This is a genomic window from Pseudomonas sp. xss_4, assembly GCF_043104125.1.
Taxonomy (GTDB): Bacteria; Pseudomonadota; Gammaproteobacteria; order Pseudomonadales; family Pseudomonadaceae; genus Aquipseudomonas; species Aquipseudomonas parafulva_B.
The window spans coordinates 112,516-168,985 of the sequence record NZ_JBICKJ010000071.1; the positions used below are offsets into that span (position 1 = coordinate 112,516).

A 56,470-nucleotide genomic window follows, 5' to 3' on the forward strand; every position below is an offset into this window, starting at 1 on the left:
TCGAATAGATCTCCTTGACCCCCGGCAACCGCTGCAACACTTCACGGGTAAACTCCCCGAACGATTCCAGGTCGACGGCGAGCACTTCCAGCAAAAAATCGTAGCGTCCCGAAATGTTGTGGCAAGCCACGATTTGCGGAATGGCCATCAGCCGTTGCTCGAATGCCAATGCTGTCTGCTTGGTGTGGGACTCCATCATGATGCTGACGAACGCGGTCACGCCAAAGCCCAGCGCCTTGGGTGAAAGCACGGCCTGGTATCCGTTTATGTACCCGCTCTCCTCAAGCCGCTTGACCCGCCGCCAACAGGGCGAAGTGGTCAGCGACACCAGGTCGGCCAACTCGGCGATGGTCAGGCGTGCATTGCCCTGCAGGGCAATCAGAAGGGCGCGATCGATACGGTCTAGCTCGGCAGGCATAACGTGCCCTCGAAAACAGCAGAATGGTGGTTTTGTTGTGAAATAAGCAGTGCTTGCAAGTTAGTTTGGAAAAATTCGCGCAACGCAGTGGCATAAGCTTAGATCAAACCAACAAGAGGCTGTTGCCATGCGCGACTCCCGTCACGACAACGGTTTTTCAACGCGTGCCATCCATCACGGCTACGACCCGCTCGCGCACGGCGGCGCACTGGTACCACCGATCTACCAAACCGCTACCTATGCCTTTCCCACCGTCGAATACGGCGCGGCGTGCTTTGCCGGTGAACAGGCCGGACATTTCTACAGCCGTATCTCCAACCCCACGCTGAGTTTGCTCGAAGCGCGCATGGCTTCGCTTGAAGGCGGGGAGGCGGGCCTTGCGCTGGCATCGGGGATGGGCGCCATCACGTCCACGCTCTGGACCTTGCTGCGCCCGGGCGATGAGTTGATCGTCGGGCAGACCGTGTATGGGTGCACCTTTGCCTTCATGCACCATGGCATCGGGGCGTTTGGCGTGACCATCCGCCACGTCGACCTCAACGATGCCGATGCGCTGCGCGCTGCGCTCAGTGACAAGACGCGCATGATCTACTTCGAGACCCCCGCCAACCCGACCATGCGGCTGGTCGACATCGCCGCTGTGGCAGAAGCGGTACGCGGCCGCGATGTGCTGGTGGTAGTCGACAACACCTACTGCACGCCTTACCTGCAACGGCCGCTGGAACTGGGCGCTGATCTGGTCGTGCATTCGGCCACCAAGTACCTCAGCGGCCATGGCGATATCACCGCCGGCCTGGTGGTGGGCCGCCAGGCACTGGTCGATCGCATTCGTCTGCAAGGGCTCAAGGACATGACCGGGGCGGTGTTGTCACCCCAGGACGCCATGCTGCTGATGCGTGGCATCAAGACCCTTGCCCTGCGCATGGACCGGCATTGCGCGAACGCCCAACAGGTTGCCGACTACCTGTCGCGTCAGCCGCAGGTGGAGTTGATCCACTACCCAGGCTTGCCGTCGTTTGCGCAGCACGACTTGGCCAAGCGGCAAATGCGCCTGCCCGGCGGCATGATCGCCTTCGAACTCAAGGGCGGCCTTGGCGCCGGACGCCGCTTCATGAATGCGCTGGGCCTGTTCGCGCGCGCTGTGAGCCTGGGTGATGCCGAGTCGTTGGCCCAGCACCCGGCAAGCATGACCCACTCAAGCTATACGCCCGAAGAGCGGGCGCAGCACGGTATCTCCGAGGGGCTTGTGCGTCTATCGGTAGGGCTTGAGGATGTCGAGGACTTGCTGGCAGACGTACGCCAGGCGTTGCGCGCTGGCGCATGAGATGGGGTCGAGCAAGCGCGACTGCGGGGGAAGCCTGGATTGACGGTGATCGTGCATTGAAAAGGCCTCTTTCGAGGCCTTTTTCAATGTCAGTGCTTCAGACCATAGCTCTCGTCGAGCATGCCCGGTGAGTTGGGCGTTTTCGGTGCATAGTCGCGCGGCACTTCGGCGGTGTCTCTGGGCGGCGTCAGGCGACTGTGCGGACCGTGGGAGCTTTCCGAGTGCAGCGCTGCCAGCAGGCGTTGACGCGTCACTTCGTCCAGGGCCAGGTTGTTGGCGCCGTCGGCCAGATGATCCTGGACATCCTGATAGCTCTGGTTGAGCTTTTTGACCAGTACGGCGGTGCTGTTGAAGTGCGTCACCACCTGGTTCTGGTAGCTGTCGAAACGCTGTTGGATGTCATCGAGCTGGCGCTGGCTGCTGCTGGGCGCAGCGTTGGGCAACAGGCGCGCCACGACGAAACCGACGACCACACCGATGACCAGGGCCAGGGTAGGCAACAACCAAACAAGGAGCGAGAGTTCCACGAGTCCTTCCTCTATAAACGGCTTTGCTTTACGTTAACGGCTCAGACCTGCGCTGTATACCGCGAGCGATCGCAAATCAGAACAGAATTCCTCACCTAGACGAATCGACCTCCCCCAAGGTCACGGAGTAGTGCCTTGCTTGTCCGCGAAACCCCTCTGTTCATCGACGGCCCCAGTGGCCCGCTCGAAGCCCTCTACCTGGACGTGGCAGACGCCCGTGGCGCCGTGCTGATCTGTCACCCCAACCCGGTCCAGGGCGGCACCATGCTCAACAAGGTGGTTTCGACATTGCAACGCACGGCCCGGGATGCCGGGTATGTGACCCTGCGTTTCAACTACCGCGGCGTCGGGCAGAGTGCCGGCAGCCATGACATGGGACAAGGCGAGGTGGCTGATGCTCAAGCCGCTGCCGCCTGGCTGCGGGCGGCGCATCCCGGGCTGCCCTTGGTGCTGATGGGCTTTTCCTTCGGCGGCTTCGTGGCGACCGCCCTGGCTGGCCGCCTGGAAGCCGAAGGCGTAGCCTTGCAGCATCTGTTCATGATCGCCCCGGCCGTCATGCGCCTGACCGAGCAATTCCCCGTGCCGCAACGGTGCCCGGTGACCCTGGTGCAACCCGATGCCGACGAAGTCGTTGCACCGACGCTGGTTTACGAGTGGTCCGACAGCCTGTCGCGCCCCCATGAGCTGCTGAAAGTGGCAGAATGCGGACACTTCTTCCATGGCAAGCTGACCGACCTCAAGGATCTGCTGCTGCCACGCCTTTCGAACTGAGCCAAGCCTGAATAAGCGAACACCCATGACCACGCGTATCCTTACCGGTATCACGACCACCGGCACTCCGCACCTGGGCAACTATGCCGGTGCCATCCGCCCGGCCATCCGAGCCAGCCAGCAGCCTGGCGTGGACTCGTTCTACTTCCTGGCCGACTACCATGCCCTGATCAAGTGCGACGACCCGCTGCGCATCCAGCGCTCGCGCCTGGAAATCGCCGCCACCTGGCTAGCCGGTGGCCTGGATCCGGACAAGGTGACCTTCTACCGCCAGTCCGACATTCCGGAAATCCCCGAGCTGACCTGGCTGCTGACCTGCGTTGCGGCCAAGGGCTTGCTCAACCGGGCCCATGCCTACAAGGCATCGGTGGACAAGAACGTCGAAAACGGCGAAGACCCGGACGCCGGCGTCACCATGGGCCTGTTCAGCTACCCGGTGCTGATGGCGGCGGACATCCTGATGTTCAACGCCAACAAGGTGCCGGTTGGCCGTGACCAGATCCAGCACGTGGAAATGGCCCGCGATATCGGCCAGCGCTTCAACCACCTGTTCGGCCAGGGCAATGAGTTCTTCGCACTGCCGGAAGCGGTCATCGAGGAAAGCGTGGCCACCTTGCCCGGCCTGGATGGGCGCAAGATGTCCAAGAGCTATGACAACACCATCCCGTTGTTCACCAGCGCCAAGGACATGAAGGATGCCATTTCGCGCATCGTGACGGACTCGCGCGCGCCGGGTGAAGCCAAGAACCCGGACGACGCGCACCTGTTCACGCTGTTCCAGGCCTTCTCCACGCCTGCACAGTGCGCCGAGTTCCGAGCCGAGCTGGAGCAGGGCCTGGGTTGGGGCGAAGCCAAGCAGCGCCTGTTCCAGCTGCTCGATGGCCAGTTGGCGGAAAAGCGCGAGTATTACCATCAGCTGATCGCGCGGCCTGCGGATCTGGAGGACATCCTCCTGGCAGGCGCGGCCAAGGCGCGCACCATCGCCACGCCGTTCCTGGAACAGTTGCGCGAGGCCGTTGGCCTGCGTTCGTTCCGCAGCAGCGTGCAGACCACGGCGAACGTCAAGAAGAAGGTCGCCAAGAGCGCGCGCTTCGTCAGCTTCCGGGACGAAGACGGCAGCTTCCGCTTCCGCTTGTTGGCTGCCGATGGCGAGCAACTGCTGTTGTCCCGCAGCTTTGCCGATGGCAAGAGCGCCGGTGCCGCAAGCAAGCTGTTGCAGCAAGGCGATGGGGTCGATATCCGCGCCGAGGGGCTGGGCTTTGGTGTGTGGCTCAAGGGTGAGCCGGTTGCCGACGGTGCCTCGTTCGACAGCGAACAAGCCCGTGATGCAGCCATCGAGCGTCTTCGTGCAGCGCTTGAGCCGCAACAGGACTGATCGACGGACGGAATGTGCCCGCCCTCTGGCCCGATGATCAGGGCACTATCATCGGGCTCTGGTTACCGGTATGGGGCATATTGACGCAAGTCGCATTGCCATTAGGCGGGCCGCTCGCTACAGTGACGGCCCGTTTTTTGTTGCCTCGCTAACGAATCATGACTCCCCTAGAACGCTATCAAGCAGATCTGAAACGTCCCGATTTCTTTCATGACGCGGCGCAGGAAACTGCGGTGCGTCACCTGCAGCGCCTGTACGACGACCTGGTGCAGGCCCAGAACAACAAGCCGGGTGTATTCGGCAAGTTGTTCGGCAAGAAGGAGCAGACCCCGGTCAAGGGCCTGTACTTCTGGGGCGGGGTAGGGCGAGGCAAGACTTACCTGGTCGACACCTTCTTCGAAGCGCTGCCGTTCAAGCAGAAGATGCGCACGCACTTCCACCGCTTCATGAAGCGTGTCCACGAAGAGATGAAAACCCTCAAGGGCGAGAAGAACCCCCTGACCATCATTGCCAAGCGCTTCAGCGATGAGGCCAAGGTGATCTGCTTCGACGAATTCTTCGTCTCGGACATCACCGACGCCATGATCCTGGGCACCCTGATGGAGGAGCTGTTCAAGAACGGTGTTTCCCTGGTGGCCACTTCCAACATCGTGCCGGACGGCCTCTACAAGGATGGCCTGCAACGTGCACGCTTCCTGCCGGCCATCGCCATGATCAAGCAGTACACCGATGTGGTGAACGTCGACAGCGGTGTCGATTATCGCCTGCGCCACCTTGAGCAGGCCGAACTGTTCCATCACCCGCTCGACGAGGCGGCGCAGCAGAGCATGCGTGCCAGCTTCAAGGCGCTGACGCCCGAGTGCACCGCAGCGGTCGAGAACGACGTGCTGATGATCGAGAACCGTCCCATTCAGGCGCTGCGCACTTGCGACGATGTGGCCTGGTTCGACTTCCGCGCCTTGTGTGATGGGCCGCGAAGCCAGAACGACTACATCGAACTGGGCAAGATCTTCCATGCGGTCCTGCTGAGCAACGTCGAGCAGATGGGCGTGGCAAGCGATGACATCGCGCGTCGCTTCATCAACATGGTCGACGAGTTCTATGACCGTAACGTCAAGCTGATCATCTCGGCCGAGGTGGAACTCAAGGACCTGTATACCGGTGGGCGCCTGAGCTTCGAGTTTCAGCGCACGCTGAGCCGACTGCTGGAAATGCAGTCTCACGAATTCCTGTCCCGCGCGCACAAGCCTTGAGACCCTGGGGCTGCCTGGCAGTCCACCGCCTGATTGCCGGCGGTGGGCTGTCAGGCAGCCCGATTGCGCTCAGGCTTCTTGCATAAACTGCTGGCGATACTGGTTCGGCGACAGGTCGGTGTGCTGGCGAAACAGCCGGGCAAAGAAGCTGGCATCGTCATAGCCCACCTCGTAACTGATGGTCTTGATGCTCTTGCGCGTGCTCGACAACAGTCCCTTGGCCGTCTCGATGCGCAAGCGTTGCAGGTAATGCAACGGCTTGTCCCCGGTCGCGCCCTGGAAGCGGCGCATGAAGTTGCGAATGCTCATGCCGTGGTTACGGGCCACGTCCTCGAAGCGGAACTTGTCGGCGAAGTGCTCTTCGAGCCAGTGCTGGATCTGCAAGATGATCAGGTCCTGGTGCAGCTTCTGGCCGCCAAAGCCCATGCGTCCCGGCGTGTAGTTGCGCTGCACTTCGTACAGAATGTCGCGCGAGACGGCCCGCGCAACATTGGCCCCGCAAAAGCGCTCGATCAGGTAGATGTACAGGTCGCAGGCCGATGTGGTGCCGCCGGCGCAGTACAGGTTGTCGGCGTCGGTCAGGTGTTTGTCCTGGGTCAGGCGTACTTGCGGGAAGCGCTCGGCAAAACTGTCGAAGAAGCGCCAGTACGTGGTCGCTTCCTTGCCGTCGAGCAGACCTGACTCGGCCAGCCAGAACACGCCACTGGCCTCTGCACACAGCACGGCGCCCCGGGCATGCTGTGCCTGCAGCCAGGGCAGCACCTGCGGATAACGTTGCAACAGGTTGTCAAAATCGTCCCAGAACGCCGGAAGAATAATCACGTCGGCATCATCCAGGCCGCCGTCCACCGGCAGCTGCACGTTGCTGAAGCTCTCGACCGGCAACCCGTCAGGGCTGACCAGGTGGATCTCGAACATGGGCTGCAAGCCCAGGCCTAACTGTTTGCCGTAGCGCAAGCTGGCCAGGTGAAAGAAGTCCTTGGCCTGCATCAAGGTCGAAGCGAATACCTTGTCAATGGCCAGGATGCTGACGCGCCGCAACGACGCGGAGGGTTGGGTAAACATCATTGTCATTGTTCTTATAGGATGGAGTGGTCAATCACTGGCTGGATCGTCTTATTTTTTACGGGTCGTGTCTAGCCTGGTAGATCGCGCCGCCCGCTGCACGGGTAAGCCGTGAAGCAAGCGGCGTTGGGTGCGTGCTCAGGGCGCGGGGTTGGGCTGGTCCTGATGAATGGCCTCGATGGCTGCCAGCAGCTCGTCATCGAGGGTGAGTTCGAGGCTGGCCAGGTTGCTGTCCAGTTGCTCGAGGCTGGTAGCGCCGATGATGTTGCTGGTCACGAATGGCTGACGGGTAACGAAGGCCAGGGCCATCTGCGCCGGATCGACACCGTGTTCACGGGCCAGCAGTACATAACGTTCGCAAGCGGCCACCGTCTGTGGGTTGGAATAGCGAGCAAAGCGGCTGAACAGGGTCAGCCGCGCCTTCTCCGGGCGGGCGCCGCCTTCGTATTTGCCGGAGAGCATGCCAAAGGCCAAGGGCGAGTAGGCCAGCAGACCGCACTGCTCCCGGATGGCGATTTCGGCAAGCCCCACCTCGAAGCTGCGATTGAGCAGGTTGTAGGGGTTCTGGATGGAGACGGCCCGAGGCCAGCCACGGCTTTCGGCCAGCTGCAGGAATTTCATGGTGCCCCAGGGGGTTTCGTTGGACAGCCCGATGTGGCGGATCTTGCCCGCGCGCACCTGCTCGTCGAGCACCTCCAGGGTTTCTTCCAGTGGCGTGAAATGGTCCTGGGCCAGGTGCTGGTAGCCCAGCTTGCCGAAGAAGTTGGTGCTGCGTTCAGGCCAGTGCAGCTGGTAGAGGTCGATGCGATCGGTCTGCAGGCGCCGCAGGCTCTCTTCCAGTGCCGCGACGATGTGTTGCCGGTTGTGCCTGAGTTGACCGTCGCGGATATGGCTGATGCCATTGCCGGGGCCGGCCACCTTGCTGGCCAGTACCCAGTCGTCCCGATCGCCCTGGCGGGCGAACCAGTTACCGATGATGCGCTCGGTAGCGGCACAGGTTTCCGGCCGCGGGGGTACCGGATACATCTCGGCGGTATCGATGAAGTTGATGCCCGCGGCCTTGGCCCGGGCAATCTGTTCGAATGCCTGGGTCTGATCGTTCTGCTCGCCCCAGGTCATGGTGCCCAGACACAGCGCGCTGACTTGGAGGTCGGTGCGACCCAGCTGACGGTAGTCCATCGGTTGCTTGCTCCTTGGCTATGGTCATTCATCAAAGCAGGTTGATATTTTTCCCGCAATCTGGATAATTCAGCCCCTCTCCGCGTGGCGGAAGTGATGCACCATCACGCAGGAAGAACCCCGTCGAACATTGGCGTGCCTGACCCGAGCCCCCAAAAGCGTCAGCGTTCGGCTGCGCGCTTGCCCTTGGCAAGCTGTGCACTATCCAGTAAGATTCGCCGTCTATTTTTCGCTGGGCGGCCTCTGAGGCTTTAGAGAATGAAAACTTTTACTGCTAAACCGGAAACAGTAAAGCGCGAGTGGTTCGTAGTCGACGCCGCTGGCCAGACCCTGGGTCGTCTGGCTACCGAAATCGCTAGCCGTCTGCGTGGCAAACACAAGCCAGAATACACCCCTCACGTTGATACCGGCGACTACATCGTCGTCATCAACGCCGAGCAGGTTCGTGTGACGGGTGCCAAGTCTTCCGACAAAATGTACTACTCCCACTCCGGTTTCCCAGGTGGTATCAAGGAAATCAACTTCGAGAAGTTGATCGCCAAGGCCCCTGAGCGTGTTATCGAAACTGCGGTCAAAGGCATGCTGCCGAAGAACCCGCTGGGTCGCGACATGTACCGTAAGCTGAAAGTGTACGCGGGTGCTGCTCACCCACACACTGCTCAGCAGCCTCAAGAACTGAAGATCTAACGGGATAGTTCATTATGTCGGCGACTCAAAATTACGGCACTGGCCGTCGCAAGACCGCAACCGCTCGCGTATTCCTGCGTCCGGGTACTGGTAACATCTCCATCAACAACCGTTCTCTGGACGTGTTCTTCGGTCGCGAAACCGCTCGCATGGTTGTTCGCCAGCCACTCGAGCTGACCGAAAGCGTTGAGAAATTCGACATCTACGTCACCGTTTCCGGTGGTGGTGTCAGCGGTCAGGCCGGTGCGATCCGTCACGGTATCACCCGCGCCCTGATGGAATACGACGAAACCCTGCGTGGCGCTCTGCGTCGTGCTGGCTACGTCACCCGCGACGCTCGTGAAGTCGAGCGTAAGAAAGTGGGTCTGCGTAAAGCGCGTAAGCGTCCTCAGTACTCCAAGCGTTAATACCGCTTCGGCAGTCGAAAAAAGCCCGGTTCCTTGGAACCGGGCTTTTTTTTGCCTTAAATAATTTACCCGCTCGTCGGTGAGCGCCTTTCCCATAGACGTAGATCAAGCAAAGCGTGGGTAGTGGCCGTGCAGCCCGGTAATCACCTTGTCAGTGTGTGGTTTTGTTACTTACCATGGCGACCAATTTTTAGCGCCACAGACACAACGTAGGTACGAGCCTGGTTCAACAGGCCAAGCAAGCTGATGGGAGAGGACTGAATGAGCAATGACGGCGTCAACGCAGGCCGGCGCCGCTTCCTCGTAGCCGCGACATCCGTGGTCGGGGCAGCGGGAGCAGTGGGGGCTGCGGTACCGTTCGTGGGGTCATGGTTCCCCAGTGCCAAGGCGAAAGCTGCAGGCGCACCGGTAAAGGTCAACATCGCTAAGGTCGAGCCAGGGCAGCAGATGGTCGCAGAATGGCGAGGGCAGCCTGTGTTCATCGTGCGGCGAACGGCTGAGATCCTCGGCAACCTCAAGAAAATCACCGGCGAATTGTCAGACCCTGATTCTCAGGCATCGGACCAGCCGACCTACGTCGATCCGCAAGTACGCTCCATCAAGCCGGAGATCCTCGTGCTGGTTGGTCTGTGCACGCACCTGGGGTGCTCGCCCACCTTCCGCCCGGAAGTGGCCCCCGTCGACCTCGGTCCCAAATGGGTCGGAGGCTATTTCTGCCCGTGCCATGGTTCCCACTACGACATGGCAGGGCGAGTGTACAAGTCGCAGCCGGCACCGCTGAACCTGCCGGTGCCGCCCCATGCCTACGAGTCCGACGAGATCATCGTCATCGGTATCGACCAGGAGAACGCATGATGAGCAAGTTCATGGACTGGATCGACGCGCGTTTCCCTGCCACCAAGATGTGGGAAGACCACCTCAGCAAGTACTACGCGCCCAAGAACTTCAATTTCCTGTACTTCTTCGGCTCCCTGGCCTTGCTGGTGTTGGTCAACCAGATCGTCACCGGGGTCTGGCTGACGATGAGTTTCACGCCTTCGGCCGAAGAGGCCTTCGCCTCAGTCGAATACATCATGCGTGACGTGGAATACGGCTGGATCCTGCGCTACTTGCATTCGACGGGTGCGTCGGCCTTCTTCATCGTGGTCTACCTGCACATGTTCCGCGGCCTGTTGTATGGCTCCTACCAAAAGCCCAGGGAGCTGGTATGGCTGTTTGGCATGCTGATCTACCTGGCGCTGATGGCTGAAGCGTTCATGGGCTACCTGCTGCCATGGGGGCAGATGTCGTATTGGGGTGCCCAGGTGATCATCTCGTTGTTCGGGGCCATTCCCGTCATTGGTGATGACATCACCCAGTGGATTCGCGGCGACTACCTGATCTCGGGCATCACGCTCAACCGCTTCTTCGCCCTGCATGTAGTGGCATTGCCGATCGTCATCCTGGGCCTGGTGGTGCTGCATATCCTGGCCCTGCACGAAGTCGGCTCTAACAACCCCGATGGCATCGACATCAAGAAGCACAAGGACGAAAACGGTATCCCGCTGGACGGTATTCCGTTCCACCCGTACTACACCGTCAAGGATATCGTCGGGGTGGTCGTGTTCCTGTTCGTGTTCTGCGCCGTGGTGTTCTTCTTCCCGGAAATGGGCGGGTACTTCCTGGAAAAACCCAACTTCGAACAGGCCAACGCCTTCAAGACCCCCGAGCACATCGCGCCAGTGTGGTACTTCACGCCGTTCTACGCCATCTTGCGCGCCGTACCGGACAAGCTGATGGGCGTGATCGCCATGGGCGCAGCCATTGCCGTACTGTTCGTGCTGCCCTGGCTGGACCGCAGCCCGGTTCGCTCCATGCGCTACAAGGGCTGGATAAGCAAACTCTTCCTGCTGGTGTTCTGCGTCGCCTTCATCGTCCTCGGCGTGCTGGGGGTACTGGCGCCAACGCCTGGGCGTACCTTGCTGTCGCAGGTGTGCACGTTCCTGTACTTCGCCTACTTCCTGCTGATGCCGTTCTACACAAGGCTCGAGAAGACCAAACCGGTTCCGGAAAGGGTGACTGGCTGATGAAAAAGTTGATTGCTGTATTTCTGTTGGCAGTGATGCCTGCATTCGCCCTTGCTGCAGAGCATGGCGTGGAGCTGGACAAGGTCGATATCGACCTGAGCGACAAGGCAGCGATGCAGGACGGTGCGCGCACGTTCGCCAACTACTGCATGGGGTGCCACAGTGCCAAGTTCCAGCGCTATGAGCGGGTGGCTGATGACCTGGGCATTCCCCACGACGTGATGCTTGAAAACCTGGTGTTCACCGGGGCCAAGATTGGCGACCACATGCAGATTGGCATGAAACCCAGCGATGCCAAGACCTGGTTCGGTGCCGCGCCACCCGACCTTACCCTGGTGGCACGGGTCAGAGGCGCCGACTGGCTGTACAGCTATCTGCGCAGTTTCTATGAAGACCCATCGCGGCCCTACGGCGTGAACAACAAGGTCTTCCCGAACGTCGGCATGCCGAACGTGCTGGTTGGCCTGCAGGGAAACCAGGTGATCGGCTGCAAGCAGGTGCAGACGGTGGTGGACGGCAAGAAACAATTTGACCCATTGACCGGCACGCCGTTGACCCATGAAGCCTGCGATCAGCTGACCATCACGCCGAATTCCGGTACCCTGACCACCGAGCAGTTCGACGAGAAGGTCAAGAACCTGGTGACCTTCCTGGCCTATTCGGCCAACCCGGTCAAACTGGAAAGCCAGCGCATTGGTACCTACGTATTGCTGTACCTGGCTTTCTTCTTCGTATTCGCCTACTTGCTCAAGCGTGAATACTGGAAGGACGTGCACTGATCACGCAGTAACCTCTGGTTGTTGAACGCGCCTGTGGCGCACTGGTTGTTATGCCAGTGCGCCACAGGCGCGTTTTCATTTACAGTTTTACAAGCATCCCTCGAGAGGAGGCGCTACATGGGCGTAACCAATGGGTTAGCCTGCTATTCCGACCCTGCCGATCAATACTCGCATCGGGTTCGCCTTGTGTTGGCCGAAAAGGCCGTTGACGCGCACATCACCGACGTCGATACCGACAAGATTCCGCCGCGGCTCGCCGAACTGAACCCGTATGACAGCGTGCCGACCTTGGTTGATCGGGATTTGGTCCTGTATGAGTCGTCGGTGATCATGGAGTACCTGGAGGAGCGCTATCCGCATCCTCCGCTGATGCCGGTCTATCCGGTGGGGCGTGGCAATAGCCGGTTACTGATGCACCGTATCCAGCGTGACTGGTGCAGCCTGGCTGATCAGATTCTCGACCCACGCACCGGTGAGGCTGCCCGTGCAGAGGCTCGCAAGGCGCTGCGCGAGAGCCTGACCGGTGTCTCGCCGCTGTTTGGCGAGTTCGCCTGTTTCATGAGCGATGAGCAAAGCCTGGTCGATTGCTGTCTACTGCCCATACTCTGGCGTCTGCCGATGATGGGTATCGAATTGCCGCGGCAAGCCAAGCCGCTGCTGGATTACATGGAGCGACAGTTCGCCCGGGAGTCATTCCAGGCAAGCCTGTCGTCCGTTGAACGCGAAATGCGCACGCTTTGAGGAGCTGTTGATGAACTCCAGTCGCCCCTATCTGGTTCGAGCACTGTACGAGTGGATCGTCGACAACGATTGCACACCCCATATGTTGGTCAATGCCGAGTACCCGAAAGTACAGGTGCCGGAAGGTTTTGCCAGTGATGGCCAGATCGTCCTGAATGTGTCGCCCAGCGCTGTGCGCAGTTTGCACATGGACAATGACGCCGTCAGCTTCGAAGGCCGTTTTGGCGGCGTGCCCCATTCGTTGTTCGTGCCCATTGGCGCGGTACTGGGTATTTATGCCCGCGAAAATGGTCAGGGCATGGTTTTCGAGTTGGAGTCTTCGATGATGGAGGACGAGGAAATCGAGGACGATCAGGAGCAGCCTGATGATGATGGGCCGCCAGAAGGCGGCGGGCAGCCACCGCGCCCGAGCGGTCGGCCAAGTTTGAAAGTGGTGAAATAAGAAAAGGCGATCCGCAAGGATCGCCTTTTTAGTACTGGCAATAGGCTAGGTGCGCGAGGGCCTGCGCGGCCTGGCGTGCTCAAGTGTTCAGTCGATGTACTCGAACAGTTTCACGATTTTTTGCACACCAGACACGCTTTGCACGACGGCAGTGGCGGCATTGGCCTCCTGCTGGGTGACGAGCCCCAACAAATACACGATGCCATTCTCGGTGATCACTTTGATCCGCGAGCTGGGTACTGCTGTATCGGCCAGCATCTGAGTCTTGATCTTGGTGGTCAACCACGCATCGTTGTTGCGCGCCAGGATGGAGGAGGGCTGCATGACCTGCAGTTCGTTATGCACCTTCTTGACGCGCTGGACTTGGCTGGCCGTCTGTTCGGCAAGGCTCTTGAGGTCGGCGCGTGGCGTCTGGCCAGCCAACAGAACGATGCCGTTGTAGCTGCTGACGACGATGTGCGAGCCCTTGTCGAGGTCCGGGCTTGCCTTGGCGATGTTCACCGATGCCTTGGTCTCGATCAGTGAATCGTCGATCTTGCTGCCAATGGTGCGAGTGCCTCGGTCGTCCTCGATGGGCGAATTACGAGCAGAGTTGAGTACCGAACTGCAGCCGGTGACGCTCAGGCACAAGGTCAAGGCCATGAGGCCAATGCGCATAGGGGTCATTCTTCACTCCCGAACAGTTGGCTGTCGATCAGATCGCACAGGCAATGGATCGCCAGCAGGTGGACTTCCTGGATGCGAGCGGTCACCGTCGAGGGTACCCGAATCTCGACGTCCTCTGGCAGCAATAGCGAGGCCATGCCCCCGCCGTCGCGGCCCGTCAATGCTACGACAATCATTTCGCGGTCATGTGCGGCCTGGATGGCCTGGATGACGTTGGCGGAATTGCCGCTGGTGGAGATGGCCAGCAGAACATCCCCGGGTTGGCCCAAGGCGCGGATCTGCTTGGAAAACACCTCGTTGTAACTGTAGTCATTGGCAATCGAGGTCAGGGTCGAGCTGTCAGTGGTCAGCGCGATTGCTGGCAGGCTGGGGCGTTCGCGTTCGAAGCGGTTGAGCAGCTCCGAAGAGAAATGTTGCGCATCGCCGGCCGAGCCGCCGTTGCCGCACGCGAGCATCTTGCCCTCGTTGAGCAGTGCGTTGACCATGACCAGGCTGGCCTGCTCGATGTGCGGTGCCAGGATGTCCATTGCCTGTTGCTTGGTATCGATGCTGGCCTGGAACAGCCGGCGGATTCGGGATTGCATGTCCATCTGGTGACCTTAAATGGGGCGGAGGCCGTCGCGGCACGCGACGGTAATCAGCCCGCGAAACATAGAGCAAAAAGAACGAAGTGGGTTCAGCATTCGAAGGCGTTTTTCAACCATTCGAGCGGCTTGCCAGCATGATGGCTGCCTTGAAGGGCGACCACGTCGAAGCGGCAAGGACAGTCGCCCCATTGAGGTTTCTGATGCAGGAACAGGCTGGCGGCAAGCACCAGCCGCTTCTGCTTGCGCTGATCGATACTGCCGAGGGCGCCACCGAAGTGCGCGTGCAACCGATAGCGGACTTCGACGAATACTACTGTATCGGCGTCGAGCATGACCAGATCAAGCTCGCCTCCTTTGCATCGCCAGTTGCGGTCAATCAGCTTCAGGCCATGCCCTTGAAGGTACTCAAGGGCATGGTTTTCCGCCGCTTGCCCAGCATGGCTTGGCGGGGCAGCGGTCATCAGCGGGGCGTGTCAGGGAGGCGCTTGACCTGGCCGCCGGCGAACTCTGCCCACGGCAACTGACGCTCAACGCGCTGGCTGGCATTGATGCCGAGGTTGCCAGACAGGCCCTGGATACGGCTGTCCGGCAGGGCCTTGAGCTGACCGAGGCGCGGGGCCAGGCTGTAGGCGTCTACACCCATGGCATACAGGCGGCCCAGGCTGCCCGCCGCTTGCGGCCATTGCTGTACCACCTGCTGGCGGAGGCTGTTGCTGCTGTCGAGCAACCATGGGGTTTCACAGAAACGGATGCCGTTCATGTCGTTGTACTGGTTCACATCGCCGCTGGCGCTGTACAGGTTGGAAGTGGCATAGACTGGCACGTCACCTGCGTACTGGAAGTTCAGCGTCGGCTTGATCTGCTGCGCCTGCTGTGGGGTGGCTGCCAGGAACAGGAAGTCGATGTCCTGGCGACGTGCCGGCTGGGCAGCGATGCTGCCGCCCACGGTGCTTTGCACGCTCTTGGCGCGCCCTTCGCTTTGGCGCAGCTGGAACAGGTCGGCAATCTGCTGGGCCAGTGCCACGGGCTGGGCAATACGCTCTGCAGCCAGCAGTGTACCGCCGTTGCTCTCCCAATCCTGACGGAACGCGGCCAGGACACGATCGCCCCATTCACCGCTCGGCACCATGGCAACGGCGCGGACCATGCCGTCTGCGCGGGCCCTGCGGGACACCTCGCGGGCCTCGTCCTCGGCGGCAAGGCCGAACTGGAACAGTTGAGGCGGCGCCTTTTGACCCGCGTCGGCATAGTTCAGTGCCAGGGTGGTGATCGGAAGCTGCGGCTTGGCAGCCAATTGCTTGACCAGGGGTTTCTCCAATGGGCCAATGACAAGCTGCACGCCGTCGGCCTGCGCCTGTCGGTAGAAGTCGTCCAGCGACCCGATGCGGGAGCTGTCGACCATCTGCACGGACGGGGCGGGTTGCCCGGATTGCTGGGCCTGGAAGTGGGCGGCCATGAACCCGTCACGCAGCGCGCGCGCCACACCGGCCAATGGGCCTTCCTGGGGAAGTAGCAGGGCGATACGCGTCAGAGGCTGGCTAGCCAGCTCCTTGAGCTTGGTGAGGGCAGTGGGCAACTGTTTCGCGGCAGGATGATCCGGGTGCTGTTTGACCCAGTCGTCGATGGCTGCCTGTTGCTGCTCCAGGGTGCCGGCGCCCTTGACGGCCAGGGCGAGGCTGGACCAGCCCGCCAGGACCGGATCGTTGGCGGGCTGTTGCAGCTGCTCGGTCGACAGCGAGGCGACAAGTGACCAGATGGCATCGTGGTTGGCGCTGGCGGCTTGCCCGCTGAGCAGCGGTGCCAACAGCACACGCTGCTGGGCAGCGGCCATGGCCTGCCCGTCGGCCTCCAGAGCGGCGGCATGTACCGAATAGGTGCGCACCTGCTGTTGCGCAGGCAATTCGGGCACGTGCTGCAGGCTGGGATGCTGCAGCGCGCTCAAGGCAGCCTTGGGTTGGTTGCGGCTCATGGCAAGTTCGGCGGTCAGCGTGACGGCGAACACCTGCTGGGCGGGCTTGAGCGTGTCTACCTGGACTTGTTCGAGAATGCGTGCGGCGCGCGGGAAGTCCTTCTGCTGGTAGGCCATGTCTGCGGCGCTCAGGCGCAGCAGTGCGGCATCTTCGGCAGACTTGCTGGAGGTCGCCCGTTCGAGCAGTTGCTCGATGCTGGCATCCGGCGTACGGGGCAGCTCGCCAAGGCTGGATGAGGGCGAACTGGCGCAGGCTGCCAGCAGGGCAGCGAGACAGAAGGCTGTGAGCAGCCGCAGGCAGGCGATCATGTAATTGTCCTGTTACTCGATCAAGTTGGCTGGCGATTGTACCCAAGCGCTGGCCCGGGCGCGATGTCGCCGTGTGGAAGCTTCACTATAGGCCTGCTGTGGCGCAGCGGCGTTCAACTTCTTTGCGCGCTGTTGCGGGTGCTCGGGCTACAATGCCTGCTTTGATTTCAATGGCAGGTGCGTGCAGTGACTGATGTGGCCGGGGCTTCGACCGCCCCAGTGGGAACGCTTTATGTGGTGGCAACGCCTATCGGCAATCTTGATGACATGAGTGCCAGGGCGCTGAAGGTGCTGGCAAGCGTGTCACTGATCGCTGCCGAGGACACGCGCCATTCGATCCGCCTGCTGCAACACTTCGGCATCGACACACCACTGGCCGCCTGCCATGAACATAACGAGCGGGATGAGGGGGGGCGCTTTCTGACCCGGCTATTGGCCGGCGACGATGTGGCGCTGGTGTCTGACGCAGGCACACCGCTGATTTCGGACCCCGGTTATCACCTGGTGCGACAGGCTCGCGCTGCAGGTGTGCCCGTGGTGCCGGTGCCTGGCGCCTGTGCCTTGATCGCCGCACTGTCAGCGGCAGGCTTGCCTTCGGATCGCTTCATCTTCGAAGGTTTCCTGCCCGCCAAGACAGCGGGGCGCCGCGCCCGTCTGGAGCAGGTCAAGGAGGAGCCGCGTACCTTGATCTTCTATGAGGCGCCGCATCGCATCCTGGAGTGCCTGGACGACATGCAGGCGGTGTTTGGCGCAGACCGTCCAGCGGTGCTGGCGCGCGAAATCACCAAAACGTTTGAAACCCTCAAGGGCCTGCCTTTGTCCGAGCTACATGCGTTCGTTGCCGGCGACAGCAATCAGCAGCGCGGCGAATGTGTGGTACTGGTAGGCGGCTGGAGCGCGCCGGAAGGCGAACAGGGTATCGGCACAGAAGCGCAGCGCGTACTTGACCTTCTGCTGGCCGAGCTTCCGCTCAAGCGGGCAGCGGCGCTGGCGTCGGAAATAACGGGCGTACGCAAGAACCTGCTGTATCAAGTTGCACTGGAAAAACAGAAAGCGCAGTAGTGGCTAGTTGATATAAAAGGCGGTAACGCTTGTTCTTGGCAGCATCTGCCGGTACTCTTTGCGCCGGAGAGTCGATCGGACAGTCGCTGCCCGTTTAAGTTCCACCGCATTGCGGTGTCGCTGGCGGGGGGAGGAAAGTCCGGGCTCCGCAGGGCAGAGTGCCAGGTAACGCCTGGGAGGCGCGAGCCTACGGAAAGTGCCACAGAAAACAACCGCCTAAGCACTTCGGTGCCGGTAAGGGTGAAAAGGTGCGGTAAGAGCGCACCGCACGGCTGGCAACAGCCCGTGGCTAGGTAAACCCCACTCGGAGCAAGACCAAATAGGGTTCCATCAGGCGTGGCCCGCGTCGGAACCGGGTAGGTTGCTAGAGGCGTCCAGTGATGGCCGTCGTAGAGGAATGACTGTCCTCGACAAAACCCGGCTTACAGATCGACTCTCCACCTCTTCCCTCCTGCTTGAATCGATAGCAGATCTCATCTTGTAATGCCGAAAAAATCTTACTCTTGATAAATCACTTTAAGTTCGGCCCGCATCGGGTTGTGCGCATTTGATTTCTCAAGTCTTTTTATTCCCCAGATAGTCTTTCCACATTCCTTTAACGCGCTAAATCTCGGTCATGTAAGGCTTTTCCTTCCGAACGTGCCTTGACGGTGCTGCGGGCGGATTCCTATAGTGTGCGCAGGTGGCAGGAAGTGGGATGAAGTGGGTTTTCTGACACAAAAAAGCTAATATTGTGGGGAATCGCAGCCGTGTTTCGCGGAGCCAATGCCGTCAGTCTCGATGCCAAGGGCCGTCTCGCCATGCCGAGCCGGTACCGTGACGAGCTCGATTCGCGTTGCAACGGCCAGCTGATCGTGACCATCGACGCTGTCGATCCCTGCTTGTGCGTCTACCCGCTCGATGAGTGGGAGCAAATTGAAGCCAAGTTGCGAGCCTTGCCATCGCTTCGTGAGGAAAACCGCCGCCTGCAGCGCTTGCTGATTGGTAATGCGGTCGACCTAGAGCTTGATGGCAGTGGTCGCTTCCTGGTGCCGCCCCGCTTGCGTGAGTACGCCCGGCTGGACAAGAAGGCGATGCTGGTGGGGCAACTGAACAAATTCCAGCTGTGGGATGAGGAAGCCTGGAACACGGTTTCGGCAGCCGACCTCGCAGCTATCCAACAACCGGGCGCCATGCCCGACGAATTGCGTGACCTGATCCTGTGACCATAGATAGCGGCTTCAACCACATTACCGTCCTGCTCGACGAAGCTGTCGAGGCACTGGCCTTGCGCGCCGACGGTTGCTATCTGGACGGCACCTTTGGCCGTGGCGGACACAGTCGGCTGATCCTCAGCAAGCTCGGCCCAGAAGGGCGGCTGTTGGGATTTGACAAAGACCCACAAGCGATTGCCACAGGGCAAGCGCTGGCGGCCGAAGACGGCCGCTTTGTCATTGTGCAGCGCAGCTTTGCCGAGCTGGGTGCAGAAGTGGCCGAGCGTGGCCTGCACGGTAAGGTGAGCGGGATACTGATGGACCTGGGCGTGTCTTCACCACAGCTTGATGACCCGGAGCGTGGCTTCAGCTTCCTTAATGACGGGCCGCTGGACATGCGCATGAACCCCGACCAGGGCATCAGCGCCGCCGAATTCATTGCCACCGCGCCGGTCGAGGAAATCGCCCGCGTATTCAAGGAGTATGGCGAGGAGCGCTTCGCCGGCCGTATGGCCCGTGCAGTCGTCGAGCGCCGTGAAAAGCAGCCGTTCACCCGCACAGGCGACCTTGCCGAGGTTCTCAAGGTGGCCAACCCTGCATGGGAAAAGGGCAAGAACCCAGCCACCCGCGCGTTCCAGGGCCTGCGTATCCACGTCAACAACGAACTCGGCGACCTGGAAACCGGCCTGCAAGCGGCCATCGACGCACTGGAGGTTGGCGGTCGCCTGGCCGTGATCAGCTTCCACTCGCTCGAAGACCGCATCGTCAAGCTGTTCATGCGCAAACTGGCCAAGGGCGAAGCTGACAACCTGCCGCGCAACCTGCCCGTGCAGCACAAGGTGTTCGAGCCCACCATCAAGCTGATCGGTAAAGCCCAGTTCGCCTCCGATGCAGAGCTCAAGGCCAACCCCCGCTCACGCAGTGCGGTGATGCGTGTTGCGGAGAAATTGCGGTGAGCAAGTTGTTCGCCAAACCTCTGCCTGGCGGCAGCTTCCTCATGCTCATGCTGTTCGTCGGCGTGCTGGGCTCGGCCATTGCCGTGTCGTACAGCGCGCACTGGAACCGACAATTGCTCAATACCCTGTACGGGGAGCTCAACGAGCGGGACAAGGCCCAGGCTGAATGGGGCCGGTTGATCCTGGAGCAAAGCACTTGGACAGCGGCCAGTCGCATCGAAAACCTGGCTACCGAGCAGCTCAAGATGCGCGTGCCAGCCGCTGACGAAGTGCGGATGGTGGCGCCATGATGAAGCTCGAAGGCGCACTCTATCCCTGGCGGTTCCGTGTGGTCGTCGGCCTGTTGGCGCTGATGGTCGGTGCCATTTGCTGGCGCATCATCGACCTGCAGGTCGTCGACCGCGATTTCCTCAAGGGGCAGGGCGATGCACGCAGCCTGCGCCACATTCCCATCCCTGCGCACCGTGGCTTGATCACTGACCGCAACGGTGAGCCGCTGGCGGTCAGCACGCCGGTCACCACGCTGTGGGCCAACCCCAAGGAAATGCAGGCTTCGCGCGACCGCTGGCCGCAGTTGGCAACCGCTCTGGGGCAAAATCCCCAGCAGCTCACCGAGCGCCTGACCCAGCAAGCCAACAAGGAATTCATCTACCTGGTCCGCGGCCTGACCCCGGAGCAGGGGCAGCATGTGCTGGACCTGAAGGTACCAGGCGTCTATGGGCTGGAAGAGTTCCGCCGCTTCTACCCTGCCGGCGACGTGACCGCCCACATGGTCGGCTTTACCGACCTGGACGATCACGGTCGCGAAGGCGTCGAGCTGGCCTATGACGAGTGGCTGGCCGGTGTACCGGGCAAGCGGCAGGTGATCAAGGACCGGCGCGGCCGCCTGATCAAGGACATCCAGGTCACCAAGAACGCCAAGGCAGGGAAGACCTTGGCGTTGTCGATTGACCTGCGCCTTCAATACCTGGCTACCCGCGAACTGCGCAACGCCATCGCCGAGCAGGACGCCAAGGCCGGCAGCCTGGTGATCATGGACGTCAAGACCGGTGAGGTTTTGGCGATGGTCAACCAGCCTACCTACAACCCCAACAACCGCCGCAGCATGTTCCCGGCGGCCATGCGCAACCGGGCCATCATCGACGTGTTCGAGCCTGGCTCCACGGTCAAGCCGATCTCGATGAGTGCCGCACTGGAAAGCGGCCGCTGGAAGCCTACCGACAAGGTCGAGGTTTACCCGGGCAGTCTGCAGATCGGTCGCTATACCATCAAGGACGTGTCCCGAAGCGAGGGTCCGATCCTCGACCTGACCGGCATTCTGATCAACTCCAGTAACGTGGGCATGAGCAAGATCGCCTTCGATATCGGCGGCGAAGCCATCTACCGTGTCATGTCCCAGGTCGGGCTGGGCCAGTACACCGGCCTGGGTTTCCCGGGCGAGCGCGTCGGCAACCTGCCCAACCACCGGGAGTGGCGCAAGGCCGAAACAGCCACGCTGTCGTACGGCTACGGCGTTTCGGTCACCGCCCTGCAGCTGGTGCACGCTTATGCAGCCTTGGCCAACGACGGCAAGATGGTGCCGCTGTCGATCCTCAAGGTGGACAAGGCGCCCGAAGCCGTCCAGGCGATTCCCAAGGAAACCGCAGAAACCGTGCAGGGCATGCTCCAGCAAGTGATCGAGGCGCCGCGCGGCGTGTTCCGTGCCCAGGTGCCGTTCTACCACGTGGCCGGCAAGTCCGGTACCGCGCGTAAAGCCACGGTGGGTTCCAAGGGCTACACCGAAAATGCCTATCGCTCGCTGTTCGCAGGCTTCGGCCCGATGAGCGACCCGCGCTATGCGATCGTCGTGGTAATCGACGAACCCGGCAAAGGCGGCTACTTCGGCGGTCTGGTATCGGCACCTGTGTTCAGCAAGGTCATGTCCGGCACCCTTCGGTTGATGAACGTGCCGCCAGACAACCTGCCGCCACCTGCGCCGGCAGCGCCGGCAAGCCAATCGCAAGTCAATGCAGCAGCCGCCAACGGAGGGCGTGGATAATGACAATGCCATTGAGCAAGCTCTTCGCCCATGCCAGCCGCGACCCGCTGATTCGTGAACTGACCCTCGATAGCCGCAACGTGCGCCCAGGCGACCTGTTCCTGGCAGTGCCTGGGGCCAAGGTTGATGGCCGCGAGCATATCGCCGACGCGCTGGCCCGTGGCGCTGCCGCCGTGGCTTACGAGGAACAGGGCGCCACGGTGCTGCCGCTGACCGATGTACCGCTGATTCCAGTCAAGGGCCTGATCGCCCAGCTGTCGGACATCGCCGGGCGCTTCTATGGCGAGCCCAGCCGCCAGTTGAACCTGGTAGGCGTGACCGGCACCAACGGCAAGACCAGCGTCACCCAACTGGTGGCACAGGCGCTCGACCTGTTGGGCCAGCGTTGCGGCCTGGTGGGTACCCTGGGGACGGGTTTCTACGGCGAGCTGAAAAGCGGTCGACTGACCACGCCTGACCCGATCGCCGTGCAGTCGACCCTGTACGACTTGAAAAAACAAGGCGCCAAGGCCGTTGCCATGGAAGTGTCCTCCCATGCCCTGGAGCAGGGGCGTGTAGCGGCCTTGGCGTTCGACATCGCGGTGATGACCAACCTGTCCCGTGACCACCTCGACTACCACGGCAGCATGCAGGCCTACGAAGCGGCCAAGGCCAAGCTGTTTGCCTGGCCAAGCCTGCGTTGCCAAGTGGTCAATCTGGACGACGACTTCGGTCGCCGCCTGGCTGACGCCTACGCTCACAAGCCGATGGCCGAGCGCATCGATACCCGGTTGATCACCTACAGCCTGGAGCACTCGGACGCCTCGCTGTACTGCCCCAAGGCCAAGTTCGACGACGATGGCGTCTGCGCCACCCTCGTCACCGCCCAGGGCGAGCGCACGTTGCGCACGCAGCTGCTGGGTCGCTTCAACCTGAGCAACGTATTGGCGGCCGTGGCGACCCTGCTGGCGTTGGACTACGCCCTGGACGAGATCCTCAAGGTCATGCCGCAGTTGCACGGCCCTGTTGGCCGCATGCAACGCCTGGGCGGCGGCGACAAGCCCCTGGTGGTGGTCGACTACGCGCACACGCCCGATGCCCTGGAAAAAGTGCTCCAGGCCCTACGCCCCCATGCCCACGGCCAACTGCTGTGCCTGTTCGGCTGTGGCGGCGACCGTGACCGGGGCAAGCGCCCGCTGATGGCAGAAGTGGCCGAACGTCTGGCCGACCGGGTGCTGGTGACCGACGACAACCCGCGTACCGAAGACCCAATGCGCATCTTCGACGATATTCGGCCCGGCTTTACGGCGCCGGCCGAGGTGGCGTTCGTGGCCGGTCGCGGTGAGGCCATCGCCCAGCTGATCGCCGGTGCCGCTGCCGACGACGTCATCGTGCTGGCCGGCAAGGGACACGAGGACTATCAGGAGATCAACGCGCAGCGCCATGCGTTTTCCGATTTGACCGAGGCCGAAAAGGCACTCGCAGCCTGGGAGGCCCCCAATGCTTGAGGCGATGACGCTTAGCCAGGTGAGCGCCACCTTGAAGGGTCGCCTGACCGGCGCCGATGCCCGCTTCGATGGCGTCAGCATCGACAGCCGCAGCGTCGCGCCGGGGCAACTCTTCGTTGCCCTGGCCGGCCCGCGCTTTGACGGTCATGACTACCTGACGGACGTCAAGGCCAAGGGCGCCGTGGCGGCGCTGGTCGAACGCCAAGTGCAGGGCGTCGACCTGCCGCAATTGGTGGTCGCTGATTGTCGCCTGGCCCTTGGCCAGCTCGGTGCACTCAACCGGGCGGCCTTTGACAAGCCCGTGGTGGCCATTACCGGGTCCAGCGGCAAGACCACGGTCAAGGAAATGCTCGCCAGTGTCCTGCGCACGCGCGGCCTGGTGCATGCCACACGCGGCAACCTGAACAATGACCTGGGCGCGCCGCTGACCTTGTTGGAAATCGCCCCCGAGCACAGCGCCGCCGTCATCGAGCTGGGCGCCTCGCGCATCGGCGAAATTCGCTACACCGTGGGTTTGACTCAGCCCCAAGTGGTCATCATCAACAATGCCGGCACCGCGCACGTGGGTGAATTCGGCGGCCCGGAGAAAATCGTCGAGGCCAAGGGCGAAATCCTCGAAGGACTGGGTGAGGGCGGTACCGCTATTCTCAACCTGGCCGACAAGGCCTTCGACACTTGGCGAACGCGTGCCGGCGATCACCGGGTCGTGAGCTTTGCGCTCGACGATACCTGTGCCGACTTCCATGCCAGTGACATTGGCCGTGACCCCCGCGGCTGCCCGTCCTTCACCCTGCACGGGGCCGGCGGGCAGGCGCAGGTGCAACTCAACGTCCTGGGCGTGCACAACGTCAGCAACGCCTTGGCCGCCGCCGCCGCCGCCCATGCCGTGGGCATCAGCCTGCAGGGCATTGCTGCCGGCCTGGCTGCGGTCCAGCCGGTCAAGGGCCGCACCGTGGCGCAGGTCACCCCGAGCGGCGCTCGCGTGATCGACGACAGTTACAACGCAAATCCCACCTCCATGTGTGCCGCCATTGATATACTCGCCGGCTTTTCCGGACGCACCGTCCTGGTGCTTGGAGAAATCGGCGAGCTGGGTCAGTGGGCGCAGGAAGGTCACCGTCAGGTGGGTGACTACGCCCGCGGCAAGGTCGACGCCTTGTATGCGGTGGGTGCCAACATGGCGCACGCCGTCGAGGCGTTCGGTACCCATGGCCACCATTACGCTACGCAGGCCGCGCTGATCGAAGCAGTCAGTGCCGAAAATGCCGGCGATACCACTATCTTGATCAAGGGCTCGCGCAGCGCTGCGATGGAAAATGTCGTGGCCGCACTGTGCGGTGCCAGCGGGGAGAAACATTAATGCTGCTGCTGTTGGCCGAGTATCTGCAACAGTTCCACAAAGGCTTCGCGGTCTTCCAGTACCTCTCCCTGCGCGGGATTCTCGGGGTGCTTACCGCGTTGTCGCTGGCGCTGTGGCTGGGGCCGTGGATGATCCGTACCCTGCAAATTCGCCAGATCGGCCAGGCCGTTCGCAATGACGGGCCGCAGTCGCACCTGTCCAAGTCCGGTACGCCGACCATGGGCGGGGCATTGATCCTGTCTGCCATTGCCGTCAGTACCTTGCTGTGGGCTGACCTGACCAACCGTTATGTCTGGGTGGTGCTGATCGTTACCCTGGCCTTCGGTGCCATCGGCTGGGTCGACGACTACCGCAAGGTCATCGAGAAGAACTCCCGCGGCCTGCCAAGTCGCTGGAAGTACTTCTGGCAGTCGGTGTTCGGCCTGGCTGCGGCCGTGTTCCTCTACAAGACGGCCCCGACCAGTGTCGAGACCACCCTGATACTGCCGTTCATCAAGGACGTTACCATCCCCCTGGGCATCGGTTTCGTGGTGCTGACCTATTTCGTCATCGTCGGCTCCAGCAACGCCGTGAACCTGACCGATGGCCTGGATGGCCTTGCCATCATGCCGACCGTGATGGTCGGCGGGGCGCTGGGCATCTTCTGCTACCTGTCAGGCAACGTGAAATTCGCCGAGTACCTGTTGATCCCGTACGTACCCGGCTCTGGTGAGCTGATCGTGTTCTGCGGCGCACTGATCGGTGCCGGCCTGGGCTTTCTGTGGTTCAACACCTACCCGGCACAAGTGTTCATGGGCGACGTGGGCGCACTGGCGCTGGGCGCGGCGCTGGGCACCATCGCCGTGATCGTACGCCAGGAGATCGTGCTGTTCATCATGGGCGGTGTATTCGTGATGGAAACCCTGTCCGTGGTCATCCAGGTCGCTTCCTTCAAGCTGACCGGCAAGCGCGTGTTCCGCATGGCGCCGATTCACCACCACTTTGAACTCAAGGGCTGGCCAGAGCCACGCGTGATCGTCCGTTTCTGGATCATCACCGTGATCCTGGTGCTGATTGGCCTTGCCACCCTGAAACTGAGGTAGATGCGCGTGTCACTGATCGCTTCCGACCAATTCCGCATCGTTGTCGGCCTCGGCAAGAGCGGCATGTCCCTGGTTCGCTTCCTGGCGAGCCGGGGCATTGCCTTTGCGGTCGCCGATACCCGCGAGCAACCGCCGGAACTGGAAACCCTGCGCCGAGACTACCCGCAGGTGGAAGTACGCTGTGGCGAGCTTGACGTGGACTTCCTGTGCCGCGCCAGCGAGCTGTACGTCAGCCCAGGCTTGGCCTTGGCTACGCCGGCGCTGCAACAAGCCGCTGCCCGCGGGGTCAAGCTGTCCGGCGACATCGAGCTGTTTGCGCGCAACGCCAAGGCACCGATCATCGCCATCAGTGGATCGAATGCCAAAAGCACCGTCACCACCCTGGTCGGCGAAATGGGCGCCAGGGCGGGCAAGCGCGTAGCGGTTGGCGGCAACCTCGGCACCCCGGCCCTCGACCTGTTGGCCGATGACGTCGAGCTGTACGTGATGGAGCTGTCCAGCTTCCAGCTGGAAACCACCGACCAGCTCAATGCCGAAGTCGCCACGGTGCTGAACATCAGCGAAGACCACATGGACCGCTACAGTGGCCTGCCGGCCTACCACCTGGCCAAGCACCGCATCTTCCGGGGTGCACGGCAGGTGGTGGTCAATCGCCAGGACGCGCTCAGTCGTCCCCTGCCGGTCGAAGGCCGCCCCTGCTGGACCTTTGGCCTGGGCGAGCCCGACTTCAAGGCCTTCGGCCTGCGCGAGGTGGACGGCGAGAAATACCTTGCCTTCGCGTTCCAGGCCCTGATGCCGGTGCGCGAACTCAAGGTGCGCGGTGCTCATAACCAAAGCAATGCGCTGGCCGCACTGGCCCTGGGCCATGCTGCAGGGCTGCCCTTCGAGCCGATGCTGCAGGCGCTGCGTGAATTCACGGGGCTCGCTCACCGCTGCCAGTGGGTACGTGAGCGCAACGGGGTGAACTGGTACGACGACTCCAAGGCCACCAACGTGGGCGCCGCACTGGCAGCCATCGAAGGCCTGGGTGCCGATACAACAGGCAAGCTGGTGCTGATTGCCGGAGGCGACGGCAAGGGCGCCGATTTTGCCGCGCTGCGCGAACCGATCCGGCGCTATTGCCGCGCCGTGGTGTTGCTCGGCCGTGATGCTGAACGCCTGGGCCAGGCCCTCGGCGATGCCGCGCCGCTGGTGCGGGTAGCCTCCCTGGACGACGCTGTGCAGCGCTGCGCCGAATTGGCACAGCCCGGTGATGCCGTGCTGCTGTCGCCAGCCTGCGCCAGCCTCGACATGTTCAAGAACTTCGAAGAACGCGGGCGCCTGTTTGCCCAGGCAGCGGGAGCACTGGCATGATCTTCGGCATCCTCAAGCCTTACCCGTCGCCGCTGATCAGCGGCCGTGGCATCGACCTGGACTTCCCTCTGCTGGCCGGTTGCCTGGCGCTGCTGGGCCTGGGCCTGGTAATGATCACCTCTGCCTCCTCGGAGGTGGCCGCCGTCCAGTCCGGCAACCCGCTTTACCACATGTACCGGCACCTGGTTTACGTCTTCCTCGGGCTGGTTGCCTGTGGCGCGACCATGATGGTGCCGATCGCCACCTGGCAGCGCATGGGGTTCATGATGCTGCTCGGTGCCTTTGGCCTGCTGGTCATGGTGCTGGTGCCCGGCATCGGGCGCGAGGTCAACGGTTCGATGCGCTGGATCGGCTTCAGCTTCTTCAACGTCCAGCCTTCGGAAATCGCCAAGGTATTCGTGGTCATCTACCTTGCCGGCTACCTGGTACGCCGGCAGACCGAGGTACGTGAGAGCTGGATGGGCTTTTTCAAGCCGTTCATCGTGTTGCTGCCCATGGCCGGTTTGCTGCTGATGGAGCCTGACTTTGGCGCCACCGTGGTGATGATGGGGGCCGCGGCTGCCATGCTGTTCCTGGGTGGGGTGGGGCTGTTCCGCTTCAGCCTGATGGTGGTGCTGGCGGTCGTGGCGGTGTTTGTGCTGGTGCAGGCGCAGCCCTATCGAATGGCGCGACTGATCACCTTCACCGACCCCTGGTCCGATCAGTTTGGCTCCGGCTACCAGTTGACCCAGGCCCTGATCGCATTCGGGCGGGGCGAGTGGCTGGGCGTGGGCCTGGGCAACAGCGTGCAGAAGCAGTTCTACCTGCCTGAAGCGCACACCGACTTCGTGTTCTCGGTGCTGGCCGAAGAGCTGGGTGTGGTTGGCTCGCTGGTCACCATCGCACTATTCGTCTTCGTCACCATTCGCGCGCTTTACATCGGGCTGTGGGCCGAGAAAGCCAAACAGTTCTTCGCCGCGTACATGGCCTTTGGCCTGGCCTTCCTGTGGATTGGTCAGTTCCTGATCAACATTGGCGTGAACGTCGGCCTGCTGCCGACCAAGGGCCTGACCCTGCCGTTCCTCAGCTATGGCGGCAGCTCGCTGGTCATCTGCTGCGCGTGCGTGGGGCTGCTGCTGCGTATCGAATGGGAAAGCCGTACCCATCTGGGCAGCGAAGAACATGAATTCAGCGAGAGCGACTTTGCCGAGGAGCCTGCCCATGGCCGCTGAAAACAAGAACGTGTTGATCATGGCCGGCGGAACCGGCGGTCACGTGTTCCCAGCGCTGGCTTGCGCGCGCGAGTTCCAGGCGCGTGGCTACACCGTGCACTGGCTGGGCACCCCGCGAGGGATCGAGAATGAACTGGTGCCCCAGGCCGGCCTTACCCTGCATCGGATTCAAGTCAGCGGCCTGCGTGGCAAGGGCAAGCTATCGCTGCTCAAGGCCCCTTTGACCCTGGTCAAGGCCGTGCTGCAGGCCCGGCGCATCATCCGCACGCTCAAGCCTGCCTGTGTGCTGGGCTTCGGCGGGTATGTCACAGGTCCCGGCGGCGTGGCGGCGCGCCTTTGCGGGGTACCGCTGATCATTCATGAGCAAAATGCCCGCGCCGGCACCGCCAACCGCTTGCTGGTACCCCTGGCCGCACGGGTATGTGAAGCCTTCCCCGACACCTTCCCGGCCAGTGAAAAGCGCCGCACCACAGGCAATCCGGTGCGTGCAGAACTGTTCATGGATGCCGGGCGTCCTGCGCTTGGCCAGCGTCAACCGCACCTGCTGGTGCTCGGCGGTAGCCTGGGCGCGGAACCCTTGAACACATTGTTGCCTAAAGCGCTGGCCGAAGTGCCCGAAGCCGTACGGCCCCAGGTGTTCCACCAGGCTGGCAAGCAACATGCGTCGATCACCGCCGAGCGATACCGCCAAGCCGGTGTCCAGGCGCAGGTCGAGCCCTTCATCAAGGACATGGCCCAAGCCTATGGCTGGGCCGACCTGGTGGTGTGCCGTGCCGGGGCCCTGACCGTCAGCGAGCTGGCGGCAGCGGGCCTGCCCTCGATGCTGGTGCCCTTGCCCCATGCGATCGACGACCACCAGACCCATAACGCCCATTATCTGGCCCGCGAAGGCGCTGCCTTCCTGATGCCACAAGCGACAACTGGCGCAGCGCAGCTCGCTGAACGCCTGAACGAGGTGCTGATGCAACCCGAGAAACTGACTGTCATGGCCGGTACCGCAAGGCGCCTGGCCAAACCTGCTGCAACCAGCACCGTCGTCGATATCTGCCTGGAGGTGGCCCGTGGTTGAGAGCCAGAAAGCCATGCCCCAGCCCAAGATGGGCCGTATTCGTCGTATCCATTTCGTGGGTATCGGCGGTGTCGGCATGTGCGGTATCGCCGAGGTATTGCTGAACCTGGGCTACGAGGTATCCGGTTCGGACCTCAAGGCCTCGCCTGTGACCGAGCGCCTGGAGTCGTTCGGCGCGCAGATCTTCGTTGGCCATCGTGCAGAGAACGCTGCGACCGCTGACGTGCTGGTGGTGTCCAGCGCCATCAACCCGGCCAACCCTGAAGTGGCCACTGCCCTGGAACGTCGCATTCCCGTGGTGCCACGGGCAGAGATGCTGGCCGAACTCATGCGCTACCGCCATGGCGTGGCCGTGGCCGGTACCCACGGCAAGACCACCACCACCAGCCTGCTGGCCTCGGTATTCGCCGCCGGTGGGCTGGACCCCACGTTCGTCATCGGTGGTCGCTTGACTGCAGCGGGCACCAACGCCCAGCTAGGCACCAGCCGTTACCTGATTGCCGAAGCCGATGAAAGCGACGCCAGCTTCCTGCACCTGCAACCGATGGTCGCCGTGGTCACCAACATCGACGCCGACCACATGGCCACCTACGAAGGGGACTTCAACAAACTGAAGAAGACCTTCGTCGAGTTCCTGCACAACCTGCCGTTCTATGGCCTGGCCGTGATGTGCCTGGATGACCCGGTGGTGCGCGAGATTCTGCCTCAGGTCAAGCGCCCGACGGTCACCTACGGCTTCAGCGAAGAAGCCGATATCCGCGCCATCAATGTTCGTCAGCAAGGCATGCAGACGCATTTCACCGTCTTGCGCCGCGACTGTGAGCCGCTGGAGGTTTCGGTGAACATGCCGGGCAACCACAATGTGCTCAATGCACTGGCGACCATCGCCATCGCCACCGACGAAGGTATTCCCGACCAAGCCATTCTCCAGGGGCTCTCCGGGTTTCAGGGCGTGGGCCGTCGGTTCCAGGTGTACGGTGAGCTGCCCGTGGAGGGCGGCAGCGTGATGCTGGTGGACGATTACGGTCATCACCCCACTGAAGTGGCCGCCGTGATCAAGGCCGTGCGTGGCGGCTGGCCAAGCCGCCGGCTGGTGATCGTCTACCAGCCGCACCGCTACAGCCGCACCCGCGACCTGTACGACGACTTCGTCCAGGTGCTCGGTGATGCCAACGTGCTGCTGCTGATGGAAGTCTACCCGGCCGGCGAAGAGCCGATCCCGGGGGCCGATAGCCGCCAGCTGTGCCACAGCATTCGCCAGCGCGGCAAGCTGGACCCGATCTACATCGAGCGCGGCGCCGAACTGGCGCCGCTGGTTCAGCCGTTGCTGCGTGCCGGCGACATCCTGATCTGCCAAGGTGCCGGCGATGTCGGCGGCCTGGCTCCGCAATTGATGAAAAGCCCGCTGTTTGCCGGCGCCGTGCAGGAGACGTCGAAATGACCAGCGCCTACGACACATTGCCCAGCACCCTGGACGTCAAGGCGTTCGGTCGCGTCGCCGTGCTCTATGGGGGCAAGAGCGCCGAGCGGGAAGTCTCGCTCAAGTCCGGCGCCGCCGTGATTGGCGCGCTCACCGAAGCTGGCGTGGACGTCGTCGCCATCGACGTGGGCGATGACCTGCTTGCGCGTCTGCAAAGCGAAAAAATCGACCGTGCCTTCATCATCCTGCACGGCCGCGGTGGTGAAGACGGCAGCATGCAAGGGCTGCTCGAGTGCCTGGGCATTCCTTACACCGGCAGCGGCATCCTGGCTTCTGCCTTGGCGATGGACAAGCTGCGCACCAAGCAGGTGTGGCAGAGCCTGGGTATCCCCACCCCGCGGCACGCGGTGTTGGCCAGCGAAAGCGATTGTTTGCGTGCCAGTACGGAACTGGGCTTCCCGCTTATCGTCAAACCTGCCCATGAAGGCTCCAGCATCGGCATGGCCAAGGTGAACAGCGAGCAGGAACTGGTCGCCGCCTGGCAAGAGGCCGCCAAATACGATTCTCAGGTACTCGTGGAACAGTGGATTCACGGCCCGGAGTTCACCATTGCGGTGTTGCGCGGGCAGGTGCTGCCGCCGATTGCCCTGGGAACGCCCCACGTGTTCTACGACTACGACGCCAAATACATCGCCAACGATACCCAGTACCGCATTCCCTGTGGGCTCGATAGCGCCAAGGAGCAGGAACTGATCGATCTGACTGCCCGCGCCTGCGATGCCATTGGCATCGAAGGCTGGGGACGGCTGGACGTGATGCAGGACGAGCAGGGCCGGTTCTGGCTGCTCGAAGTAAACACCGCCCCAGGCATGACTGATCATAGCCTGGTGCCCATGGCGGCCCGCGCGGCCGGCTTGGACTTCCAGCAATTGGTGCTGGCGATCCTGGCCGACAGCGTGGCGACGCGAGGTTAATCATCATGCAGGGCGCAATGGTACGTCAGCAGCAACCCGTTACCGGCCGCAGCAAGCCGGTGCCGCGTGGTGCCAGCCGGCTGGTGGCCGACGAGCCCGTATCGGCGCGCCTGCCGCGTCCAAGCCTGGGCGGCCTCAAGCGCCTGCTGTGGCCGGTGTTGCTGGTAGCCGCAGGCTTCGGCGCCTACGAGGGTGCCATACGGCTCATGCCGTATGCCGACCGGCCGATCACCAAGATCGACGTGCAGGGTGACCTGACCTACATCAGCCAGCAGTCGGTGCAGCAGCGCATCGCACCCTATGTGGCCGCAAGCTTCTTTACCGTCGACCTGCCGGCGATGCGCAAGGAGCTTGAGCAGATGCCCTGGATCGCCCATGCAGAAGTGCGCCGGGTATGGCCGGATGAAGTGGTGATTCGCCTCGAGGAACAACTGCCGGTGGCGCGCTGGGGCGATGCCGCCTTGCTCAACAACCAGGGCCAGGCCTTCACGCCGCGCGAACTGGCCAACTACGAGCACCTGCCACAATTGGCTGGCCCCCAGCGAGCCCAGCAGCAGGTCATGCAGCAGTATCAGATATTGAGCCAGATGCTGCGCCCCTTAGGCTTCTCCATCGCGCGCCTGGAGCTGCGCGAACGAGGCAGCTGGTTCCTGACCACCGGCGCGAGCAGCGCAGCGCCAGGTATCGAGCTGCTGCTGGGGCGCGACCATCTGGTCGAGAAGATGCGCCGTTTCATTGCCATTTACGACAAGACGCTTAAAGAGCAGATCGCCAATATCGCCCGCATTGATCTGCGATATGCCAACGGGCTTGCCGTTGGCTGGCGGGAACCGATTGCACCGACGACGGCCCAACCCGCCGTTGCGAAGAATTAGAGAGAGGCAGGACCATGGCAAACGCGCATAGCGGCAAAATGATCGTCGGGCTGGACATCGGTACCTCCAAGGTAGTGGCCTTGGTAGGTGAGGTGGGCGAAGACGGCACGCTGGAAATCGTCGGGATCGGCACTCACCCGTCCCGCGGCCTGAAAAAAGGCGTGGTGGTGAACATCGAGTCCACCGTGCAATCGATCCAGCGCGCCGTCGAAGAAGCACAGCTGATGGCGGGTTGCCGCATCCACTCGGCCTTCGTGGGTGTCGCTGGTAATCACATCCGCAGCCTGAACTCCCATGGCATCGTCGCCATTCGCGATCGCGAAGTCAGCCTGGCCGACCTTGAGCGTGTGCTCGATGCGGCCCAGGCGGTGGCCATTCCGGCGGACCAGCGGGTGCTGCACACGCTGCCGCAGGACTATGTGATCGATAACCAGGAAGGGGTGCGCGAACCGCTCGGCATGTCGGGCGTGCGCCTGGAAGCCAAGGTTCACGTGGTGACCTGCGCCGTCAATGCCGCGCAGAACATCGAGAAGTGCGTACGCCGCTGCGGCCTTGAAATCGACGACATCATTCTCGAGCAACTGGCATCGGCCTATTCGGTACTGACCGACGACGAAAAAGAGCTGGGCGTGTGCCTGGTTGACATCGGCGGCGGCACCACCGACATCGCGATCTTCACCGAAGGCGCGATTCGCCACACCGCGGTCATCCCGATTGCCGGGGACCAGGTGACCAATGACATTGCCATGGCCCTGCGTACGCCCACACAGTATGCCGAGGAAATCAAGATTCGGTACGCCTGCGCCCTGGCCAAGCTGGCAGGTGCGGGTGAAACCATCAAGGTGCCAAGCGTTGGCGACCGTCCTCCGCGCGAACTGTCGCGTCAGGCATTGGCCGAAGTGGTCGAGCCGCGTTACGACGAACTCTTCACCCTGATCCAGGCTGAACTTCGTCGCAGCGGTTACGAGGACCTGGTACCTGCCGGCATCGTCCTGACCGGCGGCACCGCCAAGATGGAAGGCGCAGTCGAGCTGGCCGAGGAAATTTTCCACATGCCGGTACGCCTGGGCGTGCCGCACAGCGTGCGCGGCCTGAGCGACGTGGTACGCAACCCGATTTATTCCACCGGTGTGGGCTTGCTTACCTACGGGCTGCACAAGCAGACCGAAGACCTGCCCTTGACCGGCAACAGCAGCAGCAACAACAGCTATGGCGATGAACCGAAGGCCCCAGTGCTTGAGCGCTTCAAGCGGTGGGTACAAGGCAACTTCTAAGTTTCAAAGCAGTAGTGGTAGGCGCGACAACTAGAGAACTGTAAGGAGAGGGAAAATGTTCGAGCTCGTAGACAACGTCCCGCAAAGCCCGGTCATCAAGGTGATCGGCGTCGGTGGTGGTGGTGGTAACGCCGTCAATCACATGGTCAAGAGCAGCATCGAGGGCGTGGAGTTCATCTGCGCCAACACCGATGCCCAGGCGCTCAAGAACATTGGTGCGCGCACCATCCTGCAACTGGGCACTGGCGTGACCAAGGGTCTGGGTGCTGGCGCCAATCCGGAAGTCGGTCGTCAGGCCGCGCTGGAAGACCGTGAGCGCATCGCCGAAGTGCTGCAAGGCACCAACATGGTGTTCATCACCACAGGCATGGGCGGCGGTACCGGTACCGGTGCAGCGCCGATCATCGCCGAAGTGGCCAAGGAAATGGGCATCCTCACCGTTGCAGTGGTGACCCGTCCGTTCCCGTTCGAAGGTCGCAAGCGCATGCAGATCGCCGATGAAGGCATCCGCATGCTGGCCGAAAGCGTCGACTCGCTGATCACCATCCCCAACGAGAAGCTGCTGACCATCCTGGGCAAGGACGCAAGCCTGCTGTCCGCGTTCGCCAAGGCCGATGACGTATTGGCCGGAGCCGTTCGCGGTATCTCCGACATCATCAAGCGCCCGGGCATGATCAACGTCGACTTTGCCGACGTGCGTACCGTGATGGGTGAAATGGGCATGGCCATGATGGGTACTGGCTGCGCCAGCGGCCCGAACCGCGCTCGCGAGGCGACCGAGGCGGCGATCCGCAACCCGCTGCTCGAAGACGTCAACCTGCAGGGCGCCCGTGGCATCCTGGTCAACATCACCGCAGGTCCGGACCTGTCCCTGGGTGAGTACTCCGACGTGGGTAGCATCATCGAGGCGTTCGCCTCCGACCATGCCATGGTCAAGGTCGGTACCGTGATCGACCCGGACATGCGCGACGAGCTGCATGTCACCGTCGTGGCCACCGGTCTGGGTGCGCGCATCGAGAAGCCGGTCAAGGTGGTGGATAACACCCTGCAGACTGCCCAGCAGGTCTACGAGGCATCCAACCCTGCCCCTGCGCGTCAGGAGCAGCCAGCGGTCAACTACCGTGATCTGGAGCGCCCAACCGTCATGCGCAATCAAGCGCACGCGGGTGCGGCAGCTGCGGCCAAGCTGAACCCTCAGGATGACCTGGATTATCTCGATATTCCGGCCTTCCTGCGTCGTCAGGCTGATTAATGAAATTTATCAGGGCTATGAAGGTGATTGGTATTCATCAAAGGTTGGGTCTGGTATTATCGCCAGCCTTTGTTGATAACTGTTCGCAATTTGCGCTGAAGCGGCCAATGCCATGATTAAACAACGCACCCTGAAGAATACCATCCGTGCCACAGGTGTCGGCCTGCACTCTGGGGAGAAGGTCTACCTGACCCTCAAGCCTGCGCCTGTTGACACCGGCATCGTCTTCCGCCGCGCCGACCTTGACCCTGTGGTCGAGATCCCGGCGCGTGCGGCCAATGTCGGCGAGACAACCATGTCCACGACGCTGGTCAACGGTGACGTCAAGGTCGATACGGTCGAGCATCTGCTCTCCGCCATGGCGGGCCTGGGCATCGATAACGCCTACGTCGAGCTCTCCGCCTCGGAAGTACCGATCATGGATGGCAGCGCCGGACCTTTCGTATTCCTGATTCAGTCTGCCGGCCTGGAAGAACAGGACGCAGCCAAGAAGTTCATCCGCATCCTGCGTGAGGTGACAGTGCAAGAGGGTGACAAGCGCGCCACCTTCCTGCCTTTCGAAGGGTTCAAGGTGAGCTTCGAGATCGACTTCGATCACCCGGTGCTTCGCAACCGGACCCAGAGCGCAAGCGTCGACTTCTCCAGCACCTCGTTCGTGAAGGAAGTCAGCCGCGCCCGCACCTTTGGCTTCATGCGTGACATCGAATACCTGCGCAAGCACAACCTTGCGCTGGGCGGCAGTGTGGAAAACGCCATCGTGGTCGACGAGGAAGGCGTGTTGAACGAAGACGGTCTTCGCTACGAAGACGAGTTCGTCAAACACAAGATTCTCGATGCCATTGGCGACCTGTACCTGCTGGGCAACAGCCTGATTGGCGAGTTCAAGGGCTTCAAGTCCGGCCACGCGCTGAACAACCAGCTGTTGCGCAAGCTGATTGCCGAAACCGATGCCTGGGAAGTGGTCACTTTCGAAGATGCCAGCACGGCGCCGATCTCGTATATGCGTCCTGTCGCGGCTGTGTAAGCTCGAACACTCTCTAGTTCATTGAGGCCACCTTCGGGTGGCCTTTTTTATGGGCGGCTTCGTGCAGCAATTGCCAGGACGTTAGTGGGCAGTGCGCCTGACCAAGCTTCGCAGTCCTTCTGCCTGCTGTCTTGGGCATCGTCTGGCCTGCTCCGCACGCCAGAACTGGCGCTCAGTCCTTGGCCTGCGCATGCGCCGCCAGGCGCTCCAGTGCAGCCCGCAGTTTCGCGTCAGTGATGCCTTCGGCCGTCTGCAGCAGGCTCTGGGCTGCGCTGTTGGACAACTCGGCCGCATGCCCGCCGCGCTTGGCGGGCACCAGGGGTGGCTGCACCTTGAAAAGAATACGCCTGAGGTTGCCGAACGCATCGGTTGCCTGCAATGCCGCCATCAGGCGCTTTTGCTGGTAACGCAGGCGCGTGGCCCAGTGTCCGTCGGTGACCACAAGCAGCAGGGTACCGTCGCGCCATGACGCCACGTGGCAGTGCTCGCGTGCAGCCGGTTGCAGCTGGCCTTCGACCAGGCGTTGCAGGTGCTCCAGGCGCTCGGCCTGGTTGAGCAGCAGGCGCAGCGGGCGAACCTGGCGCAGTAGCGCCGATGGCGGCTGGGCGGGGGAGGGTTTGTAGGCCATGGGTGTACGCATGAGGTTACAAGTTGGGCAGTCTAACACTTCAGCGTCAGTCCCGATCACCTGGCGGTTGAGCCCACTGGCCAAGCGCAGGGCTCGACGTACAGGCGCCAGGCCCTGCAAGGTACCCGGCACAGGCGAGTGTTGAACGCTTTCATCTTTCCAGGTCTTGAACTCAGGGGAAATGCCCCTATCTAAGACACGCCCCTGTAAAAGCGCCGTGCCAGCATCGTGGAATCCACCACTTTCATCACCATCGTTTCCGGGTAGAATGCTCGTTCGCATGCGGCCTTAGGGCTGCACGGGCGACTCATGGGGCCGCCCTCCATCCCTACGTGTGGAAGATCCTGCCAATATGTTTGCGCCTTTGTTAAAGAAACTTTTTGGAAGCAAGAACGAGCGTGAAGTCAAACGCATGCTCAAGACGGTGAGTATCGTCAATGCCTTCGAAGAGAAGATGGTGGCCCTCTCCGACGAGCAGCTGCGTGGCAAGACTGCCGAGTTCAAGGAGCGTTTGGCCAAAGGCGAAACACTGGACCAACTCCTGCCCGAAGCCTTCGCCGTCGCCCGTGAGGCCGGCAAGCGCGTGATGGGCATGCGTCATTTCGACGTTCAGCTCATTGGCGGCATGACCCTGCACGAGGGCATGATCGCGGAGATGCGCACCGGTGAGGGCAAGACCCTGGTCGGTACCTTGGCCGTCTACCTCAATGCATTGTCCGGCAAGGGCGTGCACGTGGTCACCGTCAACGACTACCTTGCTCGTCGTGACGCCAACTGGATGCGCCCGCTGTACGAGTTCCTCGGCCTGTCGGTCGGTATCGTCTCAGCGTTCCAGCCGCCCGAAGAAAAGCGCGCAGCCTACGCTGCCGACATCACGTACGGTACCAACAACGAATTCGGCTTCGACTACCTGCGCGACAACATGGCGTTCAGCCAGGACGAGAAGTTCCAGCGTGAACTGAACTTCGCCGTGATCGACGAAGTGGACTCGATCCTCATCGACGAAGCCCGTACGCCGCTGATCATTTCCGGCCAGGCCGAGGACAGCTCCAAGCTGTACATCGAGATCAACCGCCTGATCCCACGCCTGACCCAGCATATCGAGGAAGTCGAAGGCCAGGTCACCCAGGAAGGCCACTTCACCATCGACGAGAAGACCCGCCAGGTCGAACTCAACGAAGCCGGTCACCAGTTCATCGAGGAAATGCTCACCCAGGTCGGTCTGCTGGCCGAGGGCGAGAGCCTGTACTCGGCGCACAACCTGGGCCTGCTGACGCACGTCTATGCCGGTCTGCGCGCACACAAGCTGTTCCACCGCAACGTCGAATACATCGTGCAGGATGGCCAGGTGCTGCTGATCGACGAGCACACTGGGCGTACCATGCCGGGTCGCCGTCTGTCCGAAGGCCTGCACCAGGCCATCGAGGCCAAGGAAAATCTCAACATCCAGGCCGAGAGCCAGACCCTGGCTTCCACCACGTTCCAGAACTACTTCCGTCTGTACTCGAAACTGTCGGGCATGACCGGCACCGCCGATACCGAGGCCTTCGAGTTCGCCCAGATCTACGCCCTGAACGTGATGGTCATTCCGCCGAACAAGCCCCTGGCGCGCAAGGACCACAACGACCTGGTGTACCTGACAGCCGAAGAGAAGTACGCCGCGATCATCGCCGACATCAAGGAAACCCTGAAGCAGGGTCGGCCGGTGCTGGTGGGTACGGCGACCATCGAAACCTCCGAGCACATGTCCAACCTGCTGCACAAGGAAGGCATCGAACACAAGGTACTGAACGCCAAGTACCACGAGAAGGAAGCCGAGATCATCGCCCAGGCCGGCGCGCCAGGCGCGCTGACCATTGCCACCAACATGGCCGGTCGTGGTACCGACATCCTGTTGGGCGGTAACTGGGAAGCTGAAGTGGCCGCACTGGAAAACCCTACGGACGAGCAGATCGCGCACATCAAGGCCGACTGGCAGAAGCGTCACCAGCAGGTTATCGAGTCCGGTGGCCTGCACGTCATCGCCTCCGAGCGTCACGAATCGCGTCGTATCGACAACCAGCTGCGCGGTCGTTCCGGTCGCCAGGGTGACCCGGGTTCCAGCCGCTTCTACCTCTCGCTCGAAGACAGCCTGATGCGCATCTTCGCCTCTGATCGGGTGAAGAACTTCATGAAGGCGCTGGGCATGCAGTCGGGCGAAGCCATCGAACACCGCATGGTCACCAACGCCATCGAGAAGGCCCAGCGCAAGGTCGAAGGCCGCAACTTCGATATCCGCAAGCAGTTGCTCGAATACGACGACGTGGCCAACGAGCAGCGCAAGGTCATCTACCACATGCGCAACAGCCTGCTGGCCGCAGAGAACGTCGGCGACACCATTGCCGAATTCCGCAAGGAAGTGCTCGATGCCACCATCAGCCAGCACATCCCGCCGCAGTCGCTGCCTGAGCAGTGGGACGTGGCCGGCCTGGAAGCCTCGCTGTCCAGTGACTTTGCCATGAAGTTGCCGATCCAGCAGTGGCTCGACGAAGACGACCACCTCTACGAAGAAACCCTGCGCGAGAAACTGCTGCACGAAATCACCACGGCCTACACCGAGAAAGAGGACCAGGCCGGGATAGAAGCACTGCGCACCTTCGAGAAGCAGATCCTGCTGCGCGTGCTGGACGACCTGTGGAAGGACCACCTGTCGACCATGGACCACCTGCGTCATGGTATCCACCTGCGCGGCTACGCCCAGAAGAACCCGAAGCAGGAGTACAAGCGCGAGTCGTTCACCCTGTTCCAGGAGCTGCTCGAGTCGATCAAGCGCGACGCCATCCGTGTGCTCTCGCACGTTCAGGTTCGCCGTGAGGATCCTGCCGAGGAAGAAGCACGTCTGCGCCGCGACGCCGAAGAGCTGGCCAGCCGCATGCAGTTCGAGCACGCGCCAGCACCTGGTCTTGAAAGCGAGCAGTTGGCCGAGGAGGGTGCTGAGGTAGCCGTAGCCGCCGAGCCTGTGCGCAATGAGCAGAAACTGGGTCGCAACGAGCCGTGCTGGTGTGGTTCGGGCAAGAAGTTCAAGCACTGCCACGGCCAGATCGAGTGATCTGACCGCCGGGCCGTCACAAGGCGCACGGCGTCTTGTGGGCCGCTCAATGCCAAGGGGCTACTGCGCAGCTCATCGCCGGCACGCCACTGCCGGACTGGGTTGCGCCGATTCAAGCCATACGGTGTGCCTGGTTCGGCCGGGCTTGCCAGAGATGGGCCGCACAGCGGCCCTTTTTTTCACCAAACGTATTTTCTAGGAGCGCTCCAATGGCTGTTGGTCTTGGTCCTTTGCCTACGCTGCACCCTGTCCCGGGTTTCGAACTCGGCATTGCCTCTGCCGGCATCAAGCGCCCGGGGCGCAAGGATGTGGTGGTCATGCGCTGCGCCGAGGGTTCGAGTGTGGCCGGTGTGTTCACCCTCAACGCCTTCTGCGCCGCCCCCGTGATCCTGGCCAAGCAGCGGGTACAGGGCACTGTGCGCTACCTGCTGACCAACACTGGCAATGCCAATGCCGGCACGGGCGCCCCCGGCCTGGAAGCTGCACAGCGGACCTGCGCTAAACTCGCCGAGCTTGCCGGTGTGCCTGCCGAATCGGTTTTGCCGTTCTCCACCGGCGTGATTGGTGAGCCACTGCCGGTCGAGAAGATCGAAGGCGCCTTGCAAGCTGCCCTGGATAACTTGTCGGAAAACAACTGGGCTGAAGCGGCCACCGGCATCATGACCACCGACACCTTGCCCAAGGGCGCGAGCCGTCAGTTCCAGCACGACGGCGTGACCGTGACCGTGACCGGTATCAGCAAGGGTGCGGGCATGATCCGCCCGAACATGGCAACCATGCTGGGCTACATCGCCACCGACGCCAAGGTCGCGCCAGGGGTACTCAAGGACTTGATGCTGGACGGGGCCAACAAATCGTTCAACCGCATCACCATCGACGGCGATACCTCGACCAACGACTGCTGCATGCTCATCGCCACCGGTCAGGCCGACCTGCCGGAAGTCACCCAGGCCAGCGGTGCCCTGTTCGACGCCTTGAAAAAGGCAGTCTTCGAGGTTTGCATGGAGGTGGCCCAGGCCATTGTCCGTGACGGTGAAGGGGCGACCAAGTTCGTGACCGTGCAGGTCAACGGCGGTGGCAATCATCAGGAATGCCTGGACGTCGGCTACGCGGTGGCGCACTCGCCGCTGATCAAGACCGCACTGTTCGCCTCCGATCCGAACTGGGGCCGCATCCTTGCAGCGGTTGGACGTGCCGGCGTGCCCGCGCTGGATGTGAGCCTGATCGATGTGTACCTGGATGAGGTGTGCATTGCCAGCCAGGGCGGCCGTAGCCCAAGCTACACCGAAGACCAGGGCGCCCGGGTGATGGCCCAGGAAGAAATCACCATCCGTATCGACCTTGGCCGCGGTCAGTGCAGTGAAACCATCTGGACCACCGACCTTTCTCACGAATACGTGAAGATCAACGCCGAGTACCGCACCTGATGCCGCCGGGGCCGTTCGCGGTCCGATGTTTCAATGCCAAGGGAGCAAAACCATGAGCTTTATGCCAACCCCATCGTCCATGGTCGGCGTGACGGAGCGTGATCGATGAAACGGGTTCACGTCGTTGCAGCCGTGATTCGGGGTATGGACGGGCGGATACTCATCGCCCGTCGCGCCGACACCCAACACCAGGGCGGCCTCTGGGAGTTTCCGGGAGGCAAGGTGGAGCCAGGGGAAAGCGTCGAGGCCGCGCTGGCGCGTGAGCTCGACGAGGAGCTGGGCATCCAGGTAACCCGCTCGCGGCCCTTGATCAAGGTCAGTCACGATTACCCCGACAAACACGTACTGCTTGAGGTACGCGAGGTCGAGGCCTTCACCGGTGAGCCCCATGGCGCCGAGGGGCAACCGCTGGCCTGGGTCGCGCCGCGCGAGCTGCCGGACCATGCGTTTCCCGAGGCCAACAAGCCCATCGTCACCGCTGCCCGGCTGCCGGATCAGTACCTGATCACACCGGACGGCCTGGACGTGCCTGACATGCTCAAGGGGATCCAGAAGGCCGTGGCCAATGGCATCCGGCTGATCCAGTTGCGTGCACCGGACATGTACGACCCCAAGTATCGGGATGTGGCGGTGGATGCGGTGGGGTTATGCGCGGGCAAGGCTCAGCTGATGCTCAAGGGGCCACTGGAATGGCTGGGCGACTTCCCGTCGGCAGGCTGGCACCTGACCGCGGCGCAGTTGCGCAAGTATGCCGACAAGGGCAGGCCGTTCCCGGTCCAGCGCTGGCTTGCCGCCTCCTGCCACAACGCCGAGGAGCTAGCCCTGGCCAAACAAATGGGGGTGGACTTCGTCACCCTGTCGCCGGTCCAGCCTACCGAAAGCCATCCACAGGCCGCGCCGCTAGGCTGGGAACAGGCCCAGCGCCTGATTGCCGGGTTCGACCGGCCGGTGTACCTGCTCGGTGGCGTGGGGCCAGAGGCGCGCGAGCAAGCCTGGCTAGCCGGGGCGCAGGGCGTTGCGGGTATCAGGGCGTTCTGGCCGGCTCTTTGACGGCGGGCCAGTACGGCAAGCGCCAAGGCGTCAGCCCTGAGGTTTTTCGGCGGGCTGCCACAGCACTTCAGCGATCCCTTGCCGCCTACCAATGATGCGGGCGGCAACGAACAGCAGGTCCGATAGGCGATTGATGTACGCCAGGCCGACACCTTCCAGTGGCTCTACGGTGTTGAGGTGCTGGCAGCGTCGCTCGGCGCTGCGTGCCAGGCTGCGGCACACGTGCGCCTGGGCGACCAGCGCCGACCCGCTGGGCAGGATGAAGTTCTTCAATGGGCCCAGTTCGTCGTTCCACACATCGATGGCCGCCTCCAGCCGCTCCACCTCTGCGGTGGTCAGGGCCTGGTAACTGGGCATGGCCAGCTCCCCACCCAGGTCGAACAGGCGGTGCTGACAGGGCGCCAGCACGCGGCTGACTTCGTCCAGACCTTGTTCATCCAGGCCAGCCAGCAACAAGCCAAGCTGGCTGTTGAGGCTGTCCACCTCACCGATGGCTTCGATGCGTGGATGATCCTTGGGCACTCGCCGGCCATCGCCCAGGCCGGTTTCCCCAGTGTCGCCAGTGCGGGTATAGATCTTGGACAAGCGGTAGCCCATGTCATTGCTCCGTGTTGACCGGCAGCGGCGGATGCGGCTGGCCGAGGGGCAGGCGCAGGGTGAAACAGGTTCCCTGCCCAGGTGTGGAATGCACCTCCATCTGCCCCTTGTGGTTATTGGTGATGATGAAGTACGACACCGAAAGCCCAAGGCCGGTGCCCTGGCCGATTTCCTTGGTCGTGAAGAAAGGCTCGAAGGTGCGCTTGCGCACGGCTTCGGGCATGCCCACGCCATTGTCCTCCACCTGGATTTCTGCCCAGGGTGGCGCAAGCCGTGTGCGCAGGATGATGCGGCCTGGCTCGCAAGGTGCCGGGCGCTGGTGAATAGCCTGGGCGGCGTTCTTGAGCAGGTTGAGCAATACCTGCTCCAGTTCGTTGGCAGTACAGGGCACAGGCCCCAGCGCCGGGTCGAACTGGCGCACGATAGCCTGGCCCTTGAAGTCGAAACCGATGGCCAGGTCGAAGTCGTTGCCTGCTATGTCCACCGCCTGGTCGATCAGGGCAGGCAGGTCGCAGGGCGTCAGTTCGCGCGTGCTGCGGCGGCTGAAACTAAGCATGTGGGTGACGATCTTGGCGGCCCTGGCCCCCGCTTGCTGGATGCCATCGAGCAACTGAGGCACTTCGCGGCTTTGCAGGTAGCCGTTGACCGTGGCCAGGTCGATCCCCAACGCCTGGGCCTGCTCAAGATTGCGCGGCAGGTCGGGTGACAGGCGGCGGCGGATGTTCTGCACGTTGTGCAGGATGGCCCCGAGCGGGTTGTTGATTTCGTGGGCCATGCCGGCCGCCAGGCCTCCGACCGAGAGCATCTTTTCCGACTGCACCATCATATCTTCGAGCGACAGGCGCTGGGTGATGTCATCGATCCGGATCACCACGCCCCGGCCTCCACCGCCGGTGAGCGGGTAGAAGGTCAATGCGTAATGTCGCGGCTCGTCATCCTTGTGCCAGGTGACACGGTCGATTTTTGCCACCCGGTGCCGCTCCACCGTGTCCTTCAACTGTGGCAAGAAGGGTTTGAGTGGCGCGAAGGCCATGAACACCGGCTGGTTGAGCGCCTCGTTTAGGGTCGTGCCGGATAACGCCGTTGCCTCTTGATTCCACTGGGTCACGTACAGCTGCTCATCCAGGGCGATCAGGGCCGAGGGCATGGAGTCGATGATGCTGTTCAGGTAGTTCTGAAAGCCTGTGAGCTTCTTCTCGATTTTGCTGCGCACCTGCACTTCGAGCTCGAGTTTGCGATTAGTATGCCGCGTTTCCTCGGCCAACCCCTGGGCCTGGTCGTAGGCGCTCTGGAACTCGTCCCGGGCACGCTTGAGCTGGTGCTCGCGGGCTTCGATGCGCGAGAGCATGGTATTGAAGGCATTGGCCAGGCTACCGATCTCGTCGTCGTTGCCGCGTTGGGCCCGCAGCGCATAGCTCTCCTCACGGGTGACCTGGCGGCTGAGTTCTTCGAGCTGGTTGATCGGTTGGGTGATCAGGCGTTTGATCTGCCGGGCAATGAAGAGCCACAACAGCACACTGAACACCAGAATGGCCAGGCTTGCACTGAGCGTCCCGGTATAGAAGGCCGTGGGCAGTTCGCTGCTGGCCACCAGCAGCAAGTGCGCCGGCGGGCTACCGGCCCGCGGCAGGCGAATCAACTGCGTGCTGCGAAACTCCATGAATCGCCAGCCTTCTATGTTGCGAAAGCGCTTGGGCAGTGTCAGGGGGTCGCCATGCTGCAACTGGGCGAGCATGCGCCCGTCGCTGCCATACAAGGCGGCGGCGCGCAGCGGCGCATAGCTGTCCAGTTCATCGAGCAACGCCTGGGCCGAGGCGGAATCGTCTGCCGCGCGGGTCGACAGCTCGGGGTTGGAGACCAGCCGCCCGATGGTCTGAAGCGCTTGCGGTGCCATGCTTTCCTGGGTGATCCAGTAGGCGGCGCTGATGAAGGTCAGGTTCGCCACCAGCAAAATGGTCACCAGCAACACGAGCAAAGCTGCCAGCAGCTTCTGCCCGACGGGGAGGTTCTCCAGGCGTTGACGCAGCGTCATGGGCAAGGCGATGTCCGTGTGGGTTCAAGGGCCGCGTCAGTCGCAGGGCAAGCCCCGCGCGCGCAAGTTATCGACCAGGCGTTGGTGCAGGTGTTCCAGATACGGCAGGTGCAGCCCATGTCGGCGGGCTGCCTGGCAGGCATAGCCAAGCAGGTACTGCACTTCGGTGCGCCGCCCGGCCTGTACATCCTGGTACATCGAAGCGTAGTTGCTGGCGGTGGCCAGGAGCACCCGTTGTACGTCCTGCTCAAGGTCCTGGGCGGCCTGCGGCTGGCCGCACTGAAGCAACAGGCTCTCGAGTTCAAGGCACAGTGCCTGCACCTGATCGAGGTGGCCGAGCAGGCCCCCGTTGCGACACTGGTGCAGCACGGTCAGCGGGTTGATCGCGCAGTTGATGGCCAGCTTGCGCCAGAGCCGGGTGAGGATGTCGGGCGTCCATTGGGCAGGGATACCCGCCGCTTGCAAGTCCTCGAGCCACGGCGGTGGTGCAGGATTGCCAGGGTCCCCCAGCCAGTTGTACCCCTGCCCGGCGAAGCGCACCTGCCAGTCATGTTCCCGGTAGGCGCCTTCGGTGCTGGAGACGAAGATGCAGCGGGCCTGCGGCACCTGCCTGGCCACCTCGTCCTGGCTACCCAGGCCGTTCTGCAACAACAGCACCTCGGCCCCCGGCACCAGGCGGCCGGCAACGCTGGCCACGGCCGGCGCCGCGTCATAGGCCTTGCAGGCCACCAGCAGGCGGTGGATCGGCCCATTACCCTGGACGGTCTCGGCGGGGATGGCGTAGTGGGCGGTCAGGTCTTGTTCCAGCAAGCCAAGGCTGCCCACTTGCTGGTAGGCCTGCAACCGCGTGCTGTCACGCAAGATCAGGCGCACGGCCTTGCTGGCCCGCGCCAGACGACAGGCCCACAGGCTGCCCAGGCTACCTGCGCCGAGAATGTGCCAGGTGCTGCTCATATGCGTTTCGCAACCGTTATAATGAGCCCGCATTTTAACCGTCAAACCCAGCGCGCTCCATCTTCAGTCCGAGCGCGCTTTTATTTTGGGAGAGTAACCATGCCTTCGTTCGACGTGGTATCGGAACTGGACAAGCACGAAGTGCAGAACGCGGTCGACAATGCCATCAAGGAACTCGACCGCCGCTACGACCTCAAGGGCAAGGGCAGCTTCGAGTTCAAGGACAAAGAGCAGACCGTCATGCTCACCGCCGAGGAAGAGTTCCAGCTCGAGGCGATGCTCGAAATCCTGCGCCTGGCCCTGGTCAAGCGCAAGATCGACGTCAAGTGCCTGGAGACCAAGGACCCCTATGCGTCCGGCAAGGAGAAAAAGCAGGAGGCCAAGTTCCGCGAGGGCATCGACAAAGACCTGGCGAAAAAGATCGTCGCCACCATCAAGGATGGCAAGCTCAAGGTCCAGGCCGCCATTCAGGGCGAGCAGGTACGGGTTACCGGCAAGAAGCGCGATGATCTGCAGGAAGCCATCGCCTTGCTGCGTACCAAGGAATTCGACATGCCCCTGCAGTTCAACAACTTCCGCGACTGACCCGGGCCGCCGGAACCCCCATGCAGTTGCGGCTGTCCATGGGGGCCTGGCCGCTGAAATGCAGGCGGCCGACGTATTGTGCAATCGCCGTTCGGCATCAGGAGATGAATATGGATTTGAGTGCTGAAGTCGATCAGCTGGTCCGCCAATCCGAAACCTGGATTCCCATGATCATGGCGTACGGCAGCCGCCTGCTGCTGGCGCTGGTGACCCTTGCCATCGGCTGGTGGGTGACCAACATCGTCAGCGACCGGCTGGCAAGGCTGGTGGGCCTTAAAGTCCACGACCCGGCGCTGCAGAATTTCATCCGCACGCTGGCCAACATCGTATTGAAGATCCTGCTGGCCATCAGCGTGGCCTCGATGATCGGTATCGAGACGACCTCCTTTGTGGCGGCCATCGGTGGTGCCACCCTGGCCATCGGCCTGGCGCTGCAAGGTAGCCTGGCGAACTTCGCAGGCGGCGTCCTGATCCTGCTGTTCCGCCCGTTCCGTATCGGCGACTGGATCGAGGCCCAGGGCGTAAGTGGTACCGTGGACAGCATCCAGATCTTTCACACGGTGCTGCGTACCGGCGACAACAAGACCGTGATCCTGCCCAACGGCTCCCTGTCCAACGGGATCATCACCAACACCAACCGCCAACCTACCCGCAAGGTGGTGTTCGACGTGGGGGTGGACTACGAGGCTGACCTGCAGAAGGCGCGCAACGTCCTACTGGAACTGGCCCAAGACCCACGTGTGCTGGCCGACCCCGCCCCTGTGGCGGTGGTGTCCACCCTGGGTGACAGCTCGATCACCGTCTCGCTGCGTCTATGGACAAAGACCTCGGACTACTGGGACGTGATCTTCATGCTCAACGAGCAGGCGCGTGACCGTTTGAAGGCAGAGGGGATCGACATTCCATTCCCGCAGCGGGTCATTCGCGTGGTGCAGGAAACGGCCGCGCAGTAAGACCTCAGCGCAGGCTGGCATCGATCGAGCCCGCCCTGCGGGTTCAGCAGCGTCCTTCAGAGGGCCTGCTGGGCGCGCAGAGCGGGCTTCGTTGCTCAAGGCGCTCAATGGACGCGCGCTTACACTTGCTCACAGTCAGTCATTGCGATTTCTGGCATATAGCCTCGTTCCCCGTCATCTTCGTAAACCATCATGAAACCACTGCTGTACATCACCCCGTTGCGGGCCTTGTTGTTCGGCCTGACTCTCGCACTGTTCGAACTGCTGACCTACCTGGCCAGCGACGCCGTCATGCCGGCGATGCCCGTTGTGGTGGGCGAGCTCAAGGCCGGCCCCGAATACATTCCGCATGCGCTCAATCTCTACCTGCTCGGTGGTGTCTTGCTGCAATGGCTGATCGGGCCGTTGGCCGACCGCTACGGCCGCCGACCGCTGCTGCTCATAGGTTGCGCATTCTTCGGCCTGGCGTGCCTGGGCACCTTCTGGGTCCATGACATCGGCCTGTTCAACCTGCTGCGTCTGCTGCAAGGCATCGGGCTAGGGTTCGTGGTCACGGTCAGTTATCCCGCACTCAACGAGGCATTCAGCGAGGCGGATGCCGTGCGCATGATGGCCCTGCTGGCCAATATCGCCTTGCTTTCGCCACTGCTGGGGCCTTTGGTGGGGACGTTGCTGCTGCAATGGCTGGACTGGCGCTGGTTGTTCGTGGCGTTCGCCATTGGCGCCGTGGTCGCCTGGTTGCTTCTGTATCGGTTGATGCCCGAAACCCTGGGGGTGGAGCGGCGCGACGGCTCGCGCCTGGCTTTTACCCCGATCCACCTGCTGCCCTTGCTGGCCGGATACGGGCAGCTGCTGTCGAACCGACGCTTCGTCGCCGGGAGCGCCGCCCTGGGCCTGGTTGGCCTGCCATTGATCGGCTGGATTGGCCTGTCCCCGGTGCTGCTCATCCACGATGAGGGGCTAAGCACGCTCGCCTATGCCCTGTGGCAGTTGCCGGTGTTCGGTGGGCTGATTCTGGGCAACCTGATCATCAACCACATTGCCGACCGTTATCCGCTGCCGACGTTGGTGCGCGGTGCGCTGTGGCCGTATGTGGCCGGGCTTTGCCTGATGGTGGTGGCAACCTGGGTATGGCCGAGCGTCATCAGCCTGGTGGCGGGCCTGTCGCTCTACGCACTGGGCCTGGGTGTCGCCAATGCCGTGCTCTATCGCATGACATTGTTCGCCAGCACGCAAAGCAAAGGCCTGGTCTCGGCCATGCTCGGCATGATCACCATTGCGCTGCTGGGATTGGGCGGGGCTCTGCTGGCCATGATTGGTGCCGGTGCCAGCCTTTTGCACTTTGCCGTGGCGGCCGGTGTGGCAGGGGGGGTGGCCCTTTGCCCGCTGTGGTCGCTGTTGAGGGGGCGCAGTGCCCAAGCGGCTGTGATGCCTTAGGTCGATACACAGGCCTTGCCCTTGCAAGGCATGCTGTTCAGGGCTGCTCGCGGGCCGGGGCAGGCTGGCTTGCCGGCTGGCCGGGCGTGCCGTCCTGGCGCCACTGCAAGGCGATCAGGATCAAGGTCGGCACCCCAAGCAGCGCGGTGATCAGGAAGAAATCGTGGTACCCGAACTTCTCCACCATGACACCGGAATAGCCGCCGATCAGGCGTGGCAGCAGCAACATGATCGAGCTCAGTAGCGCATACTGGGTGGCCGAGAACTTGAGGTTGGTCAGGCTCGACAGGTAGGCGACAAAGGCTGAAGTCGCCATGCCTGAGCTGAAGTTGTCCAGGGAAATGGTCACCACCAGCATTTCCAGGTTCGGACCCATGTCCGCCAGCATCAGGAACAGAATGTTGGTGCCGGCAGACGCCACGCCACCGATGAACAGAATGGGCATGATGCCGAAGCGCACGATGAGCAAGCCGCCCACACCGGCGCCCACCAAGGTCATGATCAGGCCGAAAATCTTGCTGACACTGGCGATCTGGTCCTTGGTAAAGCCCATGTCGATGTAGAACACGTTGGCCATGACGCCCATCACCGTGTCGGACATCCGGTAGGTGGCGATCAGGCCGAGTAGCAGCAGGGCTTGCCAGCGGTAGCGCACGATGAAGTCATTGATGGGCGTGAGCACCGGCGCGAGGCCGCGGCGGCCGAGACTCGACAGGCAAGCCCAGGACAGCAGCACGTACAGGATCAAGCGCAGGAAGGCGCGGTCTTCGAGCAGCAGGTCCAGGGGCGTGGCGTCGCCCGAGATCACGCTCGACCAGCCTGTATTGAACATCTGCGTGAAGCTGGCCGGCACCGACACCAGCAGGATGATAAGCACGAACACCGAAGCCAACTGGTGGGCCAACCCGTAGCGGGCTGCCGACAGTTGGGTGCGCAGGGGCACGGGCGGTTCACGCATGACCAGGGTCGTGAAGAGGGCCGGGAGCATCATGACTGCGAACATGACATAGGTGCCGGCCCATGCCTTGTGCAGGTAGCTGAACCCGGTGGAGCCAAACCATTCTGCAAAGAACAGCGCGCCGGCCGTGGCGAGCAGGGCGGCGACGCGATAACCGGCCATGTAGCTGGCGGCCAGGGCCGCCTGGCGCTGGTCATCGGCGATTTCCAGGCGGTAGGCATCCACGGCGATATCCTGGGTAGCCGAGGCAAAGGCCACCAGGACGGCCAGGGCGATCAGCCAGGAAAGGTGCTGCTGCGGGTCGCACAGGCTCATGCCGACCAGGCCCACCACGACCAGGGCCTGGGATAACAGCAGCCAGGAACGGCGACGCCCCATCCCGCCCAGAAGCGGTAAACGCCATTGGTCCAGCAGCGGCGACCACACCCATTTGAAGGCATAGGCCAGGCCGATAAGGCTGGCATAGCCGATGGTTTCCCTGGCTACGCCGGCTTCGCGCAACCATACGGAGAGGGTCGAGAACACCAGCATGTAAGGCAGGCCGGCCGCGAAGCCGAGCAGCAGAAGCACCAGGGTTGACGGGCTGGCATAAGCAGCGAGCGCAGCGCGCCAGGTTTTACGGGGCATGGACCAACATCTGCCTCAAGTTTCCAGGACAAAGCGCGCACTCTAACCGCTGTGCTCCATCGGGCGCCAGCCATGGCGCGTCATATCCACGCGATTGTTGGCCACCTGCACACCTTCGGCACGCAAACGGGCCCGTTGCTCATCGCCCGATGGCGTACCCGAAGGCAGGCTCAGGCGACCACCTGCGCCCAGCACCCGATGCCAGGGCAAGCGCGTGCCCTGGGGCAGTTGCGACAGCGTGCGGCCCACCCACCGTGCGGCTTTGCCAAGCCCAGCAAGCTCGGCCAATTGGCCATAGCTCACCACATGCCCGGCAGGCACCTGGCCGAGCACCGAATAAAGTGCCGTCCGTCGGCCCTCTGAAGTTTCCAAGGTATGACCCATCGCGTCGGACACCAGACCCTCCCTGGGGTGTAGATGAAACCTGACCAACGGCCAGTAAATGAGAGTGGAACTCATCGGCACATTGCAGGTCTTTGCTTGCTCTTGCCGGTTGCATCCGGATAATGCCCGGTTTTCTCGCCAAATCGAACCTGTAGCCTGCTTATGTCACTTAAATTACTGCTGTCATTGCTTGCCGCGTCCTGCTGCGCATCCCCGGCGATTGCCGATACCGTCTGGATGAAGAACGGCGACCGTCTGAGCGGCAAGATCAAGGTGTTCGACGGCGGCAAGCTGTTGCTCGAGACGCCTTACGGCGGTTCGATCGCCTTGGACTGGAAACAGGTCAAGACCCTGGAAAGCGACCAGGAGCTGCTGGTCAAGCAGGATGCCTACTCTGGCGAGAAGGCCAAGTCGCTCAAGGCAGCCGAGGCCGGCAAGGTGACCCTGGCCAACGGCGAGGCACCCAAGACGGTGGACCTGGCGAGCATCGAGCAGATCATGAAGCCCAAGCCGGTGGTCGAGGACCTGGTCTGGAAAGGCAATGTCGATGTGGCGCTGGACTACAAGCGGGCCGAGAACGACACCGACGACTACGACGTCAGTTTCAAGACTACTGCGCGTCATGGGCGCTGGCGTCATAACGCCGAAGGCGAATACAACCGCGAGACCAAGGACGATGTCACCACCACCGACAACTGGAGCGCCGAGTACGCGCTGGACCGCTTCCTGACAGAGAAATGGTTCTGGCAGGGGCGCGCCGAGTACAAGCGTGACCGTATCGAAGACCTCGCCCGCCAGCGCACGGTGGGTACCGGCCCTGGCTACCAGTTCTGGGACGATGAGCTGGGTGCCTTCTCGCTGGGCTCGTTGATCAACCGCACCGACTTCGAGTACCAAGACGGTGAGAAGGACAACTTCTATTCCGCCGCTGTGAAGTGGGACTACACCCGGTACCTGATCGGCAAGAAGGTGCAGCTGTTCACCAACGGCGAGCTGGCAAAGCCCCTGGGTAATGTTGCCGACTATTCCCTGGACGCCGAAGTCGGCTTGCGCTACAAGGTCACCGACTGGGCGTCGCTGAACCTCAAGGCCGAGAAGGACATCATCAGTGGCACCCGCGAAAGCGACCTGGACAAGACCCGCTACACTGCAGGCTTTGGCGTTACCTGGTAAGCCGTCGAGGTCAAGCCGGGCGATTGGCGCCAGGCCTGCCTTGGTCGCGCTTGTGCCAGCCATCACTGCCTGCTGCCTACCGGGTTTCAGCGAGGGGTTTTGAAGTGAGTGAGAACGCCGTCCGTCCTGCACGGGAATTGCTGCTCAAGGAATACCGGGGAGTCTTGTCGACCCATTCCAAGTCCATGCCGGGTTTCCCGTTCGGTTCGGTCGTGCCCTATTGCCTCGATGCAGAGGGCAGGCCCCTCATCCTGATCAGCCGTATCGCCCAGCACACGCATAACCTGAGTAAAGACGCCAAGTGTTCGTTGCTGGTGGGCGAACGCGAGGCGCAGGACGTGCAGGCGGTCGGGCGGCTGACCGTAATGGCCGAGGCGCGCAAGCTGCAGGACCCGGCCAACATCGAGGCAGCGGCCCTGCGCTATTACCGCTACTTTCCGGACGCGGCCGACTACCACCAGGCTCACGACTTCGATTTCTGGGTGCTTGAGCCGGTGCGCCACCGGTACATTGGTGGCTTCGGTGCTATCCACTGGCTCGATCAGGTGACCTTGGCCAATCCCTTCGCCGGCAAGGTCGAGAGCGGCATGATCGAGCACATGAACAGCGACCACGCCGCCGCCATCGCGCACTATGTGCAGCTTGCCGAGCTTCCCAGCCACATCCCTGCGCAGTTGGTCGGTATCGACAGCGAGGGGATGCACCTGCGCATCGGCCAGGCGACCCACTGGTTGGCATTCCCGAGCCGTTGCAATACGCCGACACAAGTGCGCGAAGCCTTGGTTTTGCTGGCCCGCGCCGATCACTGGCCGGTCTTGAGCGAAATACCTGCTTGAAAAGCGGAGCACACGCATCCATTTGTAGGTCTTACTGCAAGGGTGTCTTGCGACGAGGAATGCTTTGATGCGTGTTTTTCTACTGCTGCTTCTGCTGTTTCCCGTGCTGGAGCTGTTCGTCTTCGTGAAAGTCAGCGCCGCCATCGGTTTTTTCCCCGCGTTGCTGCTCATCATCGCCGGCTCCGCCCTCGGGGTCCTGGTCATGCGAGTGGCCGGGTTGGCCACGGCCCTGCGTGCACGTGAAAGCCTGCAGCGCGGTGAGCTGCCTGCCGAGGACATGTTCCATGGCATGATGCTGGCGGTCGGCGGCGGGCTATTGATGATCCCCGGTTTTATCAGCGACGTGCTTGGCCTGCTGTGCCTGTTGCCCTTTACCCGCCAGTTGGCGGCTCGCAAGATGCGCGAGCGCGCCCAGGCCCAAGCGACCCGCCAGCGCGCGTTCCAGGATGACCCGTTGCAGGGCCAGCCCCCGCATGGCGGGGGCCATCGACCCAATGTGATCGAAGGCGAGTACGAACGCCGCGATCAGTGAGAACAGGGCCGCCAAGCGGCCCTTTTTCATGCCTGTGCAAAAAAATTTCCCTACCAAGCCTTGTAATCGATTCGGTCGGCCTCATGTAGTGGTCACCGCAAGGTTTCTGGTGGCGACACCAGACATGACTCAGGCCGTTTGCTCGTGGCGAGCGGCCTTCCGGCAACGCCGGACAGCATCAAACCGCCGGTGTCGACACCGGCCGATGAAAACCACAATTTGGGAGAGATCGACAATGAAGCTTCGTCCTCTGCATGACCGCGTCGTCATCCGTCGCAGCGAAGAAGAATCGAAAACCGCTGGCGGTATCGTCCTGCCAGGTTCGGCCGCTGAAAAACCAAACCGCGGCGAAGTCGTCGCCGTCGGCACCGGCCGCGTCCTGGACAACGGCGAAGTACGTGCGCTGGCCGTGAAAGTGGGTGACAAAGTGGTTTTCGGCCCGTACTCGGGTAGCAACACCGTGAAAGTCGACGGCGAAGACCTGCTGGTCATGGCCGAAAACGAAATCCTGGCCGTTGTTGAAGGCTGATTTCCACCGACTTCCCGTTACTCCAAAGATTTATCAAGGATTAAACGATCATGGCTGCTAAAGACGTAAAATTCGGCGATTCCGCTCGCAAGAAAATGCTGGTTGGTGTCAACGTTCTGGCTGACGCGGTAAAAGCGACCCTGGGCCCGAAAGGCCGTAACGTGGTACTGGCCAAGAGCTTCGGCGCGCCGACCATCACCAAGGACGGCGTTTCCGTCGCCAAGGAAATCGAGCTCAAGGACGCCTTCGAGAACATGGGCGCCCAGCTGGTCAAGGAAGTCGCTTCCAAGGCCAACGATGCAGCCGGTGACGGCACCACCACCGCGACCGTGCTCGCTCAGTCGATCGTCAACGAAGGCCTGAAGGCCGTCGCTGCCGGCATGAACCCGATGGACCTCAAGCGCGGCATCGACAAGGCCACCTCCGCCATCGTCGCCGAGCTGAAGAACCTGTCCAAGCCATGCGCCGATTCCAAGGCCATCGCCCAGGTCGGTACCATTTCCGCCAACTCCGACAGCTCCATCGGTGAAATCATCGCCGAAGCCATGGAGAAGGTCGGCAAGGAAGGCGTCATCACCGTCGAAGAAGGTTCGGGCCTGGAAAACGAGCTGTCCGTTGTAGAAGGCATGCAGTTCGACCGCGGCTACCTGTCCCCGTACTTCGTCAACAAGCCAGACACCATGGTTGCCGAGCTGGACAGCCCGCTGCTGCTGCTGGTCGACAAGAAGATCTCCAACATCCGTGAGCTGCTGCCAGTGCTGGAAGCCGTTGCCAAGGCCGGCCGCCCACTGCTGATCGTTGCTGAAGACGTCGAAGGCGAAGCCCTGGCTACCCTGGTCGTCAACAACATGCGCGGCATCGTCAAGGTTGCAGCGGTCAAGGCGCCAGGCTTCGGCGACCGTCGCAAGGCCATGCTGCAGGACATCGCCGTCCTGACCGGCGGCCAGGTCATCTCCGAAGAAATCGGCCTGTCCCTGGAAACCGCTACCCTGGAACACCTGGGCAACGCCAAGCGCGTGACCCTGTCCAAGGAAAACACCATCATCATCGACGGCGCTGGCGCTGAAGATGATATTCAGGGTCGCGTCAAGCAGATCCGTGCCCAGATCGAAGAAACCTCTTCGGACTACGATCGTGAGAAGCTGCAAGAGCGTCTGGCCAAGCTGGCTGGCGGTGTTGCCGTCATCAAGGTCGGTGCTGGCACCGAAGTCGAAATGAAAGAGAAGAAAGCCCGCGTCGAAGACGCCCTGCACGCTACCCGTGCAGCGGTCGAGGAAGGCGTGGTGCCTGGCGGTGGTGTTGCCCTGGTGCGCGCCCTGTCTGCAATCGTTGACCTCAAAGGTGACAACGAAGACCAGAACGTCGGTATCTCGCTGCTGCGCCGTGCTATCGAAGCACCACTGCGTCAGATCACTGCCAACGCCGGCGACGAGCCAAGCGTTGTGGCCGACAAGGTCAAGCAGGGTTCGGGCAACTACGGCTACAACGCTGCGACCGGCGAGTACGGCGACATGATCGAAATGGGCATCCTGGACCCAGCCAAGGTCACCCGTTCGGCACTGCAAGCTGCTGCTTCGATCGGCGGTCTGATGATCACCACCGAAGCCATGGTTGCCGACCTGCCGGAAGACAAGCCAGCAGGCGGCGGCATGCCTGACATGGGCGGCATGGGTGGCATGGGCGGCATGATGTAAGCCAGCCTTACCCCCGCTGTACCCCAAAGCCCCGGCTCGCTAGAGCCGGGGCTTTTTTGTTCAGGGCTCGGCATTCTATCGGTGGGTGCTGGCTCAGGCAGGGCGGGGCTCTGTGGCTGGCCTGTTCTGCGCGCGTCTGCGGTACAGCACCAGGTAGTAGGCACCCAGGCCGATCAGCCAGCAGAACACAGCCGTCCAGACGTTGTGGGACAAAAAGTGCGCCCCTTGCATCATCCTGCCCACCGACAGCACTGTACCGGCGATCAGGGCCACCGCAAACGCGACGCGCGCAAGACGCGGTTTACGATCACGCAACGCGAAAAACAGCGCGAACAGGCAGAACCCGGTGGTCGCATGACCGCCCGGCCAGCACAGCCCCGGCTTGTCGGTAGCAGGCCTTGGCTCAAGCAGCTTGCTGTAGGTTTCCGAGCCGCCGAACTGCGTGAGGCTCCAAGGGCACTGCACCTGCGTCAGTTTCTTCAGCGGCGTGACGAAGGCGGTGGATACCCCCAGAGCGAGTACCAGGCAGCCCAGTTCGCGGCGCCAGCCGTACAAGCCCCTGACCAAAAAACTTGCCACAAAAACAGCCAGTGCCAGGACGCCCAGCAAGATAACGCCCTGCTTGACCCGGTCATGCAGGATGTTCTCCAGCAGGTAGCTGTGCCGACCGATGAACTGCCCGGTGGCGGTATCGAAGAACAGATTGGCCACGTCCATGTCCACCGAGGTCCATTCGAGCGCCACCAGCGCAAGCATGGTGGCCAGTGGAATACCCAGGTACAGCCACAGGT

General features: G+C 62.2%; 54 protein-coding genes and 1 other RNA gene (2 of these 55 running past the window's edge). 40 read left to right on the forward strand and 15 right to left on the reverse strand.

What is annotated here, in order from left to right:
* Positions 1-418, reverse strand: the 5' portion of a protein-coding gene (locus tag ACF8GB_RS15395; protein ID WP_196185161.1) for an Lrp/AsnC family transcriptional regulator. 50 nt of this gene lie to the left of the window's left edge; only the first 418 of its 468 coding nucleotides appear in the window; its start codon is at positions 416-418; its stop codon lies beyond the left edge, outside the window.
* A 127-nt stretch (positions 419-545) separates the two neighbouring features.
* Here ACF8GB_RS15395 and ACF8GB_RS15400 point away from each other — a divergent pair, with 127 nt between their 5' ends.
* Complete coding sequence (locus ACF8GB_RS15400) at positions 546-1,742, forward strand: methionine gamma-lyase (RefSeq protein ID WP_196185162.1); 1,197 nt, start codon at positions 546-548, stop codon at positions 1,740-1,742.
* Between the two features lie 89 nt (positions 1,743-1,831).
* Here the strand turns inward: ACF8GB_RS15400 and ACF8GB_RS15405 are convergent, their stop codons facing one another.
* Positions 1,832-2,269 (reverse strand): YhcB family protein, encoded by a 438-nt coding sequence (locus tag ACF8GB_RS15405; RefSeq protein WP_023534478.1) that lies wholly within the window; start codon positions 2,267-2,269, stop codon positions 1,832-1,834.
* Between the two features lie 135 nt (positions 2,270-2,404).
* Between ACF8GB_RS15405 and ACF8GB_RS15410 the strand changes: the two genes are divergently transcribed.
* The 3 genes from ACF8GB_RS15410 (at position 2,405) to zapE (ending at position 5,668) form a co-directional block, all read left to right on the forward strand.
* A complete protein-coding gene (locus ACF8GB_RS15410; RefSeq protein WP_392527286.1) occupies positions 2,405-3,040 on the forward strand; it encodes an alpha/beta hydrolase in 636 nt (211 codons plus the stop codon).
* Between the two features lie 25 nt (positions 3,041-3,065).
* Positions 3,066-4,415: a tryptophan--tRNA ligase gene (locus ACF8GB_RS15415; protein ID WP_196121593.1), complete on the forward strand. Its 1,350-nt coding sequence runs from the start codon at positions 3,066-3,068 to the stop codon at positions 4,413-4,415.
* Positions 4,416-4,573: 158 nt separating this feature from the next.
* Positions 4,574-5,668, forward strand: a complete 1,095-nt coding sequence (gene zapE, locus ACF8GB_RS15420; RefSeq protein ID WP_058637167.1) for a cell division protein ZapE — start codon at positions 4,574-4,576, stop codon at positions 5,666-5,668.
* Positions 5,669-5,737: 69 nt separating this feature from the next.
* On the opposite strand, the gene ACF8GB_RS15425 is transcribed toward zapE, so the two are convergent.
* Together ACF8GB_RS15425 and ACF8GB_RS15430 are read right to left on the reverse strand one after the other, a co-directional pair.
* Complete coding sequence (locus ACF8GB_RS15425; protein ID WP_167338593.1) at positions 5,738-6,634, reverse strand: GlxA family transcriptional regulator; 897 nt, start codon at positions 6,632-6,634, stop codon at positions 5,738-5,740.
* Between the two features lie 237 nt (positions 6,635-6,871).
* On the reverse strand, positions 6,872-7,912 hold the full coding sequence (locus ACF8GB_RS15430; protein WP_392527287.1) for an NADP(H)-dependent aldo-keto reductase: 1,041 nt from the start codon (positions 7,910-7,912) through the stop codon (positions 6,872-6,874).
* A 258-nt stretch (positions 7,913-8,170) separates the two neighbouring features.
* On the opposite strand from ACF8GB_RS15430, the gene rplM reads away from it, so the two are divergent.
* The 7 genes from rplM (at position 8,171) to ACF8GB_RS15465 (ending at position 13,034) form a co-directional block, all read left to right on the forward strand.
* On the forward strand, positions 8,171-8,599 hold the full coding sequence (gene rplM / locus ACF8GB_RS15435) for a 50S ribosomal protein L13 (protein ID WP_003260798.1): 429 nt from the start codon (positions 8,171-8,173) through the stop codon (positions 8,597-8,599).
* A gap of 14 nt (positions 8,600-8,613) precedes the next feature.
* Complete coding sequence (rpsI, locus tag ACF8GB_RS15440; protein WP_003251821.1) at positions 8,614-9,006, forward strand: 30S ribosomal protein S9; 393 nt, start codon at positions 8,614-8,616, stop codon at positions 9,004-9,006.
* 261 nt (positions 9,007-9,267) lie between these two features.
* Entirely contained in the window at positions 9,268-9,861 is a 594-nt protein-coding gene (gene petA, locus ACF8GB_RS15445) for a ubiquinol-cytochrome c reductase iron-sulfur subunit (RefSeq protein WP_023534417.1), read from the forward strand.
* A complete protein-coding gene (locus ACF8GB_RS15450; RefSeq protein ID WP_028687198.1) occupies positions 9,861-11,072 on the forward strand; it encodes a cytochrome bc complex cytochrome b subunit in 1,212 nt (403 codons plus the stop codon). Before petA ends, ACF8GB_RS15450 begins: the two co-directional genes overlap by 1 nt.
* The gene (locus tag ACF8GB_RS15455; RefSeq protein ID WP_058604943.1) at positions 11,072-11,851 is read left to right on the forward strand and encodes a cytochrome c1; all 780 of its coding nucleotides are present in this window, start codon (positions 11,072-11,074) and stop codon (positions 11,849-11,851) included. Before ACF8GB_RS15450 ends, ACF8GB_RS15455 begins: the two co-directional genes overlap by 1 nt.
* Before the next feature lie 117 nt (positions 11,852-11,968).
* Complete coding sequence (locus ACF8GB_RS15460) at positions 11,969-12,592, forward strand: glutathione S-transferase N-terminal domain-containing protein (RefSeq protein ID WP_392527288.1); 624 nt, start codon at positions 11,969-11,971, stop codon at positions 12,590-12,592.
* 10 nt (positions 12,593-12,602) lie between these two features.
* Entirely contained in the window at positions 12,603-13,034 is a 432-nt protein-coding gene (locus ACF8GB_RS15465; protein ID WP_058604945.1) for a ClpXP protease specificity-enhancing factor, read from the forward strand.
* An 87-nt stretch (positions 13,035-13,121) separates the two neighbouring features.
* On the opposite strand, the gene ACF8GB_RS15470 is transcribed toward ACF8GB_RS15465, so the two are convergent.
* From ACF8GB_RS15470 to ACF8GB_RS15485, 4 genes are all read right to left on the reverse strand, one after another.
* Complete coding sequence (locus ACF8GB_RS15470) at positions 13,122-13,700, reverse strand: BON domain-containing protein (protein ID WP_058604946.1); 579 nt, start codon at positions 13,698-13,700, stop codon at positions 13,122-13,124.
* Positions 13,697-14,290, reverse strand: coding sequence for a phosphoheptose isomerase (locus ACF8GB_RS15475; protein ID WP_012274070.1), 594 nt, complete (start codon positions 14,288-14,290; stop codon positions 13,697-13,699). The genes ACF8GB_RS15470 and ACF8GB_RS15475 overlap by 4 nt, the downstream gene beginning before the upstream one ends.
* Positions 14,291-14,376: 86 nt before the next feature.
* Positions 14,377-14,748 carry a YraN family protein gene (locus ACF8GB_RS15480; protein WP_196185166.1) on the reverse strand — a complete coding sequence of 124 codons (372 nt, stop codon included), beginning with the start codon at positions 14,746-14,748 and terminating at the stop codon, positions 14,377-14,379.
* The gene (locus ACF8GB_RS15485) at positions 14,748-16,565 is read right to left on the reverse strand and encodes a penicillin-binding protein activator (RefSeq protein WP_144964872.1); all 1,818 of its coding nucleotides are present in this window, start codon (positions 16,563-16,565) and stop codon (positions 14,748-14,750) included. The genes ACF8GB_RS15480 and ACF8GB_RS15485 overlap by 1 nt, the downstream gene beginning before the upstream one ends.
* A 186-nt stretch (positions 16,566-16,751) precedes the next feature.
* Here ACF8GB_RS15485 and rsmI point away from each other — a divergent pair, with 186 nt between their 5' ends.
* The 18 genes from rsmI to lpxC all read left to right on the forward strand — a co-directional run bounded on the left by rsmI (position 16,752) and on the right by lpxC (position 36,195).
* Positions 16,752-17,627: a 16S rRNA (cytidine(1402)-2'-O)-methyltransferase gene (rsmI, locus tag ACF8GB_RS15490; RefSeq protein ID WP_196135101.1), complete on the forward strand. Its 876-nt coding sequence runs from the start codon at positions 16,752-16,754 to the stop codon at positions 17,625-17,627.
* 67 nt (positions 17,628-17,694) lie between these two features.
* Positions 17,695-18,068: RNase P RNA component class A (rnpB, locus tag ACF8GB_RS15495), an RNA gene on the forward strand.
* Between the two features lie 308 nt (positions 18,069-18,376).
* The gene (gene mraZ, locus ACF8GB_RS15500; protein WP_023534344.1) at positions 18,377-18,832 is read left to right on the forward strand and encodes a division/cell wall cluster transcriptional repressor MraZ; all 456 of its coding nucleotides are present in this window, start codon (positions 18,377-18,379) and stop codon (positions 18,830-18,832) included.
* Positions 18,829-19,776, forward strand: a complete 948-nt coding sequence (gene rsmH, locus ACF8GB_RS15505; RefSeq protein ID WP_058604950.1) for a 16S rRNA (cytosine(1402)-N(4))-methyltransferase RsmH — start codon at positions 18,829-18,831, stop codon at positions 19,774-19,776. Before mraZ ends, rsmH begins: the two co-directional genes overlap by 4 nt.
* Complete coding sequence (gene ftsL / locus ACF8GB_RS15510) at positions 19,773-20,066, forward strand: cell division protein FtsL (RefSeq protein WP_023534348.1); 294 nt, start codon at positions 19,773-19,775, stop codon at positions 20,064-20,066. The genes rsmH and ftsL overlap by 4 nt, the downstream gene beginning before the upstream one ends.
* Positions 20,066-21,814, forward strand: coding sequence for a penicillin-binding protein 2 (locus ACF8GB_RS15515; protein ID WP_167338592.1), 1,749 nt, complete (start codon positions 20,066-20,068; stop codon positions 21,812-21,814). Before ftsL ends, ACF8GB_RS15515 begins: the two co-directional genes overlap by 1 nt.
* Positions 21,814-23,301, forward strand: coding sequence for a UDP-N-acetylmuramoyl-L-alanyl-D-glutamate--2,6-diaminopimelate ligase (locus ACF8GB_RS15520; protein WP_058637162.1), 1,488 nt, complete (start codon positions 21,814-21,816; stop codon positions 23,299-23,301). Before ACF8GB_RS15515 ends, ACF8GB_RS15520 begins: the two co-directional genes overlap by 1 nt.
* Positions 23,294-24,661: a UDP-N-acetylmuramoyl-tripeptide--D-alanyl-D-alanine ligase gene (gene murF / locus ACF8GB_RS15525; RefSeq protein ID WP_392527290.1), complete on the forward strand. Its 1,368-nt coding sequence runs from the start codon at positions 23,294-23,296 to the stop codon at positions 24,659-24,661. Before ACF8GB_RS15520 ends, murF begins: the two co-directional genes overlap by 8 nt.
* Complete coding sequence (gene mraY, locus ACF8GB_RS15530; protein WP_015271711.1) at positions 24,661-25,743, forward strand: phospho-N-acetylmuramoyl-pentapeptide-transferase; 1,083 nt, start codon at positions 24,661-24,663, stop codon at positions 25,741-25,743. The genes murF and mraY overlap by 1 nt, the downstream gene beginning before the upstream one ends.
* Positions 25,744-25,749: 6 nt before the next feature.
* Positions 25,750-27,096, forward strand: a complete 1,347-nt coding sequence (gene murD / locus ACF8GB_RS15535; RefSeq protein ID WP_196185170.1) for a UDP-N-acetylmuramoyl-L-alanine--D-glutamate ligase — start codon at positions 25,750-25,752, stop codon at positions 27,094-27,096.
* The gene (gene ftsW, locus ACF8GB_RS15540; RefSeq protein ID WP_058637160.1) at positions 27,093-28,307 is read left to right on the forward strand and encodes a putative lipid II flippase FtsW; all 1,215 of its coding nucleotides are present in this window, start codon (positions 27,093-27,095) and stop codon (positions 28,305-28,307) included. Before murD ends, ftsW begins: the two co-directional genes overlap by 4 nt.
* A complete protein-coding gene (gene murG / locus ACF8GB_RS15545) occupies positions 28,297-29,376 on the forward strand; it encodes an undecaprenyldiphospho-muramoylpentapeptide beta-N-acetylglucosaminyltransferase (protein ID WP_326383633.1) in 1,080 nt (359 codons plus the stop codon). The genes ftsW and murG overlap by 11 nt, the downstream gene beginning before the upstream one ends.
* A 13-nt stretch (positions 29,377-29,389) precedes the next feature.
* Positions 29,390-30,817 (forward strand): UDP-N-acetylmuramate--L-alanine ligase, encoded by a 1,428-nt coding sequence (gene murC / locus ACF8GB_RS15550; protein WP_181405482.1) that lies wholly within the window; start codon positions 29,390-29,392, stop codon positions 30,815-30,817.
* Positions 30,814-31,770, forward strand: coding sequence for a D-alanine--D-alanine ligase (locus tag ACF8GB_RS15555; RefSeq protein WP_058606147.1), 957 nt, complete (start codon positions 30,814-30,816; stop codon positions 31,768-31,770). Before murC ends, ACF8GB_RS15555 begins: the two co-directional genes overlap by 4 nt.
* Positions 31,771-31,775: 5 nt before the next feature.
* On the forward strand, positions 31,776-32,645 hold the full coding sequence (locus ACF8GB_RS15560) for a cell division protein FtsQ/DivIB (protein WP_058606148.1): 870 nt from the start codon (positions 31,776-31,778) through the stop codon (positions 32,643-32,645).
* 14 nt (positions 32,646-32,659) lie between these two features.
* Positions 32,660-33,919 (forward strand): cell division protein FtsA, encoded by a 1,260-nt coding sequence (gene ftsA, locus ACF8GB_RS15565; protein ID WP_023534383.1) that lies wholly within the window; start codon positions 32,660-32,662, stop codon positions 33,917-33,919.
* A gap of 55 nt (positions 33,920-33,974) precedes the next feature.
* The gene (gene ftsZ, locus ACF8GB_RS15570) at positions 33,975-35,171 is read left to right on the forward strand and encodes a cell division protein FtsZ (RefSeq protein WP_058606149.1); all 1,197 of its coding nucleotides are present in this window, start codon (positions 33,975-33,977) and stop codon (positions 35,169-35,171) included.
* Positions 35,172-35,283: 112 nt separating this feature from the next.
* Positions 35,284-36,195, forward strand: coding sequence for a UDP-3-O-acyl-N-acetylglucosamine deacetylase (lpxC, locus tag ACF8GB_RS15575; RefSeq protein ID WP_023534425.1), 912 nt, complete (start codon positions 35,284-35,286; stop codon positions 36,193-36,195).
* Positions 36,196-36,367: 172 nt separating this feature from the next.
* Here lpxC and ACF8GB_RS15580 read toward each other — a convergent pair whose 3' ends face one another.
* Positions 36,368-36,823 (reverse strand): DUF721 domain-containing protein, encoded by a 456-nt coding sequence (locus ACF8GB_RS15580; RefSeq protein WP_058637158.1) that lies wholly within the window; start codon positions 36,821-36,823, stop codon positions 36,368-36,370.
* A gap of 352 nt (positions 36,824-37,175) precedes the next feature.
* On the opposite strand from ACF8GB_RS15580, the gene secA reads away from it, so the two are divergent.
* The 3 genes from secA (at position 37,176) to ACF8GB_RS15595 (ending at position 42,388) form a co-directional block, all read left to right on the forward strand.
* Positions 37,176-39,911, forward strand: a complete 2,736-nt coding sequence (secA, locus tag ACF8GB_RS15585; RefSeq protein ID WP_058637157.1) for a preprotein translocase subunit SecA — start codon at positions 37,176-37,178, stop codon at positions 39,909-39,911.
* A 209-nt stretch (positions 39,912-40,120) separates the two neighbouring features.
* Positions 40,121-41,338, forward strand: a complete 1,218-nt coding sequence (gene argJ / locus ACF8GB_RS15590) for a bifunctional glutamate N-acetyltransferase/amino-acid acetyltransferase ArgJ (protein WP_196135094.1) — start codon at positions 40,121-40,123, stop codon at positions 41,336-41,338.
* Positions 41,339-41,443: 105 nt separating this feature from the next.
* Positions 41,444-42,388 (forward strand): Nudix family hydrolase, encoded by a 945-nt coding sequence (locus ACF8GB_RS15595; protein WP_058637156.1) that lies wholly within the window; start codon positions 41,444-41,446, stop codon positions 42,386-42,388.
* A 30-nt stretch (positions 42,389-42,418) separates the two neighbouring features.
* On the opposite strand, the gene ACF8GB_RS15600 is transcribed toward ACF8GB_RS15595, so the two are convergent.
* The 3 genes from ACF8GB_RS15600 to ACF8GB_RS15610 are packed head-to-tail and all read right to left on the reverse strand — an operon-like array spanning position 42,419 to position 45,971.
* Positions 42,419-42,985, reverse strand: coding sequence for a cob(I)yrinic acid a,c-diamide adenosyltransferase (locus ACF8GB_RS15600; RefSeq protein ID WP_100850934.1), 567 nt, complete (start codon positions 42,983-42,985; stop codon positions 42,419-42,421).
* Position 42,986: 1 nt separating this feature from the next.
* Complete coding sequence (locus ACF8GB_RS15605) at positions 42,987-45,017, reverse strand: ATP-binding protein (RefSeq protein ID WP_197843686.1); 2,031 nt, start codon at positions 45,015-45,017, stop codon at positions 42,987-42,989.
* A 36-nt stretch (positions 45,018-45,053) separates the two neighbouring features.
* Positions 45,054-45,971 (reverse strand): putative 2-dehydropantoate 2-reductase, encoded by a 918-nt coding sequence (locus ACF8GB_RS15610; protein WP_392527293.1) that lies wholly within the window; start codon positions 45,969-45,971, stop codon positions 45,054-45,056.
* A 99-nt stretch (positions 45,972-46,070) separates the two neighbouring features.
* Between ACF8GB_RS15610 and ACF8GB_RS15615 the strand changes: the two genes are divergently transcribed.
* The 3 genes from ACF8GB_RS15615 to ACF8GB_RS15625 all read left to right on the forward strand — a co-directional run bounded on the left by ACF8GB_RS15615 (position 46,071) and on the right by ACF8GB_RS15625 (position 48,946).
* A complete protein-coding gene (locus ACF8GB_RS15615; protein WP_058603288.1) occupies positions 46,071-46,556 on the forward strand; it encodes a YajQ family cyclic di-GMP-binding protein in 486 nt (161 codons plus the stop codon).
* Positions 46,557-46,666: 110 nt separating this feature from the next.
* Positions 46,667-47,509: a mechanosensitive ion channel family protein gene (locus ACF8GB_RS15620; protein WP_023534305.1), complete on the forward strand. Its 843-nt coding sequence runs from the start codon at positions 46,667-46,669 to the stop codon at positions 47,507-47,509.
* A 192-nt stretch (positions 47,510-47,701) separates the two neighbouring features.
* On the forward strand, positions 47,702-48,946 hold the full coding sequence (locus ACF8GB_RS15625) for an MFS transporter (protein ID WP_392527294.1): 1,245 nt from the start codon (positions 47,702-47,704) through the stop codon (positions 48,944-48,946).
* Between the two features lie 37 nt (positions 48,947-48,983).
* Here ACF8GB_RS15625 and ACF8GB_RS15630 read toward each other — a convergent pair whose 3' ends face one another.
* Complete coding sequence (locus tag ACF8GB_RS15630; RefSeq protein ID WP_058637151.1) at positions 48,984-50,531, reverse strand: AmpG family muropeptide MFS transporter; 1,548 nt, start codon at positions 50,529-50,531, stop codon at positions 48,984-48,986.
* A gap of 42 nt (positions 50,532-50,573) precedes the next feature.
* Positions 50,574-50,915: an MGMT family protein gene (locus ACF8GB_RS15635; RefSeq protein WP_058637150.1), complete on the reverse strand. Its 342-nt coding sequence runs from the start codon at positions 50,913-50,915 to the stop codon at positions 50,574-50,576.
* A gap of 162 nt (positions 50,916-51,077) precedes the next feature.
* Here ACF8GB_RS15635 and ACF8GB_RS15640 point away from each other — a divergent pair, with 162 nt between their 5' ends.
* The 5 genes from ACF8GB_RS15640 to groL all read left to right on the forward strand — a co-directional run bounded on the left by ACF8GB_RS15640 (position 51,078) and on the right by groL (position 55,679).
* Positions 51,078-52,088 (forward strand): DUF481 domain-containing protein, encoded by a 1,011-nt coding sequence (locus ACF8GB_RS15640; protein WP_058637149.1) that lies wholly within the window; start codon positions 51,078-51,080, stop codon positions 52,086-52,088.
* A 104-nt stretch (positions 52,089-52,192) separates the two neighbouring features.
* A complete protein-coding gene (locus ACF8GB_RS15645) occupies positions 52,193-52,924 on the forward strand; it encodes a HugZ family protein (RefSeq protein ID WP_392527295.1) in 732 nt (243 codons plus the stop codon).
* A gap of 67 nt (positions 52,925-52,991) precedes the next feature.
* Positions 52,992-53,456, forward strand: a complete 465-nt coding sequence (locus tag ACF8GB_RS15650) for an FxsA family protein (protein ID WP_058637147.1) — start codon at positions 52,992-52,994, stop codon at positions 53,454-53,456.
* Positions 53,457-53,691: 235 nt separating this feature from the next.
* Entirely contained in the window at positions 53,692-53,985 is a 294-nt protein-coding gene (locus ACF8GB_RS15655) for a co-chaperone GroES (protein ID WP_003251905.1), read from the forward strand.
* A gap of 50 nt (positions 53,986-54,035) precedes the next feature.
* Entirely contained in the window at positions 54,036-55,679 is a 1,644-nt protein-coding gene (gene groL, locus ACF8GB_RS15660) for a chaperonin GroEL (RefSeq protein WP_058603280.1), read from the forward strand.
* A gap of 93 nt (positions 55,680-55,772) precedes the next feature.
* Here the strand turns inward: groL and ACF8GB_RS15665 are convergent, their stop codons facing one another.
* Positions 55,773-56,470, reverse strand: the 3' portion of a protein-coding gene (locus tag ACF8GB_RS15665) for a phosphatase PAP2 family protein (protein WP_058637146.1). 31 nt of this gene lie beyond the right edge of the window; the window shows 698 of its 729 coding nt (coding positions 32-729); the start codon falls outside the window, past its right edge; the stop codon is at positions 55,773-55,775.

Coding starts and splice junctions, on each gene's coding strand:
- ACF8GB_RS15625 (WP_392527294.1), top strand. CDS start 47,702: ATGAAACCACTGCTGTACATCACCCCGTTGCGGGCCTTGTTGTTCGGC.
- murC (WP_181405482.1), top strand. CDS start 29,390: ATGCCCCAGCCCAAGATGGGCCGTATTCGTCGTATCCATTTCGTGGGT.
- ftsA (WP_023534383.1), top strand. CDS start 32,660: ATGGCAAACGCGCATAGCGGCAAAATGATCGTCGGGCTGGACATCGGT.
- ftsZ (WP_058606149.1), top strand. CDS start 33,975: ATGTTCGAGCTCGTAGACAACGTCCCGCAAAGCCCGGTCATCAAGGTG.
- zapE (WP_058637167.1), top strand. CDS start 4,574: ATGACTCCCCTAGAACGCTATCAAGCAGATCTGAAACGTCCCGATTTC.
- argJ (WP_196135094.1), top strand. CDS start 40,121: ATGGCTGTTGGTCTTGGTCCTTTGCCTACGCTGCACCCTGTCCCGGGT.
- ACF8GB_RS15470 (WP_058604946.1), bottom strand. CDS start 13,700: ATGACCCCTATGCGCATTGGCCTCATGGCCTTGACCTTGTGCCTGAGC.
- ACF8GB_RS15610 (WP_392527293.1), bottom strand. CDS start 45,971: ATGAGCAGCACCTGGCACATTCTCGGCGCAGGTAGCCTGGGCAGCCTG.
- ACF8GB_RS15520 (WP_058637162.1), top strand. CDS start 21,814: ATGACAATGCCATTGAGCAAGCTCTTCGCCCATGCCAGCCGCGACCCG.
- ACF8GB_RS15475 (WP_012274070.1), bottom strand. CDS start 14,290: ATGGACATGCAATCCCGAATCCGCCGGCTGTTCCAGGCCAGCATCGAT.
- ACF8GB_RS15560 (WP_058606148.1), top strand. CDS start 31,776: ATGCAGGGCGCAATGGTACGTCAGCAGCAACCCGTTACCGGCCGCAGC.
- ACF8GB_RS15635 (WP_058637150.1), bottom strand. CDS start 50,915: ATGGGTCATACCTTGGAAACTTCAGAGGGCCGACGGACGGCACTTTAT.
- ACF8GB_RS15450 (WP_028687198.1), top strand. CDS start 9,861: ATGAGCAAGTTCATGGACTGGATCGACGCGCGTTTCCCTGCCACCAAG.
- ACF8GB_RS15600 (WP_100850934.1), bottom strand. CDS start 42,985: ATGGGCTACCGCTTGTCCAAGATCTATACCCGCACTGGCGACACTGGG.
- ACF8GB_RS15655 (WP_003251905.1), top strand. CDS start 53,692: ATGAAGCTTCGTCCTCTGCATGACCGCGTCGTCATCCGTCGCAGCGAA.
- murF (WP_392527290.1), top strand. CDS start 23,294: ATGCTTGAGGCGATGACGCTTAGCCAGGTGAGCGCCACCTTGAAGGGT.
- ACF8GB_RS15630 (WP_058637151.1), bottom strand. CDS start 50,531: ATGCCCCGTAAAACCTGGCGCGCTGCGCTCGCTGCTTATGCCAGCCCG.
- ACF8GB_RS15650 (WP_058637147.1), top strand. CDS start 52,992: ATGCGTGTTTTTCTACTGCTGCTTCTGCTGTTTCCCGTGCTGGAGCTG.
- ACF8GB_RS15480 (WP_196185166.1), bottom strand. CDS start 14,748: ATGACCGCTGCCCCGCCAAGCCATGCTGGGCAAGCGGCGGAAAACCAT.
- groL (WP_058603280.1), top strand. CDS start 54,036: ATGGCTGCTAAAGACGTAAAATTCGGCGATTCCGCTCGCAAGAAAATG.
- secA (WP_058637157.1), top strand. CDS start 37,176: ATGTTTGCGCCTTTGTTAAAGAAACTTTTTGGAAGCAAGAACGAGCGT.
- ACF8GB_RS15515 (WP_167338592.1), top strand. CDS start 20,066: ATGAAGCTCGAAGGCGCACTCTATCCCTGGCGGTTCCGTGTGGTCGTC.
- ACF8GB_RS15555 (WP_058606147.1), top strand. CDS start 30,814: ATGACCAGCGCCTACGACACATTGCCCAGCACCCTGGACGTCAAGGCG.
- ACF8GB_RS15415 (WP_196121593.1), top strand. CDS start 3,066: ATGACCACGCGTATCCTTACCGGTATCACGACCACCGGCACTCCGCAC.
- rpsI (WP_003251821.1), top strand. CDS start 8,614: ATGTCGGCGACTCAAAATTACGGCACTGGCCGTCGCAAGACCGCAACC.
- ACF8GB_RS15400 (WP_196185162.1), top strand. CDS start 546: ATGCGCGACTCCCGTCACGACAACGGTTTTTCAACGCGTGCCATCCAT.
- ftsW (WP_058637160.1), top strand. CDS start 27,093: ATGATCTTCGGCATCCTCAAGCCTTACCCGTCGCCGCTGATCAGCGGC.
- ACF8GB_RS15580 (WP_058637158.1), bottom strand. CDS start 36,823: ATGGCCTACAAACCCTCCCCCGCCCAGCCGCCATCGGCGCTACTGCGC.
- ACF8GB_RS15620 (WP_023534305.1), top strand. CDS start 46,667: ATGGATTTGAGTGCTGAAGTCGATCAGCTGGTCCGCCAATCCGAAACC.
- petA (WP_023534417.1), top strand. CDS start 9,268: ATGAGCAATGACGGCGTCAACGCAGGCCGGCGCCGCTTCCTCGTAGCC.
- ACF8GB_RS15605 (WP_197843686.1), bottom strand. CDS start 45,017: ATGACGCTGCGTCAACGCCTGGAGAACCTCCCCGTCGGGCAGAAGCTG.
- ACF8GB_RS15640 (WP_058637149.1), top strand. CDS start 51,078: ATGTCACTTAAATTACTGCTGTCATTGCTTGCCGCGTCCTGCTGCGCA.
- ACF8GB_RS15460 (WP_392527288.1), top strand. CDS start 11,969: ATGGGCGTAACCAATGGGTTAGCCTGCTATTCCGACCCTGCCGATCAA.
- ACF8GB_RS15595 (WP_058637156.1), top strand. CDS start 41,444: ATGAAACGGGTTCACGTCGTTGCAGCCGTGATTCGGGGTATGGACGGG.
- ACF8GB_RS15455 (WP_058604943.1), top strand. CDS start 11,072: ATGAAAAAGTTGATTGCTGTATTTCTGTTGGCAGTGATGCCTGCATTC.
- mraY (WP_015271711.1), top strand. CDS start 24,661: ATGCTGCTGCTGTTGGCCGAGTATCTGCAACAGTTCCACAAAGGCTTC.
- ACF8GB_RS15485 (WP_144964872.1), bottom strand. CDS start 16,565: ATGATCGCCTGCCTGCGGCTGCTCACAGCCTTCTGTCTCGCTGCCCTG.
- ACF8GB_RS15465 (WP_058604945.1), top strand. CDS start 12,603: ATGAACTCCAGTCGCCCCTATCTGGTTCGAGCACTGTACGAGTGGATC.
- murG (WP_326383633.1), top strand. CDS start 28,297: ATGGCCGCTGAAAACAAGAACGTGTTGATCATGGCCGGCGGAACCGGC.
- ACF8GB_RS15615 (WP_058603288.1), top strand. CDS start 46,071: ATGCCTTCGTTCGACGTGGTATCGGAACTGGACAAGCACGAAGTGCAG.
- rplM (WP_003260798.1), top strand. CDS start 8,171: ATGAAAACTTTTACTGCTAAACCGGAAACAGTAAAGCGCGAGTGGTTC.
- ACF8GB_RS15430 (WP_392527287.1), bottom strand. CDS start 7,912: ATGGACTACCGTCAGCTGGGTCGCACCGACCTCCAAGTCAGCGCGCTG.
- lpxC (WP_023534425.1), top strand. CDS start 35,284: ATGATTAAACAACGCACCCTGAAGAATACCATCCGTGCCACAGGTGTC.